At 67.2% G+C, this 55887-nt stretch carries 54 protein-coding genes, 3 tRNA genes and 1 pseudogene (2 of these 58 only partly in view); 18 read left to right on the top strand and 40 right to left on the bottom strand.

Annotation, left to right across the window (positions count from 1 at the left end; genetic code table 11):
* Positions 1 to 39, bottom strand: partial view of a restriction endonuclease gene (locus RU09_RS15160; protein WP_042541715.1) — the beginning only. It extends 447 nt beyond the left edge of the window; only the first 39 of its 486 coding nucleotides appear in the window; it begins with the start codon at positions 37 to 39; its stop codon lies off the left edge, out of view.
* Between the two features lie 116 nt (positions 40 to 155).
* Positions 156 to 1199 (bottom strand): DUF4238 domain-containing protein, encoded by a 1044-nt coding sequence (locus RU09_RS15165; protein WP_042541716.1) that lies wholly within the window; start codon positions 1197 to 1199, stop codon positions 156 to 158.
* A gap of 401 nt (positions 1200 to 1600) precedes the next feature.
* Between RU09_RS15165 and RU09_RS15175 the strand changes: the two genes are divergently transcribed.
* Positions 1601 to 2221, top strand: coding sequence for a hypothetical protein (locus tag RU09_RS15175; RefSeq protein WP_156145948.1), 621 nt, complete (start codon positions 1601 to 1603; stop codon positions 2219 to 2221).
* A gap of 3 nt (positions 2222 to 2224) precedes the next feature.
* On the opposite strand, the gene RU09_RS15180 is transcribed toward RU09_RS15175, so the two are convergent.
* The 5 genes and pseudogenes from RU09_RS15180 to RU09_RS15195 all read right to left on the bottom strand — a co-directional run bounded on the left by RU09_RS15180 (position 2225) and on the right by RU09_RS15195 (position 5997).
* Positions 2225 to 2689: a hypothetical protein gene (locus RU09_RS15180; protein ID WP_042541719.1), complete on the bottom strand. Its 465-nt coding sequence runs from the start codon at positions 2687 to 2689 to the stop codon at positions 2225 to 2227.
* A gap of 40 nt (positions 2690 to 2729) precedes the next feature.
* Entirely contained in the window at positions 2730 to 4178 is a 1449-nt protein-coding gene (locus tag RU09_RS15185; protein ID WP_156145949.1) for a HEPN domain-containing protein, read from the bottom strand.
* Positions 4179 to 4225: 47 nt separating this feature from the next.
* Positions 4226 to 4564: pseudogene (locus RU09_RS19075) on the bottom strand (tyrosine-type recombinase/integrase); the annotation flags it as partial.
* A gap of 875 nt (positions 4565 to 5439) precedes the next feature.
* The gene (locus tag RU09_RS18610; protein ID WP_156145950.1) at positions 5440 to 5769 is read right to left on the bottom strand and encodes a hypothetical protein; all 330 of its coding nucleotides are present in this window, start codon (positions 5767 to 5769) and stop codon (positions 5440 to 5442) included.
* Positions 5770 to 5924: 155 nt separating this feature from the next.
* Positions 5925 to 5997: transfer RNA gene (locus RU09_RS15195), tRNA-Glu, on the bottom strand.
* 153 nt (positions 5998 to 6150) lie between these two features.
* Between RU09_RS15195 and RU09_RS15200 the strand changes: the two genes are divergently transcribed.
* Positions 6151 to 6789 (top strand): MBL fold metallo-hydrolase, encoded by a 639-nt coding sequence (locus RU09_RS15200; RefSeq protein ID WP_042541722.1) that lies wholly within the window; start codon positions 6151 to 6153, stop codon positions 6787 to 6789.
* Between the two features lie 2 nt (positions 6790 to 6791).
* Positions 6792 to 7670, top strand: a complete 879-nt coding sequence (locus tag RU09_RS15205) for an aminoglycoside phosphotransferase family protein (protein ID WP_042541723.1) — start codon at positions 6792 to 6794, stop codon at positions 7668 to 7670.
* Here the strand turns inward: RU09_RS15205 and pepN are convergent.
* Positions 7667 to 10150, bottom strand: coding sequence for an aminopeptidase N (pepN, locus tag RU09_RS15210; RefSeq protein WP_042541724.1), 2484 nt, complete (start codon positions 10148 to 10150; stop codon positions 7667 to 7669). The two genes, RU09_RS15205 and pepN, sit on opposite strands and share 4 nt — an antisense overlap.
* Before the next feature lie 80 nt (positions 10151 to 10230).
* On the opposite strand from pepN, the gene RU09_RS18125 reads away from it, so the two are divergent.
* A complete protein-coding gene (locus RU09_RS18125) occupies positions 10231 to 10677 on the top strand; it encodes a MarR family winged helix-turn-helix transcriptional regulator (protein ID WP_082041159.1) in 447 nt (148 codons plus the stop codon).
* A gap of 36 nt (positions 10678 to 10713) precedes the next feature.
* Complete coding sequence (locus RU09_RS15220) at positions 10714 to 11571, top strand: 3-hydroxyacyl-CoA dehydrogenase (RefSeq protein WP_042541725.1); 858 nt, start codon at positions 10714 to 10716, stop codon at positions 11569 to 11571.
* 6 nt (positions 11572 to 11577) lie between these two features.
* Here the strand turns inward: RU09_RS15220 and RU09_RS15225 are convergent, their stop codons facing one another.
* Positions 11578 to 12537 (bottom strand): DNA topoisomerase IB, encoded by a 960-nt coding sequence (locus RU09_RS15225; RefSeq protein WP_042541726.1) that lies wholly within the window; start codon positions 12535 to 12537, stop codon positions 11578 to 11580.
* Between the two features lie 210 nt (positions 12538 to 12747).
* Here RU09_RS15225 and RU09_RS18130 point away from each other — a divergent pair, with 210 nt between their 5' ends.
* Positions 12748 to 13647 carry a hypothetical protein gene (locus tag RU09_RS18130; RefSeq protein WP_052493001.1) on the top strand — a complete coding sequence of 300 codons (900 nt, stop codon included), beginning with the start codon at positions 12748 to 12750 and terminating at the stop codon, positions 13645 to 13647.
* Positions 13648 to 13700: 53 nt separating this feature from the next.
* Here the strand turns inward: RU09_RS18130 and RU09_RS15235 are convergent.
* Positions 13701 to 13772, bottom strand: a tRNA-Gln gene (locus RU09_RS15235).
* A 169-nt stretch (positions 13773 to 13941) separates the two neighbouring features.
* Entirely contained in the window at positions 13942 to 15447 is a 1506-nt protein-coding gene (gene gltX / locus RU09_RS15240; protein WP_042541727.1) for a glutamate--tRNA ligase, read from the bottom strand.
* Between the two features lie 172 nt (positions 15448 to 15619).
* On the opposite strand from gltX, the gene RU09_RS15245 reads away from it, so the two are divergent.
* Positions 15620 to 16864: an acyl-CoA dehydrogenase family protein gene (locus tag RU09_RS15245; protein WP_231567623.1), complete on the top strand. Its 1245-nt coding sequence runs from the start codon at positions 15620 to 15622 to the stop codon at positions 16862 to 16864.
* A gap of 89 nt (positions 16865 to 16953) precedes the next feature.
* Here the strand turns inward: RU09_RS15245 and RU09_RS15250 are convergent, their stop codons facing one another.
* The 6 genes from RU09_RS15250 to RU09_RS15275 form a co-directional block, all read right to left on the bottom strand.
* Positions 16954 to 17718, bottom strand: a complete 765-nt coding sequence (locus RU09_RS15250) for a class I SAM-dependent methyltransferase (RefSeq protein WP_042541728.1) — start codon at positions 17716 to 17718, stop codon at positions 16954 to 16956.
* Entirely contained in the window at positions 17715 to 18974 is a 1260-nt protein-coding gene (locus RU09_RS15255) for an MFS transporter (RefSeq protein ID WP_042541729.1), read from the bottom strand. Before RU09_RS15255 ends, RU09_RS15250 begins: the two co-directional genes overlap by 4 nt.
* On the bottom strand, positions 18971 to 19747 hold the full coding sequence (locus tag RU09_RS15260; protein ID WP_042541730.1) for a fumarylacetoacetate hydrolase family protein: 777 nt from the start codon (positions 19745 to 19747) through the stop codon (positions 18971 to 18973). The genes RU09_RS15255 and RU09_RS15260 overlap by 4 nt, the downstream gene beginning before the upstream one ends.
* 83 nt (positions 19748 to 19830) lie before the next feature.
* Positions 19831 to 20931, bottom strand: a complete 1101-nt coding sequence (locus RU09_RS15265; protein WP_042542135.1) for a branched-chain amino acid aminotransferase — start codon at positions 20929 to 20931, stop codon at positions 19831 to 19833.
* 60 nt (positions 20932 to 20991) lie between these two features.
* Positions 20992 to 22035, bottom strand: a complete 1044-nt coding sequence (locus tag RU09_RS15270; RefSeq protein WP_042541731.1) for a 3-isopropylmalate dehydrogenase — start codon at positions 22033 to 22035, stop codon at positions 20992 to 20994.
* A gap of 75 nt (positions 22036 to 22110) precedes the next feature.
* The gene (locus RU09_RS15275; protein ID WP_042541732.1) at positions 22111 to 23646 is read right to left on the bottom strand and encodes an MFS transporter; all 1536 of its coding nucleotides are present in this window, start codon (positions 23644 to 23646) and stop codon (positions 22111 to 22113) included.
* 112 nt (positions 23647 to 23758) lie between these two features.
* Between RU09_RS15275 and RU09_RS15280 the strand changes: the two genes are divergently transcribed.
* Positions 23759 to 24304, top strand: a complete 546-nt coding sequence (locus tag RU09_RS15280; protein WP_042541733.1) for a TetR/AcrR family transcriptional regulator — start codon at positions 23759 to 23761, stop codon at positions 24302 to 24304.
* Positions 24305 to 24373: 69 nt separating this feature from the next.
* On the opposite strand, the gene serA is transcribed toward RU09_RS15280, so the two are convergent.
* The 3 genes from serA to RU09_RS15295 all read right to left on the bottom strand — a co-directional run bounded on the left by serA (position 24374) and on the right by RU09_RS15295 (position 26967).
* A complete protein-coding gene (serA, locus tag RU09_RS15285; RefSeq protein ID WP_042541734.1) occupies positions 24374 to 25978 on the bottom strand; it encodes a phosphoglycerate dehydrogenase in 1605 nt (534 codons plus the stop codon).
* Positions 25979 to 26092: 114 nt separating this feature from the next.
* Entirely contained in the window at positions 26093 to 26446 is a 354-nt protein-coding gene (locus RU09_RS15290; protein ID WP_042541735.1) for a hypothetical protein, read from the bottom strand.
* A complete protein-coding gene (locus tag RU09_RS15295) occupies positions 26443 to 26967 on the bottom strand; it encodes a hypothetical protein (protein WP_042542136.1) in 525 nt (174 codons plus the stop codon). The genes RU09_RS15290 and RU09_RS15295 overlap by 4 nt, the downstream gene beginning before the upstream one ends.
* A gap of 76 nt (positions 26968 to 27043) precedes the next feature.
* Here RU09_RS15295 and RU09_RS15300 point away from each other — a divergent pair, with 76 nt between their 5' ends.
* On the top strand, positions 27044 to 27976 hold the full coding sequence (locus tag RU09_RS15300; protein WP_156145951.1) for a hypothetical protein: 933 nt from the start codon (positions 27044 to 27046) through the stop codon (positions 27974 to 27976).
* Between the two features lie 75 nt (positions 27977 to 28051).
* On the opposite strand, the gene RU09_RS15305 is transcribed toward RU09_RS15300, so the two are convergent.
* The 6 genes from RU09_RS15305 to RU09_RS15330 are packed head-to-tail and all read right to left on the bottom strand — an operon-like array spanning position 28052 to position 35086.
* Positions 28052 to 29404 (bottom strand): alpha-L-fucosidase, encoded by a 1353-nt coding sequence (locus tag RU09_RS15305; protein WP_042541736.1) that lies wholly within the window; start codon positions 29402 to 29404, stop codon positions 28052 to 28054.
* Positions 29401 to 30945, bottom strand: coding sequence for a M81 family metallopeptidase (locus tag RU09_RS15310; protein WP_331452594.1), 1545 nt, complete (start codon positions 30943 to 30945; stop codon positions 29401 to 29403). The genes RU09_RS15305 and RU09_RS15310 overlap by 4 nt, the downstream gene beginning before the upstream one ends.
* 56 nt (positions 30946 to 31001) lie before the next feature.
* Complete coding sequence (locus RU09_RS15315) at positions 31002 to 31982, bottom strand: ROK family protein (RefSeq protein WP_228385694.1); 981 nt, start codon at positions 31980 to 31982, stop codon at positions 31002 to 31004.
* Positions 31979 to 32890 (bottom strand): carbohydrate ABC transporter permease, encoded by a 912-nt coding sequence (locus RU09_RS15320; protein WP_042541737.1) that lies wholly within the window; start codon positions 32888 to 32890, stop codon positions 31979 to 31981. Before RU09_RS15320 ends, RU09_RS15315 begins: the two co-directional genes overlap by 4 nt.
* Positions 32880 to 33785 (bottom strand): carbohydrate ABC transporter permease, encoded by a 906-nt coding sequence (locus tag RU09_RS15325; protein ID WP_042541738.1) that lies wholly within the window; start codon positions 33783 to 33785, stop codon positions 32880 to 32882. The genes RU09_RS15320 and RU09_RS15325 overlap by 11 nt, the downstream gene beginning before the upstream one ends.
* Before the next feature lie 44 nt (positions 33786 to 33829).
* Positions 33830 to 35086, bottom strand: a complete 1257-nt coding sequence (locus RU09_RS15330) for an ABC transporter substrate-binding protein (protein WP_042541739.1) — start codon at positions 35084 to 35086, stop codon at positions 33830 to 33832.
* A 201-nt stretch (positions 35087 to 35287) separates the two neighbouring features.
* Here RU09_RS15330 and RU09_RS15335 point away from each other — a divergent pair, with 201 nt between their 5' ends.
* Positions 35288 to 36433: an ROK family transcriptional regulator gene (locus tag RU09_RS15335; RefSeq protein ID WP_042541740.1), complete on the top strand. Its 1146-nt coding sequence runs from the start codon at positions 35288 to 35290 to the stop codon at positions 36431 to 36433.
* A 19-nt stretch (positions 36434 to 36452) separates the two neighbouring features.
* Here the strand turns inward: RU09_RS15335 and RU09_RS15340 are convergent, their stop codons facing one another.
* The 8 genes from RU09_RS15340 to RU09_RS15375 form a co-directional block, all read right to left on the bottom strand.
* Positions 36453 to 37715, bottom strand: a complete 1263-nt coding sequence (locus RU09_RS15340) for an alpha-L-fucosidase (RefSeq protein WP_042541741.1) — start codon at positions 37713 to 37715, stop codon at positions 36453 to 36455.
* 106 nt (positions 37716 to 37821) lie between these two features.
* Positions 37822 to 38850 (bottom strand): ketol-acid reductoisomerase, encoded by a 1029-nt coding sequence (ilvC, locus tag RU09_RS15345; protein WP_042541742.1) that lies wholly within the window; start codon positions 38848 to 38850, stop codon positions 37822 to 37824.
* Positions 38851 to 38895: 45 nt separating this feature from the next.
* Positions 38896 to 39405, bottom strand: a complete 510-nt coding sequence (ilvN, locus tag RU09_RS15350; protein WP_042541743.1) for an acetolactate synthase small subunit — start codon at positions 39403 to 39405, stop codon at positions 38896 to 38898.
* 2 nt (positions 39406 to 39407) lie between these two features.
* Positions 39408 to 41210: an acetolactate synthase large subunit gene (locus tag RU09_RS15355; protein ID WP_042541744.1), complete on the bottom strand. Its 1803-nt coding sequence runs from the start codon at positions 41208 to 41210 to the stop codon at positions 39408 to 39410.
* A gap of 60 nt (positions 41211 to 41270) precedes the next feature.
* Positions 41271 to 42989, bottom strand: coding sequence for a dihydroxy-acid dehydratase (gene ilvD, locus RU09_RS15360; RefSeq protein WP_042541745.1), 1719 nt, complete (start codon positions 42987 to 42989; stop codon positions 41271 to 41273).
* 9 nt (positions 42990 to 42998) lie between these two features.
* Positions 42999 to 43796, bottom strand: coding sequence for a trehalose-phosphatase (otsB, locus tag RU09_RS15365; RefSeq protein ID WP_042541746.1), 798 nt, complete (start codon positions 43794 to 43796; stop codon positions 42999 to 43001).
* Between the two features lie 45 nt (positions 43797 to 43841).
* A complete protein-coding gene (locus RU09_RS15370) occupies positions 43842 to 45251 on the bottom strand; it encodes an alpha,alpha-trehalose-phosphate synthase (UDP-forming) (RefSeq protein ID WP_042541747.1) in 1410 nt (469 codons plus the stop codon).
* Between the two features lie 51 nt (positions 45252 to 45302).
* Complete coding sequence (locus tag RU09_RS15375) at positions 45303 to 46574, bottom strand: MFS transporter (protein ID WP_042541748.1); 1272 nt, start codon at positions 46572 to 46574, stop codon at positions 45303 to 45305.
* 233 nt (positions 46575 to 46807) lie between these two features.
* Between RU09_RS15375 and RU09_RS15380 the strand changes: the two genes are divergently transcribed.
* On the top strand, positions 46808 to 47086 hold the full coding sequence (locus tag RU09_RS15380; RefSeq protein ID WP_042541749.1) for a hypothetical protein: 279 nt from the start codon (positions 46808 to 46810) through the stop codon (positions 47084 to 47086).
* Positions 47087 to 47090: 4 nt separating this feature from the next.
* On the opposite strand, the gene RU09_RS15385 is transcribed toward RU09_RS15380, so the two are convergent.
* From RU09_RS15385 to RU09_RS15395, 3 genes are read right to left on the bottom strand one after another with little or no spacing between them, the layout of a single operon-like run.
* Positions 47091 to 48293: an acetyl-CoA C-acyltransferase gene (locus RU09_RS15385; RefSeq protein WP_042541750.1), complete on the bottom strand. Its 1203-nt coding sequence runs from the start codon at positions 48291 to 48293 to the stop codon at positions 47091 to 47093.
* A 23-nt stretch (positions 48294 to 48316) separates the two neighbouring features.
* Positions 48317 to 48967, bottom strand: a complete 651-nt coding sequence (locus RU09_RS15390) for a 3-oxoacid CoA-transferase subunit B (RefSeq protein WP_197066093.1) — start codon at positions 48965 to 48967, stop codon at positions 48317 to 48319.
* 1 nt (position 48968) lies between these two features.
* On the bottom strand, positions 48969 to 49742 hold the full coding sequence (locus RU09_RS15395) for a CoA transferase subunit A (RefSeq protein WP_042541751.1): 774 nt from the start codon (positions 49740 to 49742) through the stop codon (positions 48969 to 48971).
* 103 nt (positions 49743 to 49845) lie between these two features.
* Here RU09_RS15395 and RU09_RS15400 point away from each other — a divergent pair, with 103 nt between their 5' ends.
* The 4 genes from RU09_RS15400 (at position 49846) to RU09_RS15415 (ending at position 52865) form a co-directional block, all read left to right on the top strand.
* Positions 49846 to 50631: an IclR family transcriptional regulator gene (locus RU09_RS15400; RefSeq protein ID WP_042541752.1), complete on the top strand. Its 786-nt coding sequence runs from the start codon at positions 49846 to 49848 to the stop codon at positions 50629 to 50631.
* 65 nt (positions 50632 to 50696) lie between these two features.
* Positions 50697 to 51134 carry a MarR family winged helix-turn-helix transcriptional regulator gene (locus tag RU09_RS15405; protein ID WP_042541753.1) on the top strand — a complete coding sequence of 146 codons (438 nt, stop codon included), beginning with the start codon at positions 50697 to 50699 and terminating at the stop codon, positions 51132 to 51134.
* Positions 51131 to 52357, top strand: a complete 1227-nt coding sequence (locus RU09_RS15410) for an MFS transporter (RefSeq protein ID WP_042541754.1) — start codon at positions 51131 to 51133, stop codon at positions 52355 to 52357. Before RU09_RS15405 ends, RU09_RS15410 begins: the two co-directional genes overlap by 4 nt.
* A 34-nt stretch (positions 52358 to 52391) precedes the next feature.
* Positions 52392 to 52865: a YbaK/EbsC family protein gene (locus RU09_RS15415; RefSeq protein ID WP_042541755.1), complete on the top strand. Its 474-nt coding sequence runs from the start codon at positions 52392 to 52394 to the stop codon at positions 52863 to 52865.
* A 7-nt stretch (positions 52866 to 52872) separates the two neighbouring features.
* Here RU09_RS15415 and RU09_RS15420 read toward each other — a convergent pair whose 3' ends face one another.
* Both RU09_RS15420 and RU09_RS15425 read right to left on the bottom strand, forming a co-directional pair.
* Complete coding sequence (locus tag RU09_RS15420; RefSeq protein WP_156145952.1) at positions 52873 to 53286, bottom strand: hypothetical protein; 414 nt, start codon at positions 53284 to 53286, stop codon at positions 52873 to 52875.
* A gap of 106 nt (positions 53287 to 53392) precedes the next feature.
* A tRNA-Lys gene (locus RU09_RS15425) sits at positions 53393 to 53465 on the bottom strand.
* A gap of 147 nt (positions 53466 to 53612) precedes the next feature.
* Between RU09_RS15425 and RU09_RS15430 the strand changes: the two genes are divergently transcribed.
* Positions 53613 to 54410 (top strand): inositol monophosphatase family protein, encoded by a 798-nt coding sequence (locus tag RU09_RS15430; protein ID WP_042541757.1) that lies wholly within the window; start codon positions 53613 to 53615, stop codon positions 54408 to 54410.
* A 22-nt stretch (positions 54411 to 54432) separates the two neighbouring features.
* Positions 54433 to 54996, top strand: a complete 564-nt coding sequence (locus tag RU09_RS15435) for a hypothetical protein (protein WP_042542141.1) — start codon at positions 54433 to 54435, stop codon at positions 54994 to 54996.
* A 30-nt stretch (positions 54997 to 55026) separates the two neighbouring features.
* Here RU09_RS15435 and RU09_RS15440 read toward each other — a convergent pair whose 3' ends face one another.
* Positions 55027 to 55341, bottom strand: a complete 315-nt coding sequence (locus RU09_RS15440; protein WP_042541758.1) for a DUF7882 family protein — start codon at positions 55339 to 55341, stop codon at positions 55027 to 55029.
* Between the two features lie 87 nt (positions 55342 to 55428).
* On the opposite strand from RU09_RS15440, the gene RU09_RS15445 reads away from it, so the two are divergent.
* On the top strand, positions 55429 to 55887 hold the 5' portion of the coding sequence (locus RU09_RS15445; RefSeq protein ID WP_042541759.1) for a hypothetical protein. 396 nt of this gene lie beyond the right edge of the window; only the first 459 of its 855 coding nucleotides appear in the window; its start codon is at positions 55429 to 55431; the stop codon falls past the right edge of the window.

The raw sequence follows: 55887 nt of genomic DNA on the forward strand, positions 1-55887 counted from the left end.
CGAACGGTACTGGTCAAGCAGACTGTCGAAGCTCGTCATGGCATTCCTTGCGGTCAGATTGTCACTCGACGAGCCACTAGGCACGCCGATTCCGAGTCGAAGGAACTTCAGCGGCAATCCCCGCAGGTCACGCGAGTGAGTGGGTGGCGCTGGCGTCACTCATCCCGGTCGGGCAAGGACCGAGTCGCCTTCGGGATGTGGGGCAGGGTGTACGGCTCGCCCGAGTACTCCTTCGGTGTTCCCTGGAGCGACATTGTGACCGGCGAGGGGTCCGGCAGCCCGCTCGGCACGAAGCGCGCATCCTCCGGGTGGTGAAACAGCCTCAGACTGGCGCTGGAGGCCGTGTGCTCGTTGAAAATGCGCTCCATCGCGGTTGTGCCAACCTGCACGAAGTCGAACGCCCCGGCCCTCACCTTCTCCACCGGAATTCCTTTGTCGATAACGAGGTCGGGGTCGTTCATGAGCAGCCCAAGTTTGCGCGTCAGCGGAAACGTGATTCCCCATGCTGTCATCACACCGATGCCCATCCACGAGTCCTCCTCGTCCGGCTGACGAACCAGTCCAACAGGTACATCCGAGAGGATGAGCGACCGCTTGTCGAAGCGGACCAGAGACCAGGGACGACCGCTCATGTACTTGAACACCGACTCTGCGATTTCGAGCGTCTGCTCGATGTGCGCGGCTGTTGAAATCTTGATGGGCGGGCCTTCGGGACGCATCGCCTCATCCCACAGCCTCGCGGCCGTCGCGTCGTCCACTTCGAGGCGGAGATTCTTCTTGGCCCACCCCTTCACCCCAGCGCGGCCCCCGTACCCGATTTCCATGCGGGTGGCCTGCCTCGCGAGATTCTCCGAGTTCCGCCGCTGTTCGGGGCCACGAGCCATCTGGAGAGCAACGTAGTACGCGAGGCTGCCGCGCGATTCCTCATCGAGCGGCCACCTGCCCGAGGCGATGTCTGCGAAGATACCCGCGACTTCACCTTCGAGCTGCGAGAGCGCCTTCTCGAACACATCCGCGCCGTCGGGGTGACCAGGGAGCGAGTAAAGGTGGTTCTCAGCGGCTGCTTTCCGCACCGGCTGGTTGTAGGAGCGGTCACCGGGTAGCTCGACAGTGGTGATGGTCTCGCCGTCGGCGAAGCCACGCAGGTGAAACTGCGGGACGTAGTGGTGACGCTTCGCTACCGGGCCAGGGGTTCCCATGACCCGAAGATATCGTCAGACCGCCCGACCGTCGGGTCGCGTCGCTCGGGGTGTTGAGGCGCAGCGGCCGGGGCCGCATGGACGAAGTAAACAGGTCGTCTTGTCGTCAGAGCCTCAACGTGCTCCGTGCACTGCGTTGGCGAGCAGTCCGCGCACATCCGGAGCGCCTGAGCGCCGGAGCGAAGGAGTCGTGCACGACAGTATCCTGGCGCGCGCTGAGCGAGCACATCTTGCCTCCGTCGTCCACCCAGGCGTCGATGTCGTCGGAGAGTCGGATGACGTGGACGAGCCGCACACCCAGCGCGTCCTAGAGCGCCTGAACGTGCGTTCCACCCCCTCTCCGACATCAGATGACAGTGATACGACCTCCAGGGCGTCTCCGGAGGTCAGAGGATGAGAGTTTGAGCGGCCGTGAGGGCAACGTAGCCGTGACCTCAGACGGTAAGTTGAGCCGCATGTTCCTCAAATCGGATAGCTGTGGAAAGCACGCGTGGCTCGCACATGTCGCAGCACACGAGGCGGGTCATGCCACAGCGGCCTTGGTCCTGGGATTTGAGTTCGTCGAAGTGCAGATTCCACGTGAGCACGTCGCGCGCGCCAATCTTGCGGATGCAGGAATCGTGGTTGCCGGTGGCGTCCAGATGCAGGGACTTCCGGATACCTGGGTGCCTGGGCGGGAGGAAGATGCGCTTTCCTACTTCGCGGCTGGCTCGCGTTCAGAGTTGATGCTGCTCGGAGACAACCTGGCGAGCGGCCTGAAGGGCGACTTGGACCAGTGGTTGCTCGGCATTGGCCGTCCGAGCGGGATGCCGATGGAGGAATCGCGACCGGTGGAGAAGAGAGCATTCCAGCGCGTCGAAGCGTTGCTTGTCGAGCATCGTCCTGCTTTGCGACGTATCGCTAGAGGGTTGTACGCACCATTGCTACCCGGGGCGAAGATCTCGGCTCTCGGCCCAGACGAACCGCTCGTGCTGTCGTACGACGAACTTCGCCGACTGTTCGAAGGCGTCAGCGTCGTTTAACGCTCACCGGAAGAACAGCTTGCGAACCCGCGTCCTTGGCTGCGGACCCCGAGCTGCGACTTCCACGGCGATATCGTTCGCGGTCGGTACGACGACTTGTGACGCCACTGCTGCGGCAATCTCTGCACGGTTCTGTTTCGACAGTGCGGCGAGAATCTGTTTCAGTAAACGCTCGACTCTGAGGTCTTGTCTTCTCTGCACGATACGTTCCTCCTGCGCGGCCTTGGCCTGGGAGTAGACGCTCGCATACGCGATGGCAAATCCGACTACCGCAAACCCAAATCCAACGTAAGAGACTGCGTCGGCCTGATTGGTGGCCACGCTGGCTACTACCGCAGCCACAAAGAAGCCGAAACTCGCAACGGCCGAAGCGCAGGTGATGGCGGCGTAGGGCCAGATACGGGGTTCTTTCACTATCCGCTCAGGGTCTTTGACGTCCAGGGCAGGGCGCGTCGGTTCCGTCATCATGTCGTCATGACTACCGACCCTGGTTCGAGCCAGCGCCCGCCTAAACGAGGTGTTTGCGCGCAGACTGGGCTGCCCTACGGAACCTCCTGTTTTCGATGAACAGTGTGAGGCAGTCGGAGTCGGACAGGCCAACGGCGCGCAGGACGTGCAGCAGAACGATGACGGCGGTAACTTCAGCGACGGCGTCGAGGGCTTCGATTTCGGCGGTTCCCGCTGTGCCTGAGTGAGCCACCTTGTTTCGCGCGCTCGTTGCCTCCTCAAGCCAAACCGACTCTTTGACGCGCAAGGCCTTCCGAAGCTCTTCCGGCAGTCCACGGAACAGTGCTCGAAGACGCTGGCGCAACGTGTGTCGATTGTCGGAGAGCTTGGCCGCCACGGAGTCTTTGTGCTCATCAGGAACAGCGGCTTCAACGATGGCCAGCAGTCTCTCGTGCTCCTCGTCCGAGAGAGGTGGTTCAGGGTTGGTCCCGCGATGGAAGGATTCCGCTGCGGATACAGCAGCAAGCACACGGTCGGCGATACGGCTCGTCGAACCCGCGAGCACATCGGTCAGCAGTCCAATGGCAGGTTCCTGCTCCGCTATCAAATCGAACCATGCGGGAAGGAAGACCTCCGGCGCGACCCGTGCTGCGGTGAAGGCATAGTCGTGTACCGGCACGGCGAGAGCATCCGGCCTGGGAATCGTGACCGGGCGGAAGAGTGTATCCACGATTGCGGGACTGCTCTCGTTTGGGTGCCCCTCGGGCAGCTCGGTGTCCACGAGAGAAACCTCGGCTTGAATCGAGATGACCCCGCAGGCGTCCAACGACGCCAAGGATACGAGCTGGCAAAGCTTCGTTGCCAATGCGAAAACGTACCCGAGGGCGACGGGAGAGTCGGGAGTGATGTCGAGGTACACCGTCTCCGCAAGTTGGCCAGTGAAGCTGCGTCTAGTGGCTTTCGCCGACGGTAGGTCATACCAACGGTGGATTCTGGCAACACCCTCGCGCGTCTGGAACTCAGCAAGTGGAACCAGGTCGAGGCTCACGCTACCGCCGCCGGTCGGACGGTCGTTGTCGTCCAACAGCCAATTGGAAGCGATGCCGCTGAACGAGGCGAACTGCGTCAAGTTCTCGACCTCAAAGCGCGCGCGCGAAACGTGACGCGCTGCGTCCTCGGACACATACTCTCCGACAAGAGCGACATCGGCACGGTAAGTCATCTCCCCGAGCTTGTCGCCCGAGGGTAGCTCGCCAGACACTAGTAAAACGTCACGGAGAGTGAAGCGAACTCCCCCGGCGAGGCCGTATACGATCGGCCAGTCTCGGGTTGTTGTCTGCCTAGCGGTGAGACCGGGAAGAATCTCGGCGTACGTGCGATACTCCCAGCCTTGCACCAGCGCGAGCACCGGCCCGTCAGTCGGACTGTACGTCAACGTGCCTTGGTGGCGCTCGTCCTCGCCAGAGACCCACCACTCGCCGCTCCAGCGACCACTTTCAGCCAGATTCATCCTCGCCATGCTTCGCCCCATGTTCTCGCCCAAACGCACCATACGGGTCAACATAGCGTCCCGCCCGACTTGTCAGAACGAGACGGGTACAGCGCGCTTCGTTTTCCGGCTCGTGGACCCCAGAGCTGCTCGTTCATCCATTCTTCCCTTGCGGCTTCGACGGCCCCGTAGTGGTCATCGAGCGCTTCAAGGTGGTGCTCGATGTCGGACTGTTGGATGTGCCGGTAGATGCGCGTGATTTCAGCGTTCGAGTGGCCGACAATCTCCCCGATGAGTTCAAGGCTCACGCCTTGCAGAGCGAGTGCGCTAACGGCGAGGTGGCGGGTCTTTTGTGCCGAGCCATCAACATCCGCATGACCGGCCGCAATCAGCAGCTCGTGCCACCGCTTCCCATCACTCTGCGGACGGAACGGCTTCCCCTTCTCAGTCGTGAAGACAAGCTGCGAGAGGTCATCTCACAGCGCCTCTTGCTGCGCCCACTCCCCTGGATACTTCCGCTTCCATTCGAGCTGCCGTTCGAACTGGGTGCGGAGAAGTTCCCGCATGCGGCGGGTGAGTGGCAGACTGCGTTCTCTTTTCGACTTCGTGCACTTGACGATTTCGATACGCGGTGTCGACGGTGCGTCGTGACGCGGGCGGTAGCGGGCCTGCATGCCGACGCCCATTGGCCGTCACGGGCCTGGCTTGCAGCCAGGCCCGTGCTTGATGTCCAATCGGGCAAGTTGTTGTGAGACGACTAGGCGCGGCTGGCGGCTATCGCCCTCGGCCACTCCAGAGATGCGGTCCCAGGTAGTGCCTAGTGCTTCACCTCCCCGGATGCCTGCCTGGAGGGCGAGGTTGAACCGAACCAGTTCAACCTCCTACTCCGGCCGACGCAGCGTTCTCGTCAGGTCGATGACGATGCCATCCGGTATGAGAAGCGTGGCGGCAGCTCCGCGCTTTGGCTTGTTGGTATCGCGGATGTCGTCCATCGGGTTGCGGGGTATCTTGCCGTCGTAGACAGCGTCCTGAAGGACGATGTGAAGCGTCTTCCAGATATCTCCGTCTGTTCTGGGCCGTATTTCTGCCCCTTGGACTTCCCCTTCTCGATGGTCTTCTCGGGCATGACCTTCCCGAACAGTCGCCGGACGTCATCTCGGCTGAGGTCCACTTGGCGCTTGTCTCCGAGAGCAGGCAGAGCGTGCAGGCGCATCCGCGTCATGTGTCCGCGAGCCGTGTTTGGACGGTAGTCGAAGTACCGCTTCGATTTGGTCCAGGTGTCTCAGAAGTACTCGCTCAGGGTCTCCGTGGCCCGCTGTTCCCTCAACGGTCCAGCGGGGTTCCTCACCTCTTTGAACCGCGCGATGCGCTTCTCCAAGTTGGCGTGGGCGATGCGTGGCGTGCTGCCGTCGGCGACGAGCAGCTTCACGCCATCGCGTTCTACGCCGGTGTCTTCACGGTGCGCCCATGGGGTACGGCGCGATACCTTCCAGATGGTACGCGTTTCGTCTGTCTTCACCCATTTCCCAGTTTCAGGGTCGCGGCGGCGAAGGGTTTTCTGCTCGCTCCACTCCCCTCCGGTGCCGTCAGAACGGCGCTTCACGGGTGACATGGCCCTCACAGTCTAGGGCGGAGGCAGAATCAATCGCAGCGAGTCGCTACACGCAGACGGATAATTTTCGCGGTCAGACCGACCCAGAAACGAAGAAAACCCCCGGGTAAACCGGGGGTTTTCTCGATTTTGGCTCACGCCAAAATGTATTGTTGTGACCCCAGCGGGATTCGAACCCGCGTTACCGCCGTGAGAGGGCAGCGTACTAGGCCGCTATACGATGGGGCCGTCTGGCGGAACGTTTCCGTGCCGCGACAACTCAACAAGTATGCCATGACGATTCTCGCGCCGCCAAATCGAGCCGAGCCCTCGTCGATTCCCGGGCGTGGCGCGCTGGATCGGCGGTTTGCCAGAGACGCCGTGAAGGAGTTGACTCACCTCATGCGCATCACGAAATTCGAACATGCCGCTCTTCGCATTCAGCAGGGCGATGACACCCTCCTCATCGACCCGGGTTCGTTCACCGCTCCCCTGAACGACCTCTCGGGTCTCGTCGCCGTCGTGATCACCCACGAGCACCCCGACCACTGGACGCCCGAGCACCTGGATCGGATCCTCCGCGCCGCCCCCGGCACTCCGATCTACGCCCCTGCCGGCGTCGCACGTGCGGCCGAGGGCTATGACATCTCGGAGGTCGCTCCGGGCGACACCGTGGAGGTGGGAGCGTTCACGCTCCGTTTCTTCGGCGGCACGCACGAGGTGATCCACTCCTCACTCCCCACTGTCGAGAATGTCGGCGTGCTGGTCAATGAGGTCTTCTACTACCCCGGCGACTCCTACGCGGTTCCGGAGGGTGTCGAGGTCGGCACGCTCGCCGCTCCACTCGGAGCGCCATGGCTGAAGATCGGCGAGGCGATGGACTACGTTCTCGCCGTGCGCCCGCGTCGGGCGTTCGGCACTCACGACATGACCCTGTCGGTCGCAGGCAAGACGATGCACCGGCAGCGGCTGCAGTGGGCGACCGAGCAGGGTGGCGGAGAGTTCTCGGTCCTCGAGCCGGGCGACTCGCTCGACATCTGACCGTGGCGGACTCCCCCTCCGCCGAATACTCGCTCGATGAGAGCGGCGTACGAGACCTTCTCCGGCGGACGAGCCCTGATCTCGCCGGTCTGCCGCTGAGGCTGTTCGCCGACGGCTGGGACAACTCGATGTGGAGGCTCGGGTCGGAGCTCCTCGTGCGACTGCCTCGTCGCGACCTCGCCGTGCCGCTCATCGCGAACGAGCAGCGTGCGCTCCCCGCGATCGGACCGGCGCTGGCGGCCATCGGCATCCGCACCCCGGTGCCGCTGATCTCCGGCGAACCGAGCGAGCTGTTTCCGCGGCCCTGGTCGGTCGTCCCCTGGATCTCCGGAACGACGGCGCTCGCCTCCTCCCGATCGGACAACGCGGCGTGGGCACCACGACTCGCCGATGCCCTGAGGGCGCTGCACGCCCCCGGCCCCGCGGATGCTCCGCGCAACCCGGTGCGCGGACGCGCCCTGGCCACTCGAGACGACGCGATGCGACCGCGGCTCGACGCGTTCAGGCACCGCACGGCGCTGCGTGACGCCTGGGTCGCAGGTCTCGCCGCACCGGTCGGCGCGGAGCAGGTCTGGATCCACGGCGATCTCCACCCGGGCAACATGCTGGTGGAGGATGGCACGCTCGCTGCGCTCATCGACTTCGGCGACGTCACGGTCGGTGACCCCGCCTACGATCTCGCCTCGTCGTGGATGCTCTTCGACGCCTCAGGTCGCGAGGCGTTCCGCAGAGCGACCGGATCTCGGTATGACGATGCCACCTGGGTCCGCGCGCGAGCGTGGGCGGCGTACATCGCCCTGATTCTCGTGACCCAGAGCGACGACCGACCCGAGTACTTCACCGTGGGGGCGAGCACCGCCGACGAGCTCGACGCCGACTAGCCCTGCGCAGCCCGAACGCGCAGCGCTCGGGCCAGGTGATCACGCTGCTCGATGACGATCCGGCGCAGCGCGGCGGGCGCCGAGCTGTTGCCGGCAAGCCACGCATCCACGAGATCGAGCGTCGGCGAGGCGGGGAACAGCCCCACGACCAGGCGCTGAGCCAGCTCGATGCTCCGCGTGCCCCACGCGTCGCCGATCCTCTCGAAGTACTCGGCATCGAACCCCGCGATGAGATCACGGCGTCCACCTGCGCGGAAGCCCGCGATCTCGGCATCGAGATGGTCGTTGCTCAGCGAGCCGTCGTTCCACGCCGCGTCCCACACTGCAGCCCGCACCGCGGAATCAGGTTGCGACGCGAGTGCCCTGCGAGCGGCCGTCCGACCGCTGCCGGTGTCGTCGGACTCGAGCTGGGCTGCGACGTCATCGGTCCCCGCGTGCCCTGTCGTGACGAGAGCCGTGAGCAGCTGCCACCGCAGATCAGGGTCGATGGTGAGACCCTCCGGGACATCACCGTGCAGGAGGGCGCGGACCTCGGCGGCGTGCACGTCGTCGAACGCCGACGCCGCCGCGAGGGCCCGCGCCCACGAGAGCTGGGCATCGCTTCCGGCATCCGATGCCTGCAGCGCAGCCCACGCGGTCTCCACCCAGGCCCGCTGCTCGCCCTGTCGCTCGCCGTCGCTCGCGTAGTGCCGGATCGCGAAGAGGGCATTCGAGAGAATGCCGACGAGAAGACCGATGTTCGACTCGTGTGGGGCATGTGCGCGCACGATCGAGGTGTATCGCGCCACTGTCAGCTCGCCGTCGCGCGTGGCGTTCCACAGCGACGACCACACGACGGCCCTCGCGAGGGGATCGTCGATGGAGGACAGTGATTCCTGCACCGTCGTCAATGATGCCTCGTCGAGCCGCACCTTGGCGTAGGTGAGGTCGTCGTCGTTGAGAAGCACGAGATCGGCGGAGGGGACCTCGATGGGCGTCCGCTCGTCGTGGATGTCCAGGGCGAGCTGGTCGCGACGCACCACGCGCCCGTCGATGCGGTGATAGAGCCCGACGCGCAGGCGATGCGGCCGAGGATCGCTCTGCACGAGCGTGGCGCTGCCGTCGGCCTCTCGTTCGAGCCGCAGCGTGGACACCCCCGTCGTCTGCAGCCATGCCTGCGACCACTCGGTCATGTCGCGGCCGGAGACCGCGCTCAGCTGCACGAGGAAGTCGTCGAGAGTCGTGTTGCCGAACGCGTTGGCCGCGAAGTATCTGTGGGCACCTTCGAAGAACGCCTCATCGCCGACGAAGGCCACGAGCTGCTTCAGCACCGCGGCGCCCTTGGCATAGGTGATGCCGTCGAAGTTGAGCTTCGCGGCCTCGAGGTCGGTGATGTCGGCGACGATCGGGTGGGTGGTCGGCAGCTGGTCCTGCTGGTACGCCCATGCCTTGCGGTTGGCGGCGAACTTGACCCACGCGTCATGGAAGCGCGTCGCCACCGCTGATGCGTGCGAGCCCATGTAGTCCGCGAAGGACTCCTTGAGCCACAGGTCGTCCCACCACTTCATGGTCACGAGGTCGCCGAACCACATGTGCGCCATCTCGTGCAGAATCGTGTTCGCGCGTGCGGCACGCTGCGCGTCGGTGGCCGCACCCCGCGAGAGATACGACTCGGTGAAAGTCACGAGTCCCGGGTTCTCCATCGCACCGAGGTTGTACTCGGGAACGAAGATCTGGTCGTACTTGCCCCAGGGATAGGGGTAGGCGAAGGCATCCGTGAAGAAGTCCAGACCCTGGCGCGTGATCTCGAGGATCTCCTCGGACTCCAGATACTGCGCGAGCGACTGCCGCGCGAACACACCGAGTGCGACGCGCTGATCATCGCGCGCCCACTCGCCGTCGACACGGGCATACGGCCCGGCCGCGACCGAGGTGATGTAGCTCGAGATCGGGAGCGTCGGGGCGAACTCGACACGCTGCACCCCGACTCCGGCGTCGACCGTCGCCGCGACCTGGTTCGAGAGCACCTCCCAGCCCGCAGGAGCATCGATCACGAAGGTGTACGGCGCCTTGATGTCCGGCTGCTCGAAACACGCCATCACCCGCCGCGAGTCGGCCGGTTCGTATTGCGTGTAGAGGTAGGTGCGATCGTCGACGGGGTCGTGGAACCGGTGCAGCCCCTCGCCGGACCGGCTGTAGCTTCCGACCGCCTCGACACGCACCACGTTCGTGTCGGCGAGGTCGTGCAGCTCGATGCGCGCACCGTCGTAGATCACGTCGCGCTCGACGCCGTTCACGACGACTCGTTCGACGCTCTCCCCGATGAAGTCCAACCAGGTCGAGTGCGCCGTCGTGGTGAACTCCAGCGTGGTGGTCGTGGAGAACCCGCTGCGCGCCCGCTCGGGTGCACCCGTCAGGTCGAGTTCGACGCGGATGCTGCGCACGGAGACGGCGGCGGATCGCGTCGCGGTCTCCTCTCGCGAGAGGTTGGCTGTGTCCATGCCTCCATCCTTCCATCTGGCGTGCTCAGAGGCGGACCCCTTGCGTTGCATCACGCAACAGAACGGCGTAGAGTTGCATTATGCAACAACAGGAGGACTCCGGCGGACGTCGCGGCGACAGCGCCGACGTGCTTCGTTCCCTTGTCGCCATCACGCGTCGAGGTCTCATCGACGCACGCGCGGAAGAACCGAGGCTGTCGATCACCGATCAGTCCATCGTCATGGCGATCGCCGACGAGCCGGGGATCCGTTCGACGGACATCGCACGCATGTTCCGCCTCAACCGATCGACCGTGTCGCGTCAGCTCTCGACGCTCGTCTCTCTCGGCCTCGTGCAGGAGACGCCGTCGGTCTCCGGGCGCGGCCGTCCGCTCGAGCTGACCGCCGAGGGCGAAGAAGCCTTCCGCAACACGCTGCGATCGCTGCAGGGCGTGATCGACGTGCATCTCGCTCAGTGGACGGATGCCGAGGTGCATCGCTTCGCGCACGACCTCCGGCGTTTCGACAGAGGCCACGAACTCGCTTGACCACGGCCCACAAGGCCATCAGAGGAAGAAGAGAAAATGAAGAACATCACTGTTCTCGGCACCGGCGTGCTCGGATCGCAGATCGCGTTCCAGACCGCCTTCCACGGTTTCGACGTCGTCGCCTACGACATCGATCAGCCTGCGCTCGACCGCGCGGCCGAGCGGTTCGAGGGTCTCGCCGCGCGTTACGTCGCCGACGGTGTCGAGAACGCCGCAGACGGCGCCGCCCAGGCGGCGATCGGCCGCATCCGGCTCACGTCCGACCTCGCGGAAGCCGCAGCCTCTGCCGACCTGATCATCGAGGCCGTGCCGGAGAACCTCGAGCTCAAGCAGGGCATCTACCGGACTCTCGCAGACGCCGCGCCGGCGACGACCATCTTCGCGACGAACTCGTCGACTCTGCTCCCCAGTGCGCTCGCGGAGTCGACGGGGCGCCCCGACCGTTTCCTCGCCCTGCACTTCGCGAACGAGATCTGGTCGCACAACACCGCGGAGATCATGGGCACGCCGGCCACCGACCCGGCGGTCTACGACGCCGTGGTGGAATTCGCCACCCGGATCGGCATGGTGCCGATCCAGATCAAGAAGGAGAAGGCCGGATACCTGCTGAACTCGCTGCTCGTGCCCTTCCTCCAGGCCGGAGCCGAGCTGCTGGTCGACGGGATCGCCGAACCCGAGGCGATCGATGCGACATGGCGGATCGGCACGGGCTCCCCGGCCGGCCCGTTCGAGATCTACGACATCGTCGGACTGACCACGGCATACAACATCTCCCGCATGGGAGGCGAGAAGCAGCAGCGCTTCGCCGAGCTGCTCAAAGAGCAGTACATCGACAAGGGCAAGCTGGGCGTGGCGACGAGCGAGGGTTTCTACAGCTACCCGCGAGAGAGCTGAATCCCCTCAGCGCCCGAGGAGCTTGCGGATCGCCGTCTCAGGCGACACCGTGAGATCGAGAGTGCGACCGCGCGCGTAGAGCCGGAACACGCGCGGATCGATGTAGCTACCCCTGGCCACCGCGAGGGTGTTGCCGAGCGCTGACGCCGTCGCCTGCACGGCGAGGCGCTCGGCACGCCGCCGCTCGTTCTTCGTCTCGAGTCGGCCGATCCGCGCGAGGGCGTCAGCCGCGAGGATCGTGCCGTGCAGCGTGCGGAAGTCCTTCGCAGTGAACGATGCCCCGGCCACCTGCCGGAGATAGTCGTTGACCTCGGTCGACGTGAGTCGGACGCGGCGGCGACCCTTGCGGTACGCGAGCAGAGGCGCACGCGGCGAGCCGACGGCGAACTCCGACAGCGCCTCGGCGAGGGCGGCGTCGGAGATCTCGATCGCGGCGAGCTGCTTGCTCTTCGCGGGGAAGCTCAGGGACACGTCGCTGCCGTCGATGCGCACGTCCCGTCGCCGGAGGGTGCTCAGCCCCCGACTGCCGTGCTTCACGAGGTAGCGCTCGGAGCCGATGCGCAGCGCGGCGTCATCGAGGAGCCGGAAGGAGACCGCGAGTGCTCGCTCTCGTGTCAGACCCGGCTCGCCGATGGCGCGCGTGACCTTGGCCCTGGCCGCAGGCAGCGCCGCAGCGAGCTTGAGCGCCCGCGCGAACTTGCGCTGATCCCTCCCCGTGCGCCAGAGCGGGTGGTAGAGGTACTGACGTCGTCCCGCATCGTCGGTGCCGACCGCCTGGATATGAGCGAGCGGATCGGCGGCGATCCACACGTCCTTCCACGCCGGGGGTATCGCGAGGTCGCGGATGCGCTCCCTGTCGGCCTCGACGACGGGGGTGTTGCCCGCGTCGACGTATCGGAACCCTGACCCGGATCGCACACGGCGGATTCCTGGTGTCTCGCCCGGAACGACTCTCGTGAGCGCCATTCTCGTCCTCTCGGTCATGCCTCGTCGGGCATCGGGTGTTTCCCGCTCACGATGGCCGACGAAGAGCGAGGCGTGAAGGGCATGGCGCGACGCACGGGCGACCTGCTAGGCGACGCAGGCTCCTTCAGGCGGTGCAGGGAGGGTGCGGCCGCTGCCCAGGGATCCGATTGTCGGGGCACACCGAGGTCTGCCATCCTCTTGACTATGGCCATGTCTTTCGAGGAATTCCGCACATCCCTGACCAGTGCAGATCTGCGGGCCGGCCTGGGGGTGCAGCTCACCGACCTCGAAGCGCAGCAGGTCGCCGATGATCCGGCCTCCGCTCAGAGCTGGTACGCGTACTGGCTCTCGACCCAGCCGACGTCTCCCCCGCCACCCGCGGGCCCCGCATTCGATGCACCGCCGCCCGCCTACGACGCGCCACCGCCCGCGTTCGGTGCCCCGCCACCCGCCTACGACGCGCCACCGCCCGCGTTCGATACACCGCCACCCGCCTACGACGCGCCACAGCCTGCCTACACCGCGGCTCCCGGCTACCCCTCGCAGGGCGACGTCTCCGTCGGTTCTCCCGCCTATCCGGGATACGCGCCCGTTCCCGACGGCCGACCCGGCAAGAAGAAGAGGGTCGGACTGTGGGTGACTCTGTCGATCCTCGGCGCCCTGCTGGTGATCGCCGCCATCGTCGTGATCTTCGCCTTCGCCACAGCACGCCATTGGACCAAGACCGATGTTCCTGAGCAGCCCGAGACCTTCCACAGCGAGGAGTACGAGACCGGCCGCGTCGACGTCACGATGGACGACGTCAACCCGTGCTCGGTGAACCAGGATTGGACCGACTGCACGAACCTGATGGTCGCGACCTATACGGCCGCCTGCGTCGATGTCGAGCTCACCGAGACCGCGGCCCTTCTGTGCACCGAGTACAGCTCCGCGATAGACGAGATGAAGGCGCAGGACGGCGAGGGCTATTACGTCGCGACGCTCGGCAGCTACGGGAGCCTGCATCAGACGCCTGAGATCGACACCCGCCAGGTCTCGAACGACGACTACGAGCCCGCCGTCACCCACGAGGCGGTGTGCTACCTCGGATTCATCGGAGAGTGCGAGTGAGACACTGGACCGGAAACGACAAAACCCCCGCCTGAGCGGGGGTTTTCGTCTTGCTGGGGTACCTGGACTCGAACCAAGAACAACGGAACCAGAAACCGCCGTGTTGCCAATTACACCATACCCCAAGGGCGAAACCGGAGTCTCGCACCGAGAGTCAAGCTTACCCGAGCCGTGGCCCTAATGCCAAAACGCCTCGGTCCGTCCGGGCGCGTCGCCCGGTGATCGCTGCGGGTGCGTGACCTCGGCAGCGGGCAGGAGCTCATCGAAGCGATGCTCCCCCGCCCGCCTGCCTCGTCAGTTCGCGAGGAACGCCGACAGAGACCGGAGGCGCCGCAGCGACTCGTCCTTGCCCAGGAGCTCCATGGACTCGAACAGCGGCGGCGAGATCCGACGACCGGTGATCGCGACGCGCGGAGGGCCGTAGGCGATGCGGGGCTTGAGCTCGAGCTTCTCCACGAGCGCCTCCGTGAGAGCCTCCTGGATCTTCTCTGGAGTGAACTCGGTCACCGGCTCGAGGGCGACGACGCAGGCGTCGAGGACCTCGGCGGCGTTCGCGGGCAGCCCCTTGAGCGCGTCGGCATCATACGAGACGTCGTCGGTGAACAGGAACCCCACCATGCCGGGCACATCGCCGAGCAACTGCACGCGCTCCTGCACGAGCGGTGCGACGCGGAAGGCGAGCACGAGCTGCTCGTGCGTCGGCTCATCGAAGAGGCCGGCGGCAGCGAGGTAGGGGATCGTCCTCTCGGCGAAGTCCTTCTCGTCGAGCTTGCGGATGTGGTCGCCGTTGATCGACTCGGCCTTCTTCTGGTCGAAGCGTGCCGGGTTCGGATTCACGTCGACGATGTCGAACGCCTCGGTGAACTCCTCGAGCGAGAACACGTCGCGGTCGTGACCGATCGACCAGCCGAGGAGCGCGAGGTAGTTCAGCAGTCCCTCGTGGATGAAGCCGCGATCCCGATGCAGGAACAGATCGGCCTGCGGGTCGCGCTTGGAGAGCTTCTTGTTGCCGGTCTCGCCGAGCACCAGAGGCATGTGGGCGAAGCGGGGCACGAAGGTGGTGACCTCCGCATCGATGAGCGCCGCGTAGAGCGCCAGCTGGCGAGCCGTCGAGGGCATCAGGTCTTCGCCGCGCAGGACGTGCGTGATGCCCATCAGCGCGTCGTCGACCGGGTTCACGAAGGTGTACAGCGGGATGCCGTTCGGACGCACCACCACGAAGTCCGGGAAGGATCCTGCGGGGAATGTCACCTCGCCCCGGATCAGGTCGACGTAGGTGAGGTCCTCGTCCGGCACGCGCAGGCGGAGTGCGGGCTGACGCCCTTCGGCCCGGAAGGCGTCCTTCTGCTCCGCCGTGAGGTCGCGGTCATGGTTGTCGTACCCGAGCTGCTTCGCCCGCCCGGCAGCCTCGTTGCGAGCGTCGATCTCCTCCGCGGTCGAGAAGCTCTCATACAGAGCGCCGGATGCGAGGAGCTGGTCGATCACGCCGCGATAGATGTCGTGGCGCTCGGACTGACGGTAGGGAGCGTGGGGTCCACCGACCTCGACACCCTCATCCCAGTCGATCTTCAGCCAGGTCAGAGCGTCGACCAGCTGCCGGAAGCTCTCCTCGCTGTCTCGGGCGGCGTCGGTGTCCTCGATGCGGAACACCATCTTGCCGCCGTTGTGGCGGGCGTACGCCCAGTTGAAGAGGGCCGTGCGGACCATGCCGACGTGCGGCAGTCCGGTCGGAGAGGGGCAGAAGCGGACGCGGACGTCGGCGCCACTGGCGGTCGTGGTGAGGGGGTGCGGGGTAGCCATATCCCCTCGATTCTAGTTGCCGGGCGGCGTCTCGACCTCCCCGATCCGCCCACGATCGGGGCCGGTGAGAGGGGTCACCGTGGGTAACAGTCACTCACCGTGGGTAACAACCCGCATGCGACCTCGTCGCGCTCCTATCGTTGCCGCATCGACCAATCGGAAGGGTGACGACGTGACAATCACGGATGCAGTGACGACAGGCCTCAGCGATCGCTGGGTGAGCGCACCGCGACCTCAGACCAGCCTCGAATGGATCGAGCGCGCCGAGGAGGTTGCCGACATCCTCGCGGTGGATGCCGTCGAGAGGGACCGCGCGAACGCGACACCTCGGGCAGAGGTGCAGCTGCTCAAGGACTCGGGTCTGGTCACTCTGCTCGGCCCGCGCGCCCATGGCGGCGCGGGCGAGAGCTGGGAGACCGCATACCGGGTGATCAGAGCGGTGGCCCGCGGCGACGGCTCGATCGGGCAGGTCCTCGGCTACCACTACCTCTGGGCATGGGCGGCGCGCCTCGTCGGAACCGACGAGCAGATCGCCGCGATCGAGGAGCTGTACACCGCGAACGACCACGTCTTCGGCGGCGCAGTGAACCCGCGCGACTCCGATCTGGTGATCCGCGAAGACGGCGACGACCTCGTGTTCTCCGGCCGGAAGTCCTTCTCCACCGGTGGTCGGATCTCGGACCTGACGGTCCTCGAAGGCGTACTCGAAGGCACCGAGACGCACATCTTCGCGATCGTGCCCACGGTGCAGGAGGGAATCGTCTTCGGGAACGACTGGGACAACCTGGGCCAGCGGCTCACCGAATCAGGGTCCGTCGAGATCCGCGACGTGCGCGTCCCCTGGGCAGCGGCAGCCGGTTTCGTCGACCGGGTGTTCCAGCCTCTCACCTACAACACGCTGAACGTGCCGACCATCCAGCTCGTGTTCGCGAACTTCTACCTCGGCATCGCACAGGGTGCACTCGAGACGGCATCCGCTTACACCCGATCGACCACTCGACCGTGGCCGTACGGCGGCGACGACAAGCAGCACGCGACGGACGAGTGGTACCTGCTCGAGGGCTACGGCGAACTAGCCTCGAAGCTGTGGGCGGATGAGGCACTGCTGGATGCCGTGGGCTCCGAGATCAGCGCGGTGCTGCATGCTCCCCGAGAAGACCTCACTGCACGCCGACGCGGCGAGATCGCCGTGCGCATCGCAGCGGGGAAGCTGCGCATCGTCGACGACGGCCTGGAGGTCGCCACGAAGATCTACGAGCTCACCGGTGCCAGAGCGTCGGCCAACTCTGTCGGCCTCGACATCTTCTGGCGCAACCTGCGCACGCACAGCCTGCACGACCCGATCGCGTACAAGAAGCGGGAGGTCGGCGACTACGTGCTGCGCAACGAGGTGCCTGAGCCGACCTGGTACACCTGATCGCCGCGATGCAGGTGGTCCTCGGTGCCGCACCGACACGGGCGGTCGCGGCACCGAGCGACCGCGGGGCACTCCGGCCGAGGGCGGCCTCAGCCGCGCGACGCCACGGCAACCGCGGCAGAATGCACCAGCGGCAGGCGGCCGGCGATCGATCGCTCGGCGCACACCGACTCGAAGGCAGCACGGAACGAGCGCCGACCGGTGTCGTCGAGCGCTCGGTAGAACTGGCCCGCTCCCCCGACGCCTCCTTCGGCTGACACCCACAGCGCAGTCGCATCCGCCGACCACGTCCAGGTGATCTCCGACACCCGCGGGCGCATCCAGCCCGCATCGTCGAGCATCCTCGCGAAGCCGTCGACGGTCCGCTCGAAGTCCTTCTCCGGCGGAAGCCGCTCGCCCTCGGTCGGGACGAGCGCCGCGCGCTGGCACACCTCTCGCCAGAGCCAGGTCGGCGATTTCGTCCAGATCGTGGCCGCCACGCGGCCGGCAGAGACGCGGAGAAGCTCTCCGGCCGATGCGCGGGGGTCCGCGACGTGGTTCAACACGAAGTTCGCCACGACCGCATCGAACTCCGCGTCCTCGAACGGCAGCGACGGCAGCGCTCCGTCGCGCACCCGCATCGCCGGGTGCTGCCGCAGCGCGACCTCCCGCATCGTCGGCTCGGGCTCGCACCCTGTCGTATCCCATCCGGCATCCGTGAATGCGGCCGTGAGGAGACCGGTTCCGGAACCGACATCGAGCAGCGAGCGACCCGCAGGGTCTCCGAGCCGCCCGAGCAGAGTCCCCGCCGTGCCGACGCACAGCGAGGCATAGGAATCGGCGTATGCCCGCCCCGTGCCCGCCCAGTCCTTCATCGCCTCGGACGCCCGAGAGGAGAGAGCGCGACGATGGCGACGACGATGACAGACGCGGCGATGCCCAGTCCGGCATAGTCGAAGTTCGAGAGCACCACGCCCGCGAGCACCGCGCCGGCAGCTGCCGAGAGGCTCATGAGCGAATCGCTGCGACCCTGCCTGCGTGTGCGGATCTCGGGGGCGCTCGACTCGGTCAGCAGCGCGGCCCCCGCGACGGTCGCCGCGCTCCATCCGAGCCCCAACAGGATCAGAGCCACGATCACGCCCCACTCCCGATCATTCGCGAACACGGCGAACGCCAGGGCTGCCCCGAGGAGCACCTGCCCCAGCAGGACCACACGCAGCCGCCCCCACCGGTCGGCGAGGATGCCGAAGAGCGGCGACAGCGCATACATGCCGCCGACGTGCAGGGCGATCGTGATGCCGACGAGAGCCGAGACATCGGCCGGTGTGGGCGCCATTCCGTGCGCGCCGTGCGCCATGTGCGCGAGATGCACAGGAGTCATCGCCATGACGGACGCCATCACGACGTGCGAACCGGCGACTGCGAACATCGCGTAGCGAGCCACCACCGGCCTGTCTGCGAACGCCTTGCCTGTAGCCCCCGCAGCAGCGGCTGACGCGAGCCTCTGCGCGGCCAGAAGAGGATCTGGCCGCAGCGCCACGAGATACAGGATGAGAGCCGCGCATTGAGCGACGAACGAGAAGACGTAGGAACCGGTCTGAGGCGGCATGCCGATCGCGGCGCCCACGACCTCACCCGGTCCGAGCAGCAGGGGGCCCGCGACCCCGCCGATGGTGGTCGCCCACACGACGATCGAGAGGTCCCGCCCTCGGTGCTGCGGCGCGGCGAGGTCGGTGGCGGCGAATCGCGACTGCAGATTGCCCGCGTTCCCGGCGCCGATCATGAGGATGCCGACCAGCAGCAGCGGGAACACCCGCAGCGACGCCGCGAGGATCACGACGGCGATCCCCACGAGCGCGAACAGATTGCCGAGCGTCAGTGCACGGCGACGCCCCACCCTGGCGGCGAGGCGAGCGAGAGGGATCGCGCACACTGCGGCGCCCAGCGTGACCGATGCGGTCGCGAGTCCCGATAAGGCGTCGCTGCCGGAGATGTCGGCGGCGAGCAGCGCGCCGAGCGACACGGTCGCCCCGAACGCGATGCCGCCGAGCACCTGGCCAGACGAGAGAACCAGCACGGTTCTCCGCTGGACCGCTGCCTGCTGAGCCGCCGTCAGGGCGACCACGGTCATGATGGGCGCACGGCGTCGCGCACGGTGTTGCGCAGAATACCCAGACCGGTGATCTCGACCTCGACGGTGTCGCCGGCGACGAACTCCCCCACACCAGCCGGCGTGCCGGTCAGGATGACGTCACCCGGCAGCAGGGTGAAGGCCTCGGATGCATGCTCGATGATCGCCTCGACGGAGTGGATCATGTCGGTCAGGGGTGCCTTCTGACGGACCTCGCCGTTGACCCGGGTCTCGATCGTCGCCGCCGACGGATCGAACTCCGTGCTGATGGTCGGACCGAGAGGGCAGAACGTGTCGAAGCCCTTGGCCCGAGCCCACTGGCCGTCCTTGCGCTGGAGGTCGCGCGCCGTGACATCGTTGGCGATCGTGTAGCCGAGCACGTGGTCGAGGGCATCCGCCGCCTTCACGTTCTTCGCGACCCGTCCGATCACGACGGCCAGCTCGCCCTCGTATTCGGTCTGCTCTGAGATCGACGGGCGCACGATCGCGTCGCCCGGGCCGATGACGGCGGTGTTGGGCTTGAGGAACAGCAGCGGCTCCTCGGGGGCGACTCCCCCCATCTCAGCGGCGTGGTCGTGGTAGTTCTTGCCGACGCACACGATCTTGGATCGAGGGATGACCGGCGCCAGGATCACCGCGTCCGCGATCGGGACTCGGTCTCCGGTGGGTTCGTACCCGGCGAAGAGCGGATCGCCCGCGAGGACGACCAGGTCGGTGTCGTCGACGATCCCGAAGAGGATGGCGTCGTCATGGCTGAATCGGGCGATCTTCATGCCACCAGCCTATCCAGAGCGCCGGACGACGAGACCCCGCTGCGCAGGTCGCGCAGCGGGGTCTCGGGGAGTTCCTGCGAAGATCAGGCGTCGAGGCGCAGGAGCCAGCCGTGCTTGTCTTCGCGGCGGCCGTACTGGATGTCGGTGAGTTCTTCGCGGAGCGACAGCGCGAGTTCACCGAGCGGCTGCGGCTCATCGAAGCCTTCGCCGACGAGTGCGCCGATCGGCGTCACGACTGCGGCCGTGCCGCAGGCGAACACCTCGACGATGTCGCCGGAAGCCACGCCCTCGCGCCACTCGTCGATCGAGATCGGCCGCTTCTCGACCGTGTAGCCGCGATCCTCGGCGAGCTGGAGCAGCGAGTCGCGCGTGATCCCCTCGAGGATGCTGTCGGACTCGGGCGTGACGACGCGGCCGTCCTTGAACACGAACACGACGTTCATCCCGCCGAGCTCCTCGACGTTGCGCTGCTCATCGAGGAACACGACCTGGTCGCATCCCTTCGACGAGGCCTCGCTCTGTGCGAGCAGGCTCGACGCGTAGTTGCCGCCCGTCTTGGCCTTGCCCGTGCCCCCCTTGCCGGCGCGTGCGTAGTCCTCGGAGAGCCAGATGCGCACGGGCTTCACGCCGCCGCTGAAATATGCGCCGGCCGGGCTTGCGATCACGTAGTAGGCGACCTTCTGCGCGGCTCGGACACCGAGGAACGCCTCTTTGGCGAACATGAACGGGCGCAGGTAGAGGCTCTGGTCGGCGCCGGACGGCACCCACCGCCCGTCGACCGCGATGATCTCGCGAAGCGACTGGATGAAGTACTCGGTGGGCAGCTCCGGCAGCGCGAGGCGACGGGCGCTGGCCTGGAGTCGTGCGGCGTTGCGGTCGGGGCGGAAGGTGTGGATCGACCCGTCTGCGTGACGGTAGGCCTTGATGCCCTCGAAGATCTCCTGCGCATAGTGCAGCACGGAGGCGGCGGGGTCGAGCGGGATCGGTCCGTACGGCTGCACGCGCGGGCGGTGCCATCCGCCCTTCGCCGACCAGCAGATGTCGACCATGTGATCGGTGAAGACCACGCCGAAGCCGGGGTTCTCATGAACCTCGGCGACACGACCGGCCGTCGCGGCGGCCAGGTTCTTGGTCACAGCGAACTCCAGTGGAGCCACGGTGGTCTCGGCATCGATGGTCGTCATCTCGTCATCCATTCCTCGTGTGGCGCGCATCCTCGCGCCGTCTCAGCCTACGCCTGTCGTTCAGAGCAGAGCAGTGATCGCGGAGCCGATCTCCGCCGTGCTGCGCGCCCCCGTGCGGGACGCGATGTCGGACTCCACGGCGGCACTCACGCGAGCGGCCTCCGCGCCGAGCCCGAGGTGGTCGAGCAGCAGCGCCACCGAGAGGATCGCCGCCGTGGGGTCGGCCTTCTGCTGGCCGGCGATGTCGGGGGCGGATCCGTGGACCGGCTCGAACATCGACGGGAACGCGCCATCGGGGTTGATGTTGCCCGAGGCGGCCAGTCCGATGCCTCCGGTGACCGCGCCGGCGAGGTCGGTGAGGATGTCGCCGAACAGGTTGTCGGTGACGATCACGTCGAAGCGCGCGGGGTCGGTCACGAGGAAGATCGTCGCTGCGTCGACGTGCAGGTAGTCGACCGTCACCTGGGGATGCTCCGCAGCGACCTCGTTCACGACACGCTGCCAGATGGCACCGGCGTGCACGAGCACGTTGGTCTTGTGAACGAGTGTGACCTTCTTGCCGCGCCGCTCGGCGAGGTCGAAGGCGTACCTCACGACGCGCTCCACGCCGAACGCCGTGTTCACCGAGGTCTCGTTGGCGACCTCCTGAGGTGTGCCCTTGCGGATCGCGCCCCCGTTGCCGACGTACGGACCCTCGGTGCCCTCACGCACGACGACGAAGTCGATGGCGCCCGGGTTCGCGAGCGGTCCCGGAGCACCCGCGAACAGCTTCGACGGGCGCAGGTTCACGTAGTGGTCGAGCGTGAAACGCAGCTTCAGGAGCAGCCCGCGCTCGATGTTCGCATCCTTGAGCCGGGGGTCGCCCGGCGTGCCGCCGACGGCACCCAGCAGGATCGCGTCGTGAGCCGCGATCGCCTGCAGGTCGTCGTCCGTCAGCGTGTCGCCGGTCTCGAGGAAACGAGCGGCGCCGAGCGAGAAGCGGGTCTTGTCGAACGTCACTCCGCTGGAGGCGGTGACCGCATCGAGGACCTTCTCCGCCTCGGCGACGACCTCTGGGCCGATTCCGTCACCGGGGATGACGGCCAGCTTCACGACACGCGACATGACACTCCTTGCATCGGGATGAACCGGCCAGCGCTCGGGCGGATGCCGAGCGGGCCGGTTCTCCCAGCGTACTGGTCAGTGCGCGGGGGCCTTGCGCAGTGTGACGGCCGCGATCACTCCGGCGAGAACGACCAGCCCTGCGCCGATCAGCGAGGTGACCATGACGCCCGAGCCGAATGCCGCCGATGCCGCGTCCCACAGCGCGTCTCCGAGCTGCGCAGGAAGCTCCTGCGCGGCGGTGTAGGCGCCCGCGAGGGTCTCGGTCGCCGCATGCGCGGCCTCGGCAGGAATGCCCTCCGGGACCACGAGCGCGCCCCGGTAGAACGCGGTGATGAGGCCACCGAGCACTGCCGTGCCGAGCACCGCACCGAGTTCGTACGCCGTCTCGGACACGGCGCTCGCGGCTCCGGCCTTCTCAGCCGGCGCGCTCGAGAGGATCAGCTCGTTCGAGATCGTCTCGGCACCGCCGATGCCGATCCCGAGCACCACGAACGCGATGACGAGGGGCGCGATGCCGTGATCGGACGTCGTGAACGCCACGAGCAGATAGCCGGCGACCGAGAAGACGAGTCCCACCGGCACCAGGATGTGGGGTGGCACCCTGCGGGAGATCGGCACCACGGAGAGTCCGGCCACGATCATCGCGAGCATGCCGGGCACGAGTGCCGCGCCCGCCATCATCGGCGAGAGGCCGAGCACGAGCTGCAGGTGCTGCGAGACGAAGTAGAGGAACCCCACGAGCGCGACCACGCTGAGGAGGTTGACCAGGATCGCCCCCGAGAACGAGCCCCGACGGAAGAGGCCCATGTCGAGCATGGGCACTTCAGCGGTGAGCTGGCGACGCACGAAGAGATAGCCCATGGCGACGCCGAGCAGCGCCCAGGCGCCGGCGGTGAGACTCGGCCCGTCGACGGCGAGCGACTTGATCGCATAGACGACGGGGATCATCGCGGCCATCGAGAGCACGATGCTGACGATGTCGATGCGTCCCGGATTCGGATCGCGACTCTCGGGCACAAGCAGCGGCGCCGCGATCAGCAGCGGGATGAGCACGGGGACGGCGATCAGGAACACCGAGCCCCAGTCGAAGTGCTCGAGCAGGAACCCTCCCACGATCGGACCGAGCGCCGAACCTGCGGAGAAGGCCGACGCCCACACCGCGATCGCGAGGCGACGCTGGTCGCGGTTCTGGAAGATCGAACGCAGGAGCGACAACGTCGACGGCATGAGCATCGCGCCGAACAAGCCGAGCAGCGCGCGTGCGGCGATCAGCAGCCCGGCGGTCGGGGCGAAGGCGGCGAGAGCCGACACGGCCGCGAAGCCGGAGGCACCGATCAGCAGCATCCGGCGACGTCCGAAGCGGTCGCCGAGGGTTCCCATGGTCACCAGGAGTCCTGCGAGCACGAGCGGGTACACGTCGATGATCCACAGCTGCTCCGCCCCGGTGGGCGCGAGCGCGATGGATATCTCGGGGAGCGCGAAGCTCAGCACCGTGTTGTCCACCGACACCAGGAGCACCGGCAGCATGAGGACGACGAGCGCCGCCCAGCCACGGGCTCCGACGCGGGGAGCATCCGTCTCTGTCGTCGGGATCGACGCAGTACGGGTCATGGAACACCTCTCAGGATCACGACGGCATCGTAACTAAACCGTCCAGCTGGTATAGTAACAGAATCGTCATCTGTCGGCGTTACGGTGATGAGAGACGAACAGAGGAACCCCGATGCCCCGACCTCCCCTGGCCCGCGAGCGCGTGCTCGACGCGTTCGAGTCGATCGTCATCAATGACGGCGAGCGAGCGGCGACGCTCGACGCGACGGCGAAAGCCGCCGGCGTCTCTAAGGGCGGGCTGCTCTACCATTTCGGTTCGAAAGAGGACCTCGCGGCGGGACTCCTCGATCGTCTCGACGCACTCACCACGGCAGACCTCGAGCGCATGGCCGCGGCAGACGAGGGTCCGGTGGCGTACTACGTGCGCACGTCCGTCATGGAGGACGACGCCTTGGATCGCGCGCTCATCGCCGCATCGCGTCTGGCACAGGGCGGCTCTCTGCCGGCGGGCGAGGCGCTGCGCACAGTGCGGCGCCGCTGGGAGGACATGATCCGTCCGCACGTGCGCGATCGGGCGAGCCTCAACCTCGTGATGCTGCTCAGCGACGGGCTCTACTTCAACAACTCACTCGACGTGAACGGCGAGGAGCACCTCGTCCCCCATCGCGACGAGCTCGACGATCTGATCGCCCTCGTGCTCCGCACCACGGCTCCCTGAGACGGGCGAGAGACAGAGCGGGAGGGACGGCCGCTCGGCCACCCCTCCCGCTCTCTTCGTGCGTCTGGATCAGATGTCGGTGATCTCGATCTGACGGAACAGGTCGGCGTCGATCTCGGTGCGCAGGTCCTCGAGCAGGTCGTCGGACACCGGCGAGTCCAGCGTCAGCACGCTGAGCGCCTGGTCACCGGCGCCGAGCCGCGAGATCTGCATACCGGCGATGTTGATGCCTGCCTCGCCGAACTTCTGGCCGTAGACCGCGACGATGCCGGGGCGGTCGGTGTAGAGCATCACGACGTGGTGCTTCTCGATCGGCAGCTCGAGCGCGTGGTCGTTGATGGCGACCAGCTTCTCTGCCTGCTTCGGACCGGTGAGGGTGCCCGACACCGAGAGCTGCGAGCCGTCGGAGAGAGCGCCGCTCAGAGTGATCACGTTGCGGTACTCGTCGCTCACGTCGTCCGCGAGAAGGCGAACCGCGATGCCGCGCTGGTCGGCGAGCAGCGGCGCGTTGACGTACGAGACCGTCTCGCTGACGATGTTGGTGAAGATGCCCTTGAGCGCCGCGAGCTTCAGCACGCTGACGTCGTAGTCGTTCAGCTCCCCGTGGACCTCGACGTCGAGGCTCGTGAGAGGCGACGTCGCCAGGGCGGCGAAGATCTGACCGAGCTTCTCGACGAGCGAGATTCCGGGGCGCACGTAAGGGTCGATGACTCCCCCGGCGACGTTGACCGCGTCGGGGACGAGGTCGCCGCCGAGCGCGAGGCGCACGGAGCGCGCGACCGAGACACCGGCCTTCTCCTGCGCCTCCTCGGTGCTGGCACCGAGGTGGGGGGTCACGACGACGTTGGGGAGGTCGAGCAGCGGACGAGCGGTTCCGCCCTCGGCGGGCGGCTCGGAGGTGAAGACGTCGAGTCCTGCGCCGGCGATCTCACCGGCGACGAGCGCGGCGTGAAGCGCTTCCTCATCGATGAGGCCACCGCGGGCGACGTTCACGACGAAGGCGGTCGGCTTCATGGCCTTGAACTGCTCGGCGCCGATCATGCCGGTCGTCTCGGGCGTCTTGGGCATGTGGATCGTGAGGAAGTCGGCCTCGGCGACGAGCTCGTCGAGCGAGAGGAGCTGCACACCGAGCTGCTGCGCACGAGCCGAGGTGACGTAGGGATCGTACGCGACGACGCGCATGTCGAACGCGGCGAGGCGGGCGGCGACGAGAGCGCCGATGCGACCGAGGCCGACGATGCCGACGGTCTTCTCGAAGAGTTCCGCGCCCGTGAACGAGCTGCGCTTCCACTGGCCGGCGGCGAGGGAGGCATGGGCCGCGGGGATGCGACGGGCGAGGCTGAGGATGTGTCCGACCGTGAGCTCGGCGGCCGAGATGATGTTCGACGTCGGAGCGTTGACGACCATGACGCCGGCCGCGGTGGCCGCCTTGATGTCGACGTTGTCGAGTCCGACGCCCGCGCGGGCGACGACCTTCAGCTTCGGCGCGTGCGTCAGCGCCTCTTCGTCGATGTGCGTCGCCGAGCGGATCAGCACCGCATCGGCCTCTGCGAGCGAGGCGAAGAGCGCCTCGCGGTCAGTGCCGTCGACGTTGCGGACGTCGAAGTCGGGACCGAGGGCCTCGATCGTGGCGGGAGAGAGAACTTCGGCGATGAGCACGACGGGCTTCGGCACAGGGATCCTTCGGGGCAGCGCGACAGGGGGCCGATGCGCCGCACACCATGGGGGCGCGATCACCTCAACTGTACCCGAGCGCTCCTGCTGCTCCGTGCCGTGTGACGCCGTGGATCAGACCACGGCCGTCACGAGATCCGACATGTTGAGGATGCTGTATCCGATCAGGCTCAACCAGAACACCGCCACGATGCCGAGGCCGGCCAGCAGCACCAGCGCGAGCTCGCCGGCGCGACGGCGTCGTCCGATCGCATACGCGAAGACGAACACGATGGCGGGGAAGACGACGCCGAAGAGCAGCGTCACCCATCCGATCCCCGTGAGGCCGTTCTGCGCCATCGAGATCACATGCGCGACGGCATTCCAGATGGCGTAGGCGTAGAAGAGACCTGCGAGGCCGAGAACGACCGCGCTCAGCCACCGAGGAGAACCGGAGGCTGCGGGAGAAGCCGACTGCGTCCCGGTCATGATCCGATCACCCCCACCGTCACGAAGGGCCATGGCACGAGAAGAACCACTCCGAGCAGGAGCAGCCCGATGCGGATCCAGGCCGCCTTGGCCCGGGTGAGCACCCACACCGCGAGGAACCACAGAGCGGGTGCCGCCACCGCGAGCACGAACCACGGCACGTACATGGCATCGGCCACGATCAGATTGGCGAGCGGCTTGAGCCGGAGGCCACCGACGACCCAGCCGATGCTGTACAGCAGATAGACGCCGCCGACGATCCCGAGTGTCAGGAGCATCGCCGTGCTCAGATGCGCCGGTTCCTGCTCATCGGGCATCGTGACCGTGCCGTCGGCATCGACGTGCCCGACGGCCTCGCTGCCCCGGCCGACGGCGTTCCACCCGTCCGGCAGGGCTGCGTCGTCGGAGGCGTCGCCATGGGGCGCGGACGCCTCTCTGTCAGAGCCCTTCGGTGCGGGCGTCTTCGGCGCGACGCCGTCGTCACCGTCCCAGGTCAGGGCGTCGTCGGAATCGGAAGTCATGTCCTCAGCGTAGGACACGTCGTCCACTATGCTCGGGGGCATCTGGGCCACCGGGGCCCTTTCCGGAAGGAAGATCGTGGCCGAGCAGAACAAGAGCGCCGACCAGAGCCCCTCTGGCGGTTCCGTCGACGAACCCACAGCCGGGTGGAAGCCGACGGCCGCAGCCAAGTCCAGGGCCACCACGTTCCGCTGGATCGCCGCCGTGCTGTGGGCGCTCGCGATCATCGGCGAGGGCGTCTCGATCTTCTGGCTCCTGCGCCAGCGCGAGTACGTCGGCGAGGACGGAGCCCTCGTCCGCGATCCGGACACCGGCCTGCTCGAAGACCGCGGCGTCACCGTGGTGTTCCCGCAGTGGGCGTTCGTCACCCTCCTCGTGCTGCTCGTGGTGATCGCAGCCCTTGCCATCACCGGTTCGATCCTGTGGAAGAAGGCGAACCGTCTCGATCCCGCCCGCAGGTCCGAGACGGTGCGCTTCTTCGTGCAGAACCAGCTCGGCGCGATCATCGCGATCGTCGCGTTCCTGCCCCTGGTGATCCTCATCTTCCTCAACAAGGACATGAGCAAGGGCCAGAAGACCACCGCCGGGATCGTCGGAGTGGTCCTCGCTCTGCTCGCCACGGTGATCGGAGTGGACTTCAACCCGCCCTCCGTCGAGAAGTACACCGCCGACCAGTCAGCCGTGATCCAGCTCCTCGGCAAAGACGAGGTCGTGTGGGTCGACGGCGGCGCGGTCTACCACGTCTGCGAAGACGTGTCGGACATCCAGACGGGCAGCGAGAAGCGCATCGGCACCACGGCAGAAGCCGTGGAGGCAGGCAAATCCCGCCTCACGCTGAAGTTCGCGTCCGAGTTGAATGCCTGCGGTCTGTCCGTCCCTCAGAACGCCGACGAGATCGAAGACGCGCTGCGCGAGATCCAGGCCGGCGCGGTCGACACCGCTCTCCCGGCTCCTGTCTGGACCAACGGCGACGACGCCCCGCCCGTGATCGAGGACGCACCGTCCGAGTGACGGACGACCGCACGCCGAGAGGGGCCCGGTGCGATGCGCACCGGGCCCCTTCGCGCGAACGGGTTACGGGGCCGGTCAGACTCCGGAAGCGGTGAGCACGGCGACCGCCTCTGCGCGCAGCGCCGAGGGGATGGTCGCTGTGCGCACGCCCGACGCATCGGACGTGGATTCGACCGCTGAGCCGTCCACCCAGCGCAGCGCGCTCTCGTCGAACTCCGCCGGCAGCTCGGCCGTGCCCGTCGTGGGATCGAGCACGTGCATGTGCACTCCGGCTGCGGAGCGCGTGTACCGACGCGGAGACCCGGTCGGCTCCCCCATCCTGATCCAGGGGCGAGTGCCGTAGATCGCGTCGCCGTTCGCCCGCAGCCACCCTCCGAGCTCGCGCATCGCACTGCGCTGCAGGGCGGGGATGGAACCGTCGGCGGCAGGGCCGACGTTGATGAGGAGATTGCCGTTCTTGGCCACGACGTCGACGAGGAGTCTGATGAGCGCAGCGCCCGACAGCGAGTGGCGCGAGTCCTCGTCCTGGTTGAAGCCGAAAGAGTAGCCGAGTCCGCGGGTCGACTCCCACGGCTCAGGGATGATCTCGGGAATGTCCGTGTATTCACGGGTGAGGAAGCCGTGGTACGGCACTCCCCACCGATCGTTCACGACGCCGTCGGGCACGGCATCGAAGTAGCGCCGGAGCAGCGCGGCGACCGCATAGTCGTCCCCGGCCTTCCCGCCGTCCGGCCACTCGATGTCGTTCCAGAGCAGGTCCGGCGAGAACCGCTCGATCAGCTCGTCGAGCTGTGCCGCCGAGTAGCGGGCGAAGTGCTCATCGTTGCGGCGGTAGCGGAACAGGTCCGTGTCGGACTCGATCGGCGGAAAATCGCTCACATGCCAGTCGAGCGCGCCCGAGTAGTACACGCCGAACTTCGCTCCCGCCCTGCGGGTCGCGGCCTGGAACTCCGCGATCAGATCACGACGGGGCCCGCGGGCGACCGCGTTGAATCCTGTCGTCTCGGTGCCCCACAGGCAGAACCCCTCGTGGTGCTTCGTGGTCGGCACGATGTACCGAGCCCCCGCATCCACGAGCTCTCCGACGAAGGAGTCCGCATCGAATGCCGACGCATCCCATCGATCGGCGAGGTCCTCGTACGAGGTTCCGGGGCCGAAGAGTCGCTGGTGCCGTTCCCAGGTGGGGCTTCCCGCGATTCGCACCGTGTTGCCGTACCACTCGGCGTACTGGTGCCACGCGTAGGCGTCTTCCGTGGGGATGTTCACGCCGTCGCCGTGCTGCACCGCCCATGCCGGCACCGAGTAGAGACCCCAGTGCACGAAGAAGCCCAGCTTCGCGTCGCGGTACCAGTCGGGCACGCCGTTCGTCGGATACACAGGCGCCGCAGTGCCGAAATCGGGGCCTGTGCGCTTCTCGAAGTTCATCATGCGATGGTCTCCTCACGGTCGCCGCGGCGTCCGACCACGGCGGTCAGGTCCGGCGTGCCGGACGGGTCGAACGGGTACACGCCCGGCTGCAGCCGATGATGACCGAGCCGCAGAAGGTCCTGGTCGACGCCACCGGGCGTGAGCGCGAGCGTCCAGCCGCGAGCGAGGTCGTACAGCTCGGGCTCCAGATAGCCGATCTTGACGACCACCATGTCGGCGGTCGTGGGTTCCAGCCCCAGCATCCGGAAGTCGGCCAGATGATGGAAGGGCTTGCGGCGCTCGGTGATGATCGCATGCAGACCGCCGACGGCGATCACGACCTGCGTGCCGGCGTCCGGATCACCCTCGGTGATCGAGAAGACGGTGCCGGTGATCTCGACGGGCCCATGCGGGCCGTCGTCCACTCGGGCTCCGGCCGACAGCGACACCGTGGCGCCGGCTCCCGCAGCGACCGCCTGGGCGACCGCGTCGGCATCGAACACCGAGGCGACCAGAGCGGTGTGCGAGCCGTCCGTCAGCTCGCGGCGGTCGAGCAGGTGCGCAAGAGTCCAGGTGACATCGCCCGCGCCCCCGGCCGTGGGGTTGTCTCCCGAGTCGGAGATCAGGTACGGACGCGCGGCATCCGGCGCGAGAGCCTTGGCGAGGGCCTCCTCGAGCGACCCCGTCTCGGCGACGAAGACGAAGTCCTCGCGCGCCTCCCAGAACATCCGGGCGATGCGCTCCGCTTCGCGGGTGATGACCTCGCGATCGTCACCGGTGACCACGACGTACGCCTGGCAACGTGGTTCATCCGCCCAGGCGTAGCCGATCCACACCGAGGCGTCGACGACACCGGGAAGTGCGTCGATCAGCGGGAGTTCGGCGTAGATCCCCCTGGCGGGTTCCAGTCGGGTGCTCGTCTTCTCACCCGGCAGCAGCACCGGCACTGGTACCCACGCGGTATACGGGCGCCGGCGCTGCGGATCGGCACCGCACTCCCCCCGCAGCCGGGCGAGGAGGTTCCACACGGCTCGTTCCTTGGTGTTCAGCCAGTCCTCGTGCGGTGCCATGCGGTAGCAGGTGAGCAGGTCCACGGCGTCGCGCAGCGTCTCCGAGACGTTGCCGTGCAGATCCATCGACGTCGACACCAGCGTGTCGTCCCCGAGCGCCTCCCGCACAGCGAGCGCGAGATCCCCCTCGGCGTCGTCCATGCCGACGACGCTCATGGCGCCGTGGATGTCGAAGAAGAACCCGTCGAATGGCCCGTGCGCGCGGATGCCGTCGACGATGGCCGTCTTCATGCGGCTGTAGGTGTCAGCATCCACGGCACCACCGGGAAGCGATCGGCCGTGGGTCAGCGGCACCCAGTCCGCGGCCTCCGCGAGCTCACGCCCCTCGTCGAGGAAGGGATAGTAGGCGCGCAGCTCCGCACCCGTGCGAACGGTGAACGCCTCGTCGCCGGAGATGTGCGGCGAGAATGTACTCGATTCGATCGAGATCCCGGCGATCCCGATCCTCGGTCGCTCGAGCCCGCCCGTCTCGACGCCAGGAAGCGCGCCCATCCAGATCTCGCTGGCCTCGGGTCGTGCGGTCACTGCTGTCTCCTCTGTCATGTTCGTCATGATCTCTCTCCCGCCGTCACGAGGGTCCGGCGCGCCGCTTCGATGGCGCCGAGCGCGACGGCATCCGCACCCAGCCGCGCCGGTGCGATGACGAGCGGCAGGCCGGAGACGGGAGAATCGGTCCGCAGCGTCTGCTCGATCGCCGGTGCCAGCAGATCCCAGGCCTCTGAGACTCCTCCTCCGACGATGGCGCGAGGAAGATCGAGCAGGGTCGCCGCGCTCGCGCACGCCAATGCGACCGCGCGGCCGGCCGACGCGAACACCTCGACGGCGATGGGGTCACCCGAGCGTGCTCGCTCGGCGACGGTGCGCGCGTCTTCGACGGCATCTCCGACGCGCTCGGAGTATCGGCGTGCGATCGAGGTCCCGGAGGCCAGGGTCTCGAGGTGACCGACCTGGCCGCAGGTGCAGACGAGGTCGCTGTACCCGGGGGTATGGCCGATCTCACCCGCTGCTCCGTGCGGACCATGCCGCAGCCGTCCGTCGATGATCACGGCGCCGCCGACTCCGGTGCCCAGCATCACGCCGAGCACGTCGTCGGCACGGCGATCGGCAGCCACCTCGCCGAGGAGGAAGGCGTTGACGTCGTTCTCGACGCTCACGGGCACCGAGAGCCGCGAGGACAGCGCATGGGCCAGAGGGAAGCCCGCCCACCCGACGAAGGTCGCCGAAGCCGCGCGGATGGTGCCGGTCGCATGATCGACGACCCCTGCCGCTCCCACGCCGACCGCGACGAGCTGCGCCGAGGCGCGGGCGACGAGATCACGCACGAGCGTCGCCGCGGCATCGGCCATCGCGTCGCCGCCCTCGCTCGCGGGCGCCGCGACGCTGGCGCGCGTGACGATCGTTCCCGATTCGTCGACGAGGAGACCCGCGATCTTGGTGCCTCCGATATCGATCCCGACGATGCCCTGCGATGCCCCGGGCGGTCGTGCATCCGGCGTCACCGCCATCTGTTCCTGATCGGTGACCGTCATCGTCCGCCGAGCCCCGCCATCGCGATGCCCTTGACCAGGTGCTTCTGCAGCACGATCACGAGCAGAGTCGTCGGGATCATCGAGATGATCGCCGCTGCCATCTGCAGATCCCACCGGGTGCCGGTGAGCCCCGCGAAGCTCGCGAGACCGACCGGAAGCGTGCCGTGCGCGTCGTAGTCGACTGTGACGATCAGCGGCCACAGGTAGCTGTTCCAGAACGTCAGGAAGGTGAAGACCGCCAGCACCGCGACGGCCGACTTCGACAGGGGCAGGATGATCTGCAGGAACGTGCGGACGGGACCCGCGCCGTCGACGCGGGCGGCCTCTTCGAGCTCATACGGGATACCGCGGAAGAACTGCCGCATCAGGAAGGTTCCGAAGGCGCCGAATGCGAAAGGCAGCACGAGCGCCTGATAGGTGTCGACCCAGTCGAACCACTGCATCACCTGGAACATCGGGATGACGAGCACCTCGGCCGGAACCATCAGAGTCGCGAGGAACAGGATGAAGACGGCATCCCTGCCCTTCCAGCGGAGGCGCCCGAACGCGTAGCCGGCTGTGGTCGAGACGACCAGCACCACGAGGGTTCCGAGGATAGCGACGATGAACGAGTTCGCGATGTACGTGACGAAGGGGCCGTAGGCGAAGACGTCCACGAAGTTGCTCCACCGCAGCTCGGAGCCGACGAGCGTGGGCGGCATCGAGAACATCTCGGTGTTCGGTTTCAGCGCCGAGAAGAACGCGTAGACGATGGGCGAGACGAAGATCAGCGCGGCGATGTAGATGCACACGTGCGCGATGACGAGGCGGACACGGGCCGCCGGCGTCGTCGCTGCACCACGTGCGCGCCGCAGCTCTCGGGGTGTGCGCATGGCCGCGGTGGGCGTGGTGAGGGTCTCAGTGCTCATAGTGCACCCACTTCTTCTGTGCGGCGAACTGCAGGCCGGTGATCGCGATGATGATCGCGAAGAGGATCCAGGCGGCCGCGGCGGCGAGGCCGAGGTCGCCGAACGTGAAGCCCTGCTCCCAGATGAACATGACGAGCGGCTTGGTGGCGTTCCCGGGCCCGCCGCCGGTGAGCAGCTGGGGCTGGACGAACACCTGGAGGGAGGTGATCATCGTCATGATCGTCGCGAAGAAGATCGCCGGCGAGATCATCGGGATGATGATGCTCCAGACGCGGCGGAACCCCTGCGCACCGTCGATGCTCGCCGCCTCGAGGACACTCTCGGGGAGCTGCTCGAGAGCGGCGGAGAAGATCAGCATGTTGTACCCGAGTCCCTGCCAGACGCTCATCGCGACGACCATGATCATGGCCCACGAGGGGTCGGCGAGGAAGTTGGGCAACTGGATCCCGAACCAGGTCTCCGAGAGACCGTTGAACAGGCCCTGGGGCTGCAGCATCATCTTCCACACCAGGACGTTCGCGACCATCGGGGTCACGACCGGGATGAAGAAGAGCACACGCAGGGCTCCGCGTCCGCGGATGCGCGGACCGAGGCCGAGGGCGAGCACGAGCGAGAGAGCGACGCTCAGCGGCACGTAGAGCAGCGTGTACACCGCCGAGTTGCGCAGCGCCGGCCAGAAGTCGGGGCTGCTGGTGAACAGCCTGATGTAGTTGTCCGCACCGTTGAAGGTCCGCTCGCCGAAGGTCGGCCAATCGAAGACGCTCATCACGATCGACAGCCCCACGGGCACGATCGTGAACAGGGCGAGCCCCACCAGGGCTGGGCTGGCAAATCCCAGCGCCTGGCGGGCCTCGACCTTGGCGAGCGATCCTCGACGTCTCGTCGTGATCGTCATCTCAGTTTCTTTCGTTGATTAGTGCAGCAGAGAGCGGAGTCGACTCACTCGCCGAACTGCGCCTGAGCGTTCGACAGCAGCTCTTCCATCGTCATCTGGCCGTTGTAGACGCTGACGAGGTTGGGCTGGATGTAGCTGTCGAGCTTCTGCCAGTTCTGCGTCATGTAGAGCGGCACGGTGTCGCCGAAGGCCGCCTCGAACACCGACTGCACCTGACCGCGGTACTCCTCGTCGATGGACTCGAAGTACAGCGGCTGCGACGAGATGCGAGCGGGGTACGAACGACCAGACGACGCGATGTAGTCCTGCGCATCCTCACCGAGGAGCGAGCCCATCACCTTAAGGGCGGCTTCGGGGTTCTCGCAGTTCGCGGAGATCCCGTAGCCCGAGCCGAGGATCGGCCCCGGGTTGCCGTCGACGCCCGCGGGCAGCGGAGCCATTCCGGCGGCGAAGCCGGACTCGTTGTTCAAGTAGGTCACCGCGTTCCAGGTGCCGTCGACGGCCATCGCCGCGTTGCCGCCCGAGTACTGGTTCTCACCCCAGCCTGTGTCGGAGGCGGACGCCACGGGCGCGGCGACCTTCTTCTCGTCGACGAGCCCGGCGTACCAGGACGCCGCGTCGACGAAAGCCTTCTCGTCGATGTGAAGCGAGCCGTCCTCCGACGCGGGCTGCGTCGCCGAGTAGGCGATCGGCATCGACATCCACTGGTAGCCGCCCATGCCCATGGCGAACCCGTACTTGCCGTCCTTGGTGGCGTCGGCCGCGATCTTGTCGAAGTCGTCGAACGTCCAGCCGATCTCCGGGGTGGCGGCGCCCGCTGACGTCAGCATGTCCTGGTTGTAGTAGACGAGCATCGTGGCGACGTCGAAGGGCACGCCGTAGACCTTGCCCTCGAAGCTCAGGATGCCGTCGGCGCTCGGGTTGAACTCCGACCAGTCGATGCCTGCCGTCTCGAGGTCATCCGCACTCAGCTCTCGGAAGCCCTGGGTGTAACCGCCGAGCTGTGCTCCGCTCATGCCCGTGACACAGGCCATGTTGCCACTCGCCATGTTCGTCGTGAGCTTGGTGAAGAAGTCGCTCCAGGGCGACGTCTGCAGCTTGATCTTGATGTCGGGGTTCTGCTCCTGGGCGAAGGCGACCTGCGCCTCCAAGGCGTCCACATCGGATTCGCTGCCGGCCCACATGTCGACGACGATCGTGTCGCCGTCGGCCGAACCGCCGGCGTCTCCACTCGCACAGCCGGTCATCGCCACAGCGACGCCGGCGACAGCGACGGCTGCCCCCACACGCAACTTCTTCATTGAATGCCTCCTCGGGAAGGATCAGGTTATTTCGAGGATCGAAGCAACCTAGTAGGATTTCGTATGAAGTGAGGCTGTCACACTTCACAATCCCTTGCAAGCCGAACATCCGATGTTTATCGGAGCTTGATAATTCGTAACGAGTCAGAAACGCAGGCTTGGACCGCTACGCTGACCTTGCTTCGATCACGAAGGAGCCTCATGCCCGACACCTCGCCCCTCGCCGTCGAGGATCAGCACTCTCGACGCATCCTCGATCTCGTCGCGCGCGGGGAGGCGCACTCCCGCAGCGAGATCGCCGCGCTGCTCGGCGTCGCGGCGTCGACCGTCGGGCTCAGGGTGCAGTCGCTCCTCGATGCGGGCGTGCTGGAGGAGGCAGGCGACGGCACCTCACGCGGGGGAAGACGACCACGCGTCCTGCAGATCGCCGGCGACGGCATCGTGCTGTCCGCCGACCTGGGCGGCCAGCACGCTCGGATCGGAAGGCACTCGCTGAGCGGCGCGCTGCTCGGCGTCGAGTCGATCGCGATCGATCTCACCGACGGCCCGGAGGCCACCCTCGGGCGCATCGCCGAGGTCTTCGAGCGCCTCGGCGCAGACACGCGGATCCACGCGATCGGCGTCAGCCTTCCCGGGCCTGTGGACACGCTCACCGGATCCGTCGATCAGCCTTCTCGCATGCCCGGCTGGCCGGGCTTTCGGGTCGGCGAGCACCTGGCCGGTCGCTTCGGAACGCATGTCACGGTCGACAACGACGCGAACCTCGCCGCGCTCGGCGAGCACCGCGCGCAGTTCGGCCACACGCACCACAGCATCACGGTGAAAGCGGGCACTGCCATCGGCAGCGGGGTGATCGTCGACGGGCACATCCACCGAGGCGCCACGAGCGCTGCCGGCGACATCACGCACACCCGCATCGACGGCAGCGGTGACATCCCCTGCTCGTGCGGCAACACCGGATGCCTCGAGACGGTCGCCAGCGGCGCGAGCCTCGTGCGTCAGATGCGCGAGCGCGGCAACGACACCGTGCGCACGACCGCCGATGTGCTGACGCTGGCGAGGGATGCCGATCCGCTCGCGACCTCGCTCGTACGGACTGCGGGCACGCACCTCGGCCAGGCACTGTCGGGGGTCGTGAACTTCTTCAACCCGCACGCGGTCTTCCTGACCGGGGGCATGAGCGCCTCCGAGCCGTTCATCGCCGCAGTCCGCAGTCGCGTCTACGAGGCGTGCCATCCCCTGGCGACGCAGCGACTGCGCATCGAGGCCGCGACGACGGGAGCGGATGCGATCCTGCACGGCGCCGCCCGCCTCGCGCTCGAGGGCATGGACGTGGCGGCGGGCTGATCCGCCGCCACTCCCCGCCTCACGCCGAGAGCGTCAGCTCGATCACCGGCAGCAGCACGTCGGGGCGCCTGACGGGCAGATGGACGGTGAGCGTCCCCTCGGCCTCTCCTGCCGGGGTCATCAGGTCAGCCTGCTGCTCAGGGTCGGATGCGCTCGTCTTGAGCCACGACCCGTCATGCAGCAGCCGCGCATATGTCACTCGTCCGGCGAGATCCGGAAGGTGGACGAATCCCATCGGCCAGGAGAACAGGCTCAGGTACAGACGATCGCCCTTGCGGGTGTACACGCCTTCACGAGGAGGCGTGAACTCGGCGTGCCCCGCCCCGATCACCGCACCTCCGTGCAGCCGCATCCATTCGCCGATCTCGCCGAGCGTCGCGGCGTCCCGCGGAGCGATGGCCCCGCGCCCGTCCGGACCGATGTTGAGAAGCATGTTGCCGCCCATCGAGACCGAATCGACCAGCATCTGCGTCAGCATCGTCGACGACTTCTGGTCGGTGTTGTCCCTGTCATACCCCCACGACCCGTTGAGCGTCTGGCACGCCTCCCACGTCAGGGCGACACCGTCTCGGACGATCGGCGCGGTGGGCTGATACTGCTCGGGGGTCACGAAGTCCGCGGGGATCCCGAGGCGGTCGTTCACCAGCATGTTCGGCTGGAGCTCGCGGCACAGTGCGAGCAGACCGGGGGCATCCCAGTCGTCGGGCCCCTTGCCGGACCAGCCGTCCTTGGCCTCGGGGTAGGTGAAGTCGAAGAACAGGTAGTCGATCTCGCCGTAGGCGGTCAGCAGTTCACGCACCTGAGCATGCAGGTACTCCCGGTAGATCGCCATGTCCCTGCCCACGTTCAGTTCGTGCGCGTCGGCATCGTCTCGACGAGGGTGGTTCCAGTCGATCGTGAAGTGGGGATGATGCCAGTCGATCACCGAGTGGTAGAGCCCCACCTTGAGACCCTCGGCGCGGAGTGCGTCGACGTACTCGCGCACCAGATCGCGCCCTGTCGCCGCGACGGAGGTGAAGTCGGTGCGCTGAGAGTCCCACAGGCAGAATCCATCGTGGTGCTTGGTGGTCAGCACGACATAGCCCATCCCCGTGTCCTTCGCGGTGCGCGCGAGGGCGCGAGCATCGAACAGATCAGGATCGAAGTGCTCGAAGTAGGGGCGGTAGTCCTCGTCGGTCAGGCGTTCGTAGTTCTGCACCCACTCATGCCGGGCGGCGCCGCTGTAGAGGCCGAAGTGCACGAACATGCCGAAGCGGGCGTGATCAAACCATTCCTGTCGCATACCTCCATCCTGGCACAGACATCCGATGTCTAGCGAGGTGAACGGTGCAGACGCAGAAACGGGCACCCCCGGAGGGATGCCCGTTCTTTCGAAGATCGAATCAGCGTCAGCGCGCAGCGCTGCCGTCGACGTAGTCCTCGTCCTGCTGCTTCCATGCGAAGAGCGAGCGCAGCTCCTTGCCTGTGGCCTCGATGGGGTGCGTCTCCTCCTTGGCCCGCAGCGCGAGGAACTCCTCGCCGCCGTTGTCCTGGTCGTCGATGAAGCGCTTCGCGAACGCACCGCTCTGGATGTCGGCGAGGATCGCCTTCATCGACTCCTTGACCTCGGGGGTCACGACGCGGGGGCCCGACACGTAGTCGCCGTACTCGGCGGTGTCGGAGACCGACCAGCGCTGCTTGGCGATGCCGCCCTCCCACATCAGGTCGACGATGAGCTTCAGCTCGTGAAGCACCTCGAAATAGGCGATCTGCGGCTGGTAGCCAGCCTCGGTGAGCGTCTCGAAGCCGGCCTGGACGAGGTGGCTGACGCCACCGCACAGAACGGCCTGCTCACCGAACAGGTCGGTCTCGGTCTCCTCGGTGAAGGTCGTCTTGATGACGCCGGCGCGGGTGCCGCCGATGGCCTTGGCGTACGAGAGCGCGGTCGCCCAGGCGTTGCCCGACGCGTCGCGCTCGACGGCGATGATGTCGGGGATGCCGCGACCGGCGACGAACTCGCGACGCACGGTGTGGCCCGGTGCCTTCGGTGCGACGAGGATGACGTCGACGCCCTCGGGAGCGTCGATGTAGCCGAAGCGGATGTTGAAGCCGTGCGCGAAGGCGAGCGTCTTGCCCTCGGTGAGGTTCGGGGCGATCGACTCGCTGTAGATCGTGCGCTGGTGCTGGTCCGGCGCCAGGATCATGATGAGGTCGGCCCACTGAGTCGCCTCAGCGACGGTCTTGACCGCGAATCCGGCTTCCTCCGCCTTCGGCGCCGACTTCGAGCCCTCCTTGAGCGCGATCGCGACCTCGACACCGGAGTCGCGAAGGTTCTGCGCGTGCGCGTGACCCTGCGAGCCGTAGCCGACGATGGCGACCTTCTTGCCCTGGATGATCGACAGATCGGCGTCTGCGTCGTAGAAGATCTCGGTGCTCACTGGTTTTCTCCTTGATTGGTGTTCGTGTACGTGTAGGAAATCTGGTCAGCCGCGCAGGACGCGCTCGGTGATGCTCTTGCCGCCGCGGCCGATGGCGAGGAGACCCGACTGCGCGATCTCCTTGATGCCGAACGGCTCGAGGGCACGGAGCATGGCGTCGACCTTGCCCCGATCACCGGTGACCTCGATCACCAGCGCGTCGGACGCATAGTCCACGACCGAGGCGCGGAACAGGTTGGCGACCTCGATGACGTTCGACCGGTTCGCGTTGTCGGTGCGGACCTTGACGAGCATGTGCTCGCGCTGCACCGAGGTCGGGAAGTCGAGCTCCACGATCTTGATGACGTTGATCAGCTTGTTGAGCTGCTTGGTCACCTGTTCGAGAGGCAGGTCCTCGAGGTCGACGACGACGGTGATGCGGGAGATGCCCGGCACCTCGGTCACGCCCACCGCGAGCGAGTCGATGTTGAAACCGCGGCGCGCGAACAGACCTGCGACGCGGGTCAGCAGACCGGGGGTGTTCTCCACAAGGAGGCTCAGCACGTGAGTCGACATGGTCAGTCCTCCTCGTCGAAAGCGGGCGCGTGCTCGCGGGCGTACTGGACGTAGCTGTTGCTCACGCCCTGGGGAACCATCGGCCACACCATGGAGTCGGCGCTGACGACGAAGTCGATGACGACGGGGCGGTCGTTGGTCTCGAGAGCGAGCTTGATCGCCGCGTCCACCTCCTCCTCCTTCTCGACACGGATCGCGAGACAGCCGTAGGCCTCGGCGAGCTTCACGAAGTCAGGGATGCGCACAGTGCCGTGACCGGTGTTCAGGTCGGTGTTCGAGTGGCGGCCGTCGTAGAACAGCGTCTGCCACTGGCGGACCATGCCCAGCGACGAGTTGTTGATGATCGCGACCTTGATCGGGATGTTGTTGATCGTGCAGGTCGCGAGCTCCTGATTGGTCATCTGGAAGCATCCGTCACCGTCGATCGCCCACACCACGCGGTCGGGCTCGGCGACCTTGGCGCCCATGGCAGCGGGGACGGAGTAGCCCATCGTGCCCGCTCCCCCGGAGTTCAGCCAGGCGTTGGGTCGCTCGTACTTGATGAACTGCGCAGCCCACATCTGGTGCTGTCCGACTCCGGCGGCGTAGATGCCCTCCGGGCCGGTCAGCTCACCGATCCGCTGGATCACGTACTGCGGCGCGAGGAGCCCGTCGGTCGTCGGCGCGTATCCGAGGGGGAACTCGGTACGCAGGCCGTCGAGGTACGACCACCACTCCTCCGTGTCGGGAGTCGTCGTGTTGACGGCCGAGCGGAACGCGGATTCGAGGTCGACCAGCACGTCGCGGACGTCTCCGACGATCGGCACATCGGCCGTGCGGATCTTCGAGATCTCCGCCGGGTCGATGTCGACGTGCACGACCTTGGCGTTCGGCGCGAAGAGCGCAGCCTTGCCGGTCACACGGTCGTCGAACCTCGCGCCGAGCGACACGATCAGGTCGGCCTCCTGCAGCGCAAGCACCGCAGGGACGGTGCCGTGCATGCCCGGCATGCCCAGGTGCTGCTGGTGCGAGTCGGGGAACGCGCCGCGAGCCATGAGCGTCGTCACGACCGGTGCGTTCGTCGTCTCGGCCAGGGCGAGCAGCTCGGCCGACGCACGACCACGGATCACACCGCCACCGACGTAGAGCACCGGCTTCTTGGCCTCGGCCAGAAGGGCGGCTGCCGCATGGATCTGCTTGCCATGGGCCTTCGTCACGGGGCGGTACCCCGGCAGATCGTACTTGGGCGGCCAGACGAACGGCGCCATGGCCTGCTGTGCATCCTTGGTGATGTCGACGAGCACCGGACCGGGGCGGCCCGTCGATGCGATCTCGTACGCCGCCGCGATGGCGCCGGGGATCTCGGATGCGTCCTTCACGAGGAACGAGTGCTTCGTCACCGGCATCGTGATTCCCACGATGTCGGCCTCCTGGAACGCGTCGGTGCCCATGAGCGTCGAGAACACCTGGCCGGTGATCGCGAGCAGCGGCACCGAGTCCATGTAGGCGTCAGCGATCGCTGTCACGAGGTTGGTCGCACCGGGGCCAGAGGTCGCGATGCAGACACCGACCTTGCCCGACGACGATGCGTAGCCCTCGGCGGCGTGGCCCGCTCCCTGCTCGTGCCGCACCAGGATGTGCCGAAGGTCGGCCGCATCCATGAGCGGGTCGTAGACGGGGAGGATCGCGCCGCCGGGGAGGCCGAAGACATCCCTGACGCCGAGGAGCTCGAGCGTGCGGACGACAGCCTCTGCTCCGGAGATCTCCGGTGCGGCGGATTTGGGTGCGGGCGGCCTCGGCACAGCCGAGACGGTGTCAGCAGTCATGACACTCCTTCTGATGGTCTGGAGGCGACGTCGGAGGCTGGATGCCGGATTCGACGCGGATCAGCCGGTCGTCGCGCCCTCGGCGGCTGACCGCACGAGACGCGAGTACTTGGCAAGAACGCCACGGGTATAGCGCGGGGGTAGCGGCTCCCAGCCAGAGCGGCGGGAGGCGAGCTCCGCCTCGTCGACGAGTAGGTCGAGAGAGCGAGCTGCGATATCGACCCGTATCAGATCACCATCGCGCACGAAGGCGATGGGACCTGCGTCCACCGCTTCGGGTGCTATGTGGCCGATGCACAGGCCGGTTGTGCCGCCTGAGAATCGTCCGTCAGTCAAGAGTAGTACATCTTTTCCGAGCCCCGCGCCCTTGATGGCCGCGGTGATGGCCAGCATCTCGCGCATACCGGGTCCGCCCTTCGGACCCTCGTAGCGGATCACGATGACGGTGCCCGCCTCGATCTCGCCGTTGGCCACGGCGTCCATGGCCGCACGCTCGCGCTCGAACACGCGGGCGGGGCCCTCGAACACGGCGGCGTCGAAGCCGGCCGTCTTCACGACCGCGCCCTCGGGCGCGAGCGAGCCGTGCAGGATCGTCAGGCCGCCGGTCGCGTGGATCGGGTTGTCGAACGTGTGGATGACCTCGCCGTCGATCGGCTGCGGGTCGAGATCCGCGAGGTTCTCGGCGAGCGTCTTGCCCGTCACGGTGAGCGCGTCGCCGTGCAGCAGCCCCTCGTCGAGCATCGCCTTCATGATCACGGGGATGCCGCCGTGGCGGTCGACGTCGTTCATGACGTACTTGCCGAACGGCTTCATGTCCGCCACGTGCGGCACCTTGTCGCCGATGCGGTTGAAGTCGTGCAGGCTCAGCTCGACATCGGCCTCTCGCGCGATGGCGAGCAGGTGCAGCACGACGTTCGTCGAACCGCCGAGGGCCATCGCGAGCGCGATGGCATTCTCGAACGCCTCCTTGGTGAGGATGTCGCGGGTCGTGATGCCCTGACGGAGCAGGTTCACGACGGCCTCGCCGGAGCGGTGCGCGAAGTAGTCGCGGCGGCGATCCGCGGCGGGCGGGGCCGCCGAACCGGGAAGGCTCAGGCCGAGGGCCTCGGCCACCGACGCCATGGTGTTGGCCGTGTACATGCCTCCACAGGCACCTTCACCCGGGGCGATCGCGCATTCGATGCGCTTGAGGTCCTCTTCGCTCATGAGACCGGCGCGGCACGCGCCGACGGCCTCGAACGAGTCGATGATCGTGACGTCCTTCTCGGTGCCGTCGGAGAGCTTGACCCATCCGGGGGCGATCGAGCCGGCGTAGAGGAAGACGCTGGAGAGGTCGAGTCGGGCGCTGGCCATGAGCATGCCGGGGATCGACTTGTCGCAGCCGGCGAGCAGCACCGAGCCGTCGAGCCGCTCGGCCATCATCACGGTCTCGACCGAGTCGGCGATGACCTCGCGCGACACCAGGGAGAAGTGCATGCCCTCGTGGCCCATCGAGATGCCGTCGGACACCGAGATCGTGCCGAACTGCAGCGGGTAGCCACCACCCGAATGCACGCCCTCTTTCGCCCCCTGCGCGAGACGGTCGAGGCTCAGGTTGCAGGGCGTGATCTCGTTCCAGCTGGACGCGATGCCGATCTGGGGCTTGTCCCAGTCGGCGTCGCCCATGCCGACGGCACGGAGCATGCCTCGGGAGGTCGTCGCCTCGATGCCGTCTGTGACGACGCGGCTGCGGGGCTTGATGTCGATGGGCGCGCTGGTGGAGGGATCATGCGAGGACATGACGGAAGTCTATTCCCGCCGAGAGGTGCGCTCGTCCGCGAGCGCCTCCAGAAGCAGAGCGATCTGTTGTGGGTTCTCCACACGAAGCTCGGCGGCGCTCTCCCCCGGGCCCACACGCACGCCCAGATCATCGCCGGTGAGCACCCGCATCGCGTCCTCGTCCGTGACGTCATCACCGGCGAAGAGGATCGCGGTCGCACCGAAATGCTCGCGAAGGGCGGCCATCGCGGCGTCCTTCCCCTCCTTCCGAGAGGAGAACTCCAGGACTCGGTGTCCTGCGCGTCGCCGCCAGTGGGGGAACCGCTCCGCCACCAGCGCGTCGATCTCGGCGAACACGGCCTTCTCGACCTCGGGAGTGGCCGTACGCGTGTGCACGCCCATCCCGAAGGTCTTCGGTTCGAGCTCGGCACCCTCGTAGCGATCGATGATCGGTCGTGCCGCCTCCCACAGCTCCTCACGGGAGCCCTCGGCGGACTCGGCACCGTCGGTCGCGGCATCGCCGACACCCGGGTACCAGTACTGGGCACCGTGCGAACCGGCCAGAGCGATCAGCGAATCATCCGTGTGCTCGGTGATGACTCTCAGGTCATGCATGCTGCGCCCCGACACGTAGGCGACCACCGTGTCCGGCAGAGCGGCGAGCCGCGTGACCTGCGTCGCGACCTCGGGCAGCGCCCTGGCCGCCATCGGGTCGGGGATGAGCGGAGACGCCGTGCCGTCGAAGTCCAGTGCGACGACCAGCCTGGGCGTCGCGGCGATGGCGCTCAGCGCCGGGTCTGCTTCTCCGGGGGTCCAGCTACGGGTCACAGGGTCTCCAATCGAGGCGGTGTCCTCCCAGTATGACCCGGCGGATCAGCGTCGGCGGACCTCCGCGAGCGCGCGGAGGAACGACGACGACCAGGCGTTCACATCGTTCTCCAGCACACGGCGCCGCAGTGACCGCATCCGCTTGCCCTGCTCGGCCGGCGTCATGGAGACCGCTGTCATGATCGCGTCCTTCAACCCGGCGATGTCGTGCGGGTTGACCCGCACCGCCTGTCGCAGCTCATCGGCGGCTCCCGTGAACTCGCTGAGCACGAGCACACCGCGGTTGTCGGCTCGGGTCGCCACGTACTCCTTCGCCACGAGGTTCATGCCGTCGCGCAGGGCGGTCACGAGCATGACGTCGGCGGCGAGGTACAGCGCGACCATCTCCTCGCGCGGATAGCCCTGGTGCAGATACCGGATCGCCGTGTGACCCATCGTGTCGTGGTCGCCGTTGATGCGCCCGACCGCGAGCTCGATCTCGTCCCGCAGGTGCACGTAGGCATCGACGCGCTCGCGACTCGGACTCGCGACCTGCACGAAGGTGACGTCGTCGACGCTCAGCTGGCCGTCTTCGAGCAGCTCGCCATACGCCTTGATGCGGTGTCTGATGCCCTTGGTGTAATCGAGCCGGTCGACGCCGAGAAGGATCTTCTTGGGATTGCCGAGGCTCGCTCTGATCTCGGCCGCCCGTGCCCGCACCTCGGGGCGGGCAGCGAGCTCGAGATACGGAGCCGTGTCGATGGAGATCGGGAACGCCCGGGCGACCGCGGTGCGTGTGCGTCCGTCGTCCGTCGGGATCGCCACTGCTGATCCCTTGACCTCATAGCGCAGGCGACGGCGCACCGCCGTCAGGAAGTACGTGGCGTCCTGCGCGCGCTGGAATCCGATGACGTCGGCGCCGAGCAGACCCTTCAGCACCTGATCACGCCAGGGCAGCTGGGCGTAGAGACCGTGCGCCGGGAACGGGATGTGATGGAAATAGCCGATCGTGACGTCGGGTCTCAGCTCCCGGATCATCTGCGGCACCAGCTGCAGCTGGTAGTCGTGCACCCAGACCGTGCCGTCGGGCGCGACGACATCGGCGGCGGCCTCTGCGAACCGGCGGTTGACCTTGACGTACGCCTCCCACCACTCGCGGTGATACTGCGGCGGCGCGATCACGTCGTGGTACAGCGGCCAGATCGTGTCGTTGGCGAAGCCCTCGTAGTAGTCGGCGACCTCTTCGGCACTGAGCGGCACGGGAATCAGGTCGATGCCGTTGATCTCGAATCGGTCCAGCTCGAGGTCGGCCTGTCCCGGCCACCCGACCCAGGCCCCCCGCGCGCTGCGCATCATCGGCTCGAGGGCGGCGACCAGACCGCCCGGGGAGGTCCGCCACTCCTCGTCTCCGTCAGGACCCACGACCCGGTCGACGGGAAGTCGGTTGGCGACGACGACGAAATCTGCGACTGACATGTGTGGATGCTCCTGACGATGCAGTGGGGGTGCTCCTCAGGCTACAGAAGCTCAGACCGAGGCTACGCGAGGTCGAGTGGCACTGAGGGGCCAATTGACAAGGGCGGCCGTGAACGCTACGCCGGCGGCGATGATCGGCAGGACGAGGGCGCTTCCTGTGCCCACGTTCTCGGCGAGCTCCCCTGCCACCGCCGCGCCGAGGGACTGACCGACGACGATGCCCGAACCGAGCATCGTCATCACCGTGGCCGAGCGTCCGAGCGGGCTGCGCGCGGCGCCGAAGCTGTACTGGGTCACCAGGGTCGGTCCGATTCCGATTCCCATGATCGCCAGCGCGACCATCATCATCGCTGGCGAGTCGACGAGCAGCAGCAGCAGGCTGCCTCCGAGCAGGATGCCGGAGAACAGCAGCCAGCGCGCCCGCAGCGAGAACCGCACCGGAAGCCAGGCGACACCGAGGGCGAGGATCGCCGAGCCGACGCCCATGACGCCGTAGAGGAGTCCCGCTTGCTCGGGGGCGCCTCGATCGGCCATGAAAGACGTGAGCGCCGTGAGCATCGTGCCGAAGAACATCCCCACACCGAGGATTCCGACGACGACGATCAACAGATGCGGGCTGAAGAGCTCCGACACCTTGGACGGGGCCCTGCCGTCTTCATCTCGGTGCACGGACACGGCGCGCGCACTCGGATGCAGGGCGAATGCGCCGACGAACACCACCGTGAGCACGGCCGCTCCGATCAGCGGTGCCCAGGGAGCGAGCGCCGACGCGAGGATGCCGACGATGAAAGGGCCGAACACGAACACGGTCTCATCGGCGGCGGACTCGTACGCCATGGTGCCCGAGACGGTGCGGGTGCGGAGCGCCTCCGGCATCCGGTCGGCGATCATCGTGACGAGCCTCGATCGAGACATGGGGGCGACCTGCGGGGCTGTCGCACCGATGCCGAAGGCGGCGATCAGCACCAGGGCATCCGCTCCGCCGGTGTAGACGACGAGGGTGAAGATGACCAGCATCGCTCCGTTGGCGATCGCCAGGATGAGCAGCACCGTGCGCTGGCCGAAGCGATCAGCCGCGGCGCCCAGCAGAGGCCCGAAGCACGCCGTGCCCAGGCCGACCGCTGCGGAGGTGAGTCCGCCGAGCGAGAGCGAGCCGCGCGCCGAGACGACGACGGTGAGGACTCCGACGACCATCATCGCGAACGGCAGTCGGGCGATGAACGCGATGATGAAGTACGGCAGGCCCGCGATGCGGAGCAGTCCTGGTGTCTCCGGCGTGGGCGTGGGGGCGTGGTGCTGAGGCGTGGGTGTTGCGTGTGTCATGGGCTCTCGCGCGTCCGCAGACGCGGGGTCGGGTGCCGCCGCTGTCCGCCGGAAAGCCGACGGCCGGTAGATACACGGATTGCGGCCGCGGGCGAGCCGCGACTCCCCCATTGTACCGCGCGGGTCAGAACCGTCTCTGGATGCCCTCGGTCGACGAGTCTTCGTCCTGACAGAATTCGCGCCGGATTGTCAAGGCTGAGCGCCGTGAGGCGGTCGGAAGGTAGCGTGAAGGCATGAACTACCTCTCGGGAACCGGACTCCTTGGCGCGATCATGACGGGAACCACCCTGCTCCGCGGCTCCCGCGACACGCAGCTCACGTGGCGATCTGCGCTCGCGTGGGTGAGCTGGGGCATCAGCCTGGCCCTCGCGATCGGCGCGGTCGTCGACACCCGGCGGGCGAAGCAGGGACGCCCCGTCTCGCCGGACTCGCCCGTCTATGCGAAGCAGCAGCGGGAGCACGAGAAGCAGGCCAAGAAGGAGTCGAAGGGCATCAAGCCCCTCAAGCGCTGACTTCTCAGCGTGTGAGGATCAGCGCCTCACCCTGACCACCGCCGCCGCACAGCCCGACGGCAGCGGTGCCCGAACCGCGGCGCGCGAGCTCATGAGCGACGTGGACGACGAGCCGCGTGCCGGATGCTCCGATCGGATGGCCGATCGCGATGCCGCCGCCGTGGATGTTGACGACGTCGCTGCTCAGACCGAGCTCGACCTGCGATCGTGCGACCACGGCTCCGAACGCCTCGTTGATCTCGACGACATCCAGATCCGCCGGTGCGATCCCCTGCTTCTCGCAGGCCCGCTCGATCGCGCGGGCGGGCTGGGCCTGCAAGGAGTTGTCCGGGCCCGCAGTCTGACCACTCGCTCCGACGGTGACGAGCACCGGCCATCCCTTGGCCTCCGCGGTGCCGCGAGTGGTGACGACGACCGCCGAGGCCCCGTCGGAGATCTGAGACGAGTTGCCCGCCGTGATCGAGCCGCCGTCGGCGAACGCCGCCCGAAGACCTGCGAGCGACTCGACGGTGGTGTCGGGTCTGATCCCCTCGTCGGCGGTGACGAGCACCGGCTCTCCGCGACGCTGTGGCACCGCCACCGGCACGATCTCGTCGTCGAACACCCCGGCAGCCTGCGCCGCCGCGGCGTGCTGATGCGACAGTGCGGCGACCTGGTCCTGCGCGTCCCTGGTCAGGTCGTAGCGGGCGTTGTGGCGTTCCGTCGACGCGCCCATGCTCTCTTTGTCGTAGGCGTCTGTGAGGCCGTCGAAAGCCATATGGTCGAGCACCTCGACGCTGCCGTACGTCCATCCGTCGCGCGAACCCATGAGCAGGTGCGGAGCTCTGGTCATCGATTCCATCCCGGCCGCGACGACGACCTTCGCGTCGCGCGTGCGGATCATCCGAGACGCGTCGATGATCGCGGTGAGACCGGACAGGCAGACCTTGTTCACGGAGTGAGCCGGAACGTCCCAGCCGATGCCGGCGCCGATCGCCGCCTGTCGAGCGGCGTTCTGGCCGGACCCGGCCGCCAGGACCTGACCCACGATCACCGCGTCGACGTCAGAGGGATCGATGGATCCCTGTTCGAGCGCGCCTCTGATCGCGAACGCACCGAGCTGCGGGGCGGTGAAGCTCGCCAGCTGGCCTTTGAGCCGCCCCTGCGGGGTGCGCGCGGCGGCGACGATGACGACGTCCTGGTCTTTCGGGTGGTCGTGGGCGCTCATCTCAGCCCCTCCGTTCTCTGGGTTCATCGGTCGAGCATCTCTGCGGGAATGGCGAGCGGCGGCTCGGTCGAGTCGACGACCTGTTCCACTGTCACGCCCGGTGCGAGCTCGACCAGCGCGAGACCATCGGGTGTGACGTCGATGACCGCCAGGTCGGTGATGATCCTGTCGACCACGCCGCGTCCGGTGAGGGGAAGCGAGCAGTGGTGCACGATCTTCGCCGATCCGTCTCTCGCGACATGCTCCATCAGGACGATGACGCGCGCGGCGCCATGCACGAGGTCCATCGCGCCACCCGGGCCCTTCACCATCTTTCCAGGGATCATCCAGTTCGCGAGGTCTCCCGTCGCGGACACCTGCATGGCGCCGAGGATCGCGGCGTCGATCTTTCCGCCTCGGATCATGCCGAAGCTCGTCGCCGAATCGAAGAACGCCGCACCGGCGAGCACCGTGACCGTCTCCTTGCCCGCATTGATCAGATCAGGGTCCACCGCATCCTCGGACGGGTACGGCCCGACCCCGAGGATGCCGTTCTCGGACTGCAGCACGACGGTCACGCCGTCCGGCACGTGGTTGGGCACGAGCGTCGGCAGCCCGATCCCGAGGTTGACGTACGACCCGTCCCGCAGCTCGGCGGCAGCGCGTGCTGCCATCTCATCGCGCGTGAGTGCCATGTCAGACTCCTTCCGCAGCGACGGTGCGTCGCTCGATGCGCTTCGGGATGTCAGTGCCGACCTCGACGACGCGATGCACGAAGACACCGGGCAGATGGATGCGGTCCGGGTCCAGCTCGCCCGGTTCCACGAGCTGCTCGACCTGCGCGATGCAGACTCGTCCGGCCATCGCCGCGAGCGGATTGAAGTTGCGGGCCGCCTTGTTGAAGATCAGATTGCCGTGCCTGTCCCCCGCCAGCGCGTGCACCAGTGCGAAGTCGGTGGTGATGGCCTCCTCGAGCACGTAGTCACGTGGCCCTGCCGGCGTGTCGAAGGTGCGCACATCCTTGGGCGGGGACCCCACCGCAACACTGCCGTCGGGGTTGTAGCGCCGAGGAAGCCCGCCCTCGGCGACCTGCGTGCCGACACCGGTCTGCGTGAAGAACGCCGCGATCCCCGATCCTCCCGCACGAAGCTTCTCGGCCAGCGTTCCCTGCGGCGTCAGCTCGAGTTCGAGCTCGCCCGAGAGGAACTGCCGCTCGAACTCCTTGTTCTCGCCGACGTACGAGGACGTCATCTTGCGGATGCGTCCGGCAGCGAGCAGGATGCCGAGACCCCAGTCGTCGACTCCGCAGTTGTTGCTGACGACACTGAGTCCTGCCGTGCCCTGAGCGAGCAGCGCCTCGATCAGTGCGATCGGGTTGCCGGAGAGTCCGAAACCTCCGACGGCGAGGGAAGCACCGTCTCCGATGTCTGCGACCGCCTCCGCGGCATTCGCCCACTGCTTGTCGATCACGCATTCTCCTTCGAAAGACGTACCTGTTCAGCATCCGCCTCTCCGGCCCCGGAAGATAGGCGGCTCTTGCGATGTGGACGCATCAGGGCCTAGCGTCCACATTATGGAATCCGCTGTCGTCGTTCCGGGAACGCAAGCGATCGCCCGCGCCGCGAAGCTCCTCCGACTGGTCACCTCCAGCGGGCATCACGGTGCGTCGCTGCAAGACCTCGCACGAGCCGCTGAGCTGTCTCGCTCCACCGCCCATCGGCTCCTGTCCGCGCTGCGCGCGGAAGGCCTGGTCGACCGTGATGAGTCCACCGCTCGCTGGATGCCGGGCCCGGAGCTGTTCCTCATGGGATCGGTCGCGGCCGCGCGCTACGACGTGACCGCCCTCGCTCGGGACATCGTTCGATCACTCGCGGTCAAGACGGAGGAGAGCGCCTTCCTCTCCGTGCGCAGGGCAGACGAGACTGTATGCCTGCTCCGCGAGGAAGGGTCCTTCCCGATCCGGTCGTTCGTGCTGAGCGAGGGCGTCCGGTTCCCTCTCGGCGTGGCAAGCGCCGGCCTCGCCATCCTGGCCTTCCTGCCTGACCACGATGTGGACGCCTATCTCGAACGGCATCCCGACCTGGAGACGGCGTGGGGCCGGTCACACGGCGCTCGCCCCCTGCGTACACGCCTCGCGGAGACGAAGGAGCGGGGTTACGCGGTGAACCCCGGGCTCATCGTCGAGGGCAGCTGGGGCATCGGTGCAGCGGTCTTCGATCGGTCGGGGAGGCCTGAATGGGCCCTCAGCCTGACCGGCGTCGGGTTCCGCTTCGGACCCGATCGGATCGGCGACCTCGGCAGGACGCTCCTCGCCCACGCGCACCAGCTCTCCGCGCGGATCGCAGGGGCACGGCGCTGACCTGATCCGACCTGACCCGACCTGACCTGACCTCAGTACATACCAACGGGTATATACTCAGTGGTATGAATCGTCAGGATGTCATTCCCTCACTCGTGCTCTCGGGGTACGCGCTCGGCCGCATCGCCGCGCAGGACGCCGGCAACGACGCACCTGCCGCACAGTGGCGGGTGCTGAGCCTGCTCGAGCAGGCGGGGCCGAAGAGGGTCGGAGAGCTCGCGGCCGCGGCGCGCACGACCCAACCCGGGATGACCCGGCTGATAGGGAATCTGGAGCGCGAGGGACTTGTGCTCCGCTCCCCCGACGCCGAGGACTCGCGCGCGATCGCCGTCGCCATCACCGACCCAGGCTCCCGAGCGCTGCAGGCATGGCGCGACGAGTTCCGCGACACTCTCGCTCCGCGCTTCGCCGACCTCGACGCCGACGAATGGGGCGTCCTGACCCGCGCTGCCGAGATCCTTGCAGCGCACACCACCACAGAGTCGACAGGAGCTACAGAGTGAACACCCCCGCCACCTCCGTGTGGAAGCAGCCAGCCCAGGTGTGGGCCGTCGCATTCGCGTGCGTCGTCGCCTTCATGGGCATCGGACTGGTCGACCCGATCCTCCCGGCGATCGCTGAATCGCTCCAGGCGAGCCCGTTCCAGACCGAACTGCTGTTCACGAGCTACCTCGCGGTGACCGGACTGGCCATGCTCGTCACCAGCTGGATCTCGAGCCGCATCGGCGCGAAGAAGACACTGCTGATCGGACTGGCGCTGATCGTCGTGTTCGCTCTCTTCTGCGCGCTCAGCGGCAGTGTCGACGCGATCATCGGCTTCCGCGCAGGGTGGGGTCTCGGCAACGCCCTGTTCATCTCCACCGCACTGGCGACGATCGTCGGATCGGCGACCGGAGGCAGCTCCGCGGCCATCGTCCTGTATGAGGCGGCTCTCGGCCTCGGCATCGCGATCGGCCCGCTCTTGGGCGGCCTCCTCGGCGAGCAGAGCTGGCGCGCACCGTTCTTCGGCGTCGTGGTGCTGATGGCGATCGCGTTCCTCGCGGTCCTCGTCCTTCTGCGCGGCCCCGCTGAGAAGCGCACACCGGTGCCGTTCTCGGCGCCTTTCAAGGCCCTCGGCCGCCCCGCCCTCGCCGTGCTCGCCACGGCGGCGTTCTTCTACAACATCGGGTTCTTCATCCTGCTCGCGTTCTCGCCGTTCCCCCTCGGCTTCGGAGCGATGGGGATCGGCTTCACCTTCTTCGGGTGGGGCATCGCGCTCGCGGTCACGAGCGTGTGGGTCGCACCGCTGCTCATGCGCCGGATGTCACGCACCCGTGTGATACTCACGGTTCTCCCGCTTCTCGCCGTCGATCTGATCGTCGCCGGGTTCCTGGTGGAGTCGTCAACGGCACTCGTCGTCTGCATCGTCGTCGGCGGACTGCTGCTCGGAGTGATGAACACCGTGCTCACCGAGGCCGTCATGGAGGCGACGGACCTGCCCCGATCGGTGGCCTCCTCGGCGTACTCCTCGGTGCGATTCCTCGGCGGAGCGATCGCTCCGCCGCTCGCGGCAGCCCTGTGGCACGCGTTCGACGCGACGGTCCCCTATCTCGTCGCAGCCGCCGCAGTGCTGGTCGCCGCGCTGACGATCTTCCTCGGACGCAGGATCCTCGCGCACATCGACGACGAGCCGGATGACGCCGCCGTCGAAGACGCCGAAGCGATCCTGCTGGGCGACGCCGCGTGAGACTCGAGCCTGCTGCGTTCGATACCGTGGGGTCATGAACGACCTCCCCGAGCGCAGCAGGCTCGTGCAGCAGCACCTCGTCGACGCCGGTGTCGCGGCAGAGATCCGCATCCTGCCGGATTCCGCGCGGACTGCCCCCGAGGCTGCCGCCGCGATCGGATGCGATGTGTCCGCGATCGCGAACAGTCTCGTATTCGTCGCCGACGGGACGCCGGTTCTCGTGATGACGAGCGGCGGTCACCGGGTCGACCTCGACGTCCTGGCGCGCAGCACCGGCGCGGCCACTATCGCGATGGCACCGGCATCCGTCGTGCGCGAGGCCACGGGCCAGGCGATCGGCGGAGTCGCCCCGGTCGGGCATCCGACGCGGCTGCGCACCTACATCGACGAGGATCTTCGCGAGCACGGAGAGATCTGGGCCGCAGCCGGGCACCCGCATACGGTGATGCCGCTGACCTTCGAGACCCTTCAGCACCTCACCGACGGAGACGTCATAGCGGTCGACTGAGCGACCACTACTTCACGGTCACCGTGATCTCGGCGGTCTGCTGATCGTCTGCGTCTTCGGGAACCGCCCCGCGGAACTCGTATTCGAACTGGATCACCGTCGTGCCGTCACCGACCGGCGCGAACCGATACGAGACCTCGCTCGGAGCACCGGTCTCCCCGTCCTGGCCGAGGTAGCGGGATCGCTCATCGCCAGGTCCGAGCACGGCCGGGTCTGGCTCGCGAGTGATAACCCACGCATCGCCGACTGTCGGATTGATCTCACCGAAGTCGACCACGAGGGCTTCTCCGGGCGCGAGTGTGACCGATGAGGTCGTGTAGGCGACCGTCTTCTCGGTGGCAGAACAGCCCGTCAGTCCCAGACCGAGAGATGTCGCGACCGCCACGACGGCGCAGGCCTTCACCAGTCTGCCCATGGCCATCCCCCTAGCGTTTGCATCACGCTAGCGCACCGAGTGCATGATTCCCGGCATCTCCGTGGGTGCAGAAAAGCCCCGATGACTGGCGAGAGTCATCGAGGCTGATCCGTGCACCCCCTCGGACTTGAACCGAGAACCCACTGATTAAGAGTCAGTTGCTCTGCCGATTGAGCTAGAGGTGCGTGGCCCGGGAATTCCCCGGCCGAGGAATTACATTACCAGCGGATCGCCGCCGGACGAAATCGAGCCGGGTCGTCGGCGTCCGCCGCGCGTGTCGCCCCATGTCAAGCCCTCTCAGACTCCCCTGTTCTGGCGGTTATCCTGGATTCGTGACCGCCTCCCCCCGCGTCGACGACTTCTCTCGCGACCTCGCACTCGCCCTCCGACTCGCCGATGCCGCCGACGCGCAATCCCTCCCCCGGTTCGACAGTCCCGACCTCGAGGTCTCGACCAAGGCCGACAACTCGCATGTCACAGACGCCGACCTCGCGACCGAGCGGGCGATCCGCTCGCTCCTGGCGACCGCGCGGCCGGACGACGGCATCTTCGGCGAGGAGTTCGGCGCCGAGGGCAGCACCCACCGGCAGTGGATCATCGACCCGATCGACGGCACCGCCAACTTCCTCCGCGGAGTGCCGCTGTGGGGCACCATGATCGCCCTCGCGGTCGACGGAATCCCGCAGGTCGGCGTCGTCAGCATGCCTGCCATCGGACGCCGCTGGTGGGCCGCTGCAGGTTCAGGAGCGTGGACCGCCACGGACGCCGAGCCGCGCCGCATCCGAGCGTCCGCCGTGTCGTCTCTCGACGACGCCAGCGTCAGCTTCCAGAGCATCGCCCAGTGGGCTGAGTCCGGGCACATCGACCAGTTGCTGACGCTCGCCGATCGCGTGTGGCGCGATCGTGCGTACGGTGACATCTACGCATACATGCTCCTCGCCGAGGGGCGGATCGACATGGTCGCAGAGTTCGGCGTCAAGGAGTACGACGTCGCCGCCGCTGTGCCGATCGTGCGGGAAGCCGGCGGTCGGATGACCGGCTTCGACGGTGCGGAGACGATCTCGGATCTCTCGACACTCGCCACCAACGGCATCCTCCACGAGGCCTTCCTCGACCTCCTGCACGACTGACCCCCCGATGAAGGCTCGCGCGATGAACCGCTTCACCTCCGCCGCACTGGGCGCTCTGCTGCTCGCTGTCGCGCTCACCTCCTGTGCCGGGACGCCGGAGGGATCCGCCTCGCCCACTCCGGACGCGCCGAAACCCTCCCCCTCAGCCACAGCCGAGCCCGTGGCGTCTCCGAGCCCCACATCCGCGGCGGAGCCCACCTGCGACACGATCGTGTCGGCCGGCACGGTGAAGGTGCTCACCGATCAGGGGTGGACGTTCGAGGAGAAGGAATTCGTGGTCGGCGGCGTGACGCTCGCCGATGGTCTCCTCTGCTTCTGGGCCGACTACAGCGTCGCCTCCGACCATGGCCAGCTCTACGGATGGTCGACGATCAGCGCAGAGGATGCCGCCTCCGCGCAGTCCTCCCTGCTGACAGAAGGCTGGACCCGGGAAGACGGCCCCGACGGCATCTACATCACCGAGAACCCGCAGTTCGCGATGGGCACCGACGAAGACGGATACGGCATGACCTATCTGTTCGGCGACGGATGGGTCAAGTTCGCGGATACCCGCCAGGGTCTGATCCTGATCGAATGGGCCGGCTGACGGCACTCCAGTCCGCCCGTTTCGGTGCGCTCATCGCAACGGCGCGTCGATCACCTCGTCCACGAGGAGGATGCCGCCGGTGGAGTTCACCGACTGCATGAGATCGTCGATCCAGCGTGGGTTCAGCTGCGGCTGCTCCGGCTCGTCGAAGGTGAAGCGCAGCGGGATCGACGGGTGGATCCAGATGGTGGACCGCCCGCCGGGCTCTCCCTCGGGGTGGCGCCACGACAGCGTGAAGCTCTCCTGTCGGCGGAGCTTGGTCGCGATGACGATCTTCAGATGCGCGAGTGCTCGATCCTCGATGTGGATCGGAACGTCGGACGCGCCATAGAACAGCGTTGCCATGCCAACCAGAATACTGATCGGACGGCGATTGGTGCGCACGCGCCGCGGCCCCGAAGAGCCGATCATGAGCGGTGTATCGTCACTCGCATGGATTCGGAGCTCGCTGACATCGCGGTGACGCTCTACACCGGTTCGCCGACCGAATTCATCACCGCACGAAACGCCCGCGCCGCCGACACCGACGACCCCGCTCTCGCGGCCCGAATCCGGGCCTTGAAGAAGCCGTCGGTCGCGGCCTGGGTGGTGAACCTCTTCGCGCACGAACGCAGCTCGCAACTCGGAGAGGCGTTGCTACTCGCCGAAGAACTGCGCGAAGCGCAGGCGGATCTGGACGCTCGCGCTCTCGCACAGCTCGGACGCGACCGGCGCGCCCTCACCCACAGGCTCGCCGCGGACGCCGCCGAACTCGCCGAAGCGCGCGGACAGCGCATCACGGCGTCGACGAGAGAGGCGGTGCAGCAGACCATCAGCGCCGCCTTCTTCGATCCGACCGCGGCCGCCGCCGTCGCGTCCGCTCGGTTGGTGCGGGAGTTGGAACCCGCCGGC

The sequence above is a fragment of the Microbacterium sp. MEJ108Y genome (assembly GCF_000834175.1).
Taxonomy (GTDB): domain Bacteria; phylum Actinomycetota; class Actinomycetes; order Actinomycetales; family Microbacteriaceae; genus Microbacterium; species Microbacterium forte.

What these genes read in the sequence shown, in the direction of transcription:
- RU09_RS15330 (WP_042541739.1), bottom strand. Translation starts at nt 35,086, where the DNA reads ATGAAGAAGTTGCGTGTGGGGGCAGCCGTCGCTGTCGCCGGCGTCGCT.
- RU09_RS15435 (WP_042542141.1), top strand. Translation starts at nt 54,433, where the DNA reads ATGAACCGCTTCACCTCCGCCGCACTGGGCGCTCTGCTGCTCGCTGTC.
- RU09_RS15335 (WP_042541740.1), top strand. Translation starts at nt 35,288, where the DNA reads ATGCCCGACACCTCGCCCCTCGCCGTCGAGGATCAGCACTCTCGACGC.
- RU09_RS15385 (WP_042541750.1), bottom strand. Translation starts at nt 48,293, where the DNA reads ATGAGCGCCCACGACCACCCGAAAGACCAGGACGTCGTCATCGTCGCC.
- RU09_RS15270 (WP_042541731.1), bottom strand. Translation starts at nt 22,035, where the DNA reads ATGTCGCGTGTCGTGAAGCTGGCCGTCATCCCCGGTGACGGAATCGGC.
- RU09_RS15290 (WP_042541735.1), bottom strand. Translation starts at nt 26,446, where the DNA reads ATGACCGGGACGCAGTCGGCTTCTCCCGCAGCCTCCGGTTCTCCTCGG.
- RU09_RS15310 (WP_331452594.1), bottom strand. Translation starts at nt 30,945, where the DNA reads ATGGGCGCGCTTCCTGGCGTCGAGACGGGCGGGCTCGAGCGACCGAGG.
- RU09_RS15180 (WP_042541719.1), bottom strand. Translation starts at nt 2,689, where the DNA reads ATGATGACGGAACCGACGCGCCCTGCCCTGGACGTCAAAGACCCTGAG.
- pepN (WP_042541724.1), bottom strand. Translation starts at nt 10,150, where the DNA reads ATGGACACAGCCAACCTCTCGCGAGAGGAGACCGCGACGCGATCCGCC.
- RU09_RS15320 (WP_042541737.1), bottom strand. Translation starts at nt 32,890, where the DNA reads ATGAGCACTGAGACCCTCACCACGCCCACCGCGGCCATGCGCACACCC.
- RU09_RS15400 (WP_042541752.1), top strand. Translation starts at nt 49,846, where the DNA reads ATGGAATCCGCTGTCGTCGTTCCGGGAACGCAAGCGATCGCCCGCGCC.
- RU09_RS15420 (WP_156145952.1), bottom strand. Translation starts at nt 53,286, where the DNA reads ATGGCCATGGGCAGACTGGTGAAGGCCTGCGCCGTCGTGGCGGTCGCG.
- ilvD (WP_042541745.1), bottom strand. Translation starts at nt 42,989, where the DNA reads ATGTCCTCGCATGATCCCTCCACCAGCGCGCCCATCGACATCAAGCCC.
- RU09_RS18610 (WP_156145950.1), bottom strand. Translation starts at nt 5,769, where the DNA reads ATGTCACCCGTGAAGCGCCGTTCTGACGGCACCGGAGGGGAGTGGAGC.
- RU09_RS15340 (WP_042541741.1), bottom strand. Translation starts at nt 37,715, where the DNA reads ATGCGACAGGAATGGTTTGATCACGCCCGCTTCGGCATGTTCGTGCAC.
- RU09_RS15225 (WP_042541726.1), bottom strand. Translation starts at nt 12,537, where the DNA reads ATGGCGCTCACGAGAGTCGTTCCGGGCGAGACACCAGGAATCCGCCGT.
- RU09_RS15415 (WP_042541755.1), top strand. Translation starts at nt 52,392, where the DNA reads ATGAACGACCTCCCCGAGCGCAGCAGGCTCGTGCAGCAGCACCTCGTC.
- RU09_RS15325 (WP_042541738.1), bottom strand. Translation starts at nt 33,785, where the DNA reads ATGACGATCACGACGAGACGTCGAGGATCGCTCGCCAAGGTCGAGGCC.
- RU09_RS15220 (WP_042541725.1), top strand. Translation starts at nt 10,714, where the DNA reads ATGAAGAACATCACTGTTCTCGGCACCGGCGTGCTCGGATCGCAGATC.
- RU09_RS15370 (WP_042541747.1), bottom strand. Translation starts at nt 45,251, where the DNA reads ATGTCAGTCGCAGATTTCGTCGTCGTCGCCAACCGACTTCCCGTCGAC.
- RU09_RS18130 (WP_052493001.1), top strand. Translation starts at nt 12,748, where the DNA reads ATGTCTTTCGAGGAATTCCGCACATCCCTGACCAGTGCAGATCTGCGG.
- RU09_RS15185 (WP_156145949.1), bottom strand. Translation starts at nt 4,178, where the DNA reads ATGAATCTGGCTGAAAGTGGTCGCTGGAGCGGCGAGTGGTGGGTCTCT.
- RU09_RS15255 (WP_042541729.1), bottom strand. Translation starts at nt 18,974, where the DNA reads ATGACCGTGGTCGCCCTGACGGCGGCTCAGCAGGCAGCGGTCCAGCGG.
- RU09_RS15250 (WP_042541728.1), bottom strand. Translation starts at nt 17,718, where the DNA reads ATGAAGGACTGGGCGGGCACGGGGCGGGCATACGCCGATTCCTATGCC.
- RU09_RS15305 (WP_042541736.1), bottom strand. Translation starts at nt 29,404, where the DNA reads ATGATGAACTTCGAGAAGCGCACAGGCCCCGATTTCGGCACTGCGGCG.
- RU09_RS15280 (WP_042541733.1), top strand. Translation starts at nt 23,759, where the DNA reads ATGCCCCGACCTCCCCTGGCCCGCGAGCGCGTGCTCGACGCGTTCGAG.
- RU09_RS18125 (WP_082041159.1), top strand. Translation starts at nt 10,231, where the DNA reads ATGCAACAACAGGAGGACTCCGGCGGACGTCGCGGCGACAGCGCCGAC.
- RU09_RS15380 (WP_042541749.1), top strand. Translation starts at nt 46,808, where the DNA reads ATGAACTACCTCTCGGGAACCGGACTCCTTGGCGCGATCATGACGGGA.
- RU09_RS15275 (WP_042541732.1), bottom strand. Translation starts at nt 23,646, where the DNA reads ATGACCCGTACTGCGTCGATCCCGACGACAGAGACGGATGCTCCCCGC.
- RU09_RS15375 (WP_042541748.1), bottom strand. Translation starts at nt 46,574, where the DNA reads ATGACACACGCAACACCCACGCCTCAGCACCACGCCCCCACGCCCACG.
- RU09_RS15165 (WP_042541716.1), bottom strand. Translation starts at nt 1,199, where the DNA reads ATGGGAACCCCTGGCCCGGTAGCGAAGCGTCACCACTACGTCCCGCAG.
- RU09_RS15265 (WP_042542135.1), bottom strand. Translation starts at nt 20,931, where the DNA reads ATGACGACCATCGATGCCGAGACCACCGTGGCTCCACTGGAGTTCGCT.
- RU09_RS15260 (WP_042541730.1), bottom strand. Translation starts at nt 19,747, where the DNA reads ATGAAGATCGCCCGATTCAGCCATGACGACGCCATCCTCTTCGGGATC.
- RU09_RS15200 (WP_042541722.1), top strand. Translation starts at nt 6,151, where the DNA reads ATGCGCATCACGAAATTCGAACATGCCGCTCTTCGCATTCAGCAGGGC.
- gltX (WP_042541727.1), bottom strand. Translation starts at nt 15,447, where the DNA reads ATGGCTACCCCGCACCCCCTCACCACGACCGCCAGTGGCGCCGACGTC.
- ilvN (WP_042541743.1), bottom strand. Translation starts at nt 39,405, where the DNA reads ATGTCGACTCACGTGCTGAGCCTCCTTGTGGAGAACACCCCCGGTCTG.
- RU09_RS15390 (WP_197066093.1), bottom strand. Translation starts at nt 48,967, where the DNA reads ATGGCACTCACGCGCGATGAGATGGCAGCACGCGCTGCCGCCGAGCTG.
- RU09_RS15440 (WP_042541758.1), bottom strand. Translation starts at nt 55,341, where the DNA reads ATGGCAACGCTGTTCTATGGCGCGTCCGACGTTCCGATCCACATCGAG.
- RU09_RS15405 (WP_042541753.1), top strand. Translation starts at nt 50,697, where the DNA reads ATGAATCGTCAGGATGTCATTCCCTCACTCGTGCTCTCGGGGTACGCG.
- RU09_RS15315 (WP_228385694.1), bottom strand. Translation starts at nt 31,982, where the DNA reads ATGACGGTCACCGATCAGGAACAGATGGCGGTGACGCCGGATGCACGA.
- RU09_RS15295 (WP_042542136.1), bottom strand. Translation starts at nt 26,967, where the DNA reads ATGACTTCCGATTCCGACGACGCCCTGACCTGGGACGGTGACGACGGC.
- RU09_RS15355 (WP_042541744.1), bottom strand. Translation starts at nt 41,210, where the DNA reads ATGACTGCTGACACCGTCTCGGCTGTGCCGAGGCCGCCCGCACCCAAA.